The sequence below is a fragment of the Agromyces sp. CCNWLW213 genome (assembly GCF_037199545.1).
Classification (GTDB): domain Bacteria; phylum Actinomycetota; class Actinomycetes; order Actinomycetales; family Microbacteriaceae; genus Agromyces.
The window spans coordinates 684,959-741,053 of sequence record NZ_JBBBDX010000001.1 but is presented as its reverse complement, the minus strand read 5'-3'; the positions used below and the strand labels follow the sequence as shown (position 1 = coordinate 741,053).

Sequence of the window (56,095 nt, the reverse complement as noted above, 5' to 3'; positions counted from 1 at the left end):
GCACGTAGCTCGTGAGGAACGCGTGCCGCGCCAGCCCGAACACCGCCGTCGCGAGGCCCAGCAGGAAGACGCCGATGCCGAGCGCCCAGGTCGTCGGCACGAGCAGTGCCAGCACCGTGCCGGCCGACGCGAGCGCCGACGCGCCGATCATGGCCGCGCGCTCGCCGATGCGCGCGACGAGCCATCCGGCCGGCAGGTCGCCGACGAGCTCGCCCACCATGAGCATGGCCGCGATGAGGCCCGCGAGGGCGAGCGAGGCCCCGCGCTCGGTCGCGACGACCGGGATGACGGGGATGAGCGCGCCCTCGCCGACGGAGAACAGCAGCGTCGGCAGGTATGCGGGGAGGACGATCGACCGCCACGAGAAGGGGTGCGCGGAGTCGGAGGTCACCCGATCGATCGTATGCCCGCGCCGCCCCCGGCCCAGCGGAGCACCCGCAGCGCGCGGAGCGTGTTCCATCGGCTCGGCGTGCCGTCGGCGCGCTCGATCGCGAAGCGGCGGCGGTGCACCCCGGGGCAAGGGCCCCTCCGGCCCGGGACGGATGCCGCCGGCGGTCGCCCGACCGACCCCGCTCGTCCACCGACCCGTCGAGTGATGCCGTTCGCGCCGAGTGCTGCAGGTGCAGCGGGATCACTCGGCGCGAAGAGCATCACTCGGCGATGGCGTGGGACGCGGATGGCAGCAGCGCGGAAGCAGGAGGGGAGCGAAGCGGGTTCGGAGGGCGACGGAGCGCATGGGGCGCCGGACGGTCGCAGGAATCGCGCGCAGGCCTCTCCCGGCCCGGCCCACTAGGCTGGGGACGCCATGTTGGATCTTGACCTCTCGCAGGAGATCGCCGCGCTGCGCTCCACGTTCCGTGACATCCGTGCCGTCGTCGACGTCGACGCGCTGAAGGCCGACATCGCGCGGCTCAGCGAGCAGGCCGGCGCCCCCGACCTGTGGGACGACACCGAGAAGGCGCAGAAGGTCACGAGCGCGCTGAGCCACCGCCAGTCCGAGCTCGCGCGCATCGAGGGCATCGAGTCGCGCCTCGACGACCTCGAGGTGCTCGTCGAGCTCGCGCAGGAGGCCGACGACGAGGAGTCCGCCGCCGAGGCGCGCGCCGAGCTCGTCGCGCTGCAGAAGACCGTCGGCGACCTCGAGGTGCAGACCCTGCTCGACGGCGAGTGGGACGATCGCCCGGCCGTCATCACCATCCGCGCCGGGGCGGGTGGGGTGGATGCCGCGGACTTCGCCGAGATGCTCATGCGCATGTACCTGCGCTGGGCCGAGAAGCACGGCTACGGCGCCACCGTCATGGACACCAGCTACGCGGAGGAGGCGGGCATCAAGTCCGCGACCTTCGAGGTCGACGCGCCCTACGCGTTCGGCACCCTGAGCGTCGAGGCCGGCACGCACCGCCTCGTGCGCATGAGCCCGTTCGGCTCGGCCGGCAAGCGGCAGACCAGCTTCGCCGCCGTCGAGGTCATCCCGCTCATGGAGGAGGCCGTCGAGGTCGACATCCCCGAGAACGACATCCGCGTCGACGTCTTCCGCTCGTCCGGCCCCGGCGGGCAGTCCGTCAACACGACCGACTCCGCCGTGCGCCTCACCCACCTCCCGACCGGCATCGTCGTGTCGATGCAGAACGAGAAGTCGCAGATCCAGAACCGCGCCGCCGCCATGCGCGTGCTGCAGTCGCGCCTGCTGCTGCTGCAGAAGGAGCAGGAGGCCGCCCAGAAGAAGGAGCTCGCGGGCAACATCACCGCGAGCTGGGGCGACCAGATGCGCTCGTACGTGCTCGCGCCGTACCAGATGGTGAAGGACCTCCGCACCGAGTACGAGGTCGGCAACCCGAGCCAGGTGTTCGACGGCGACCTCGACGGGTTCATCGCCGCCGGCATCAAGTGGCGCAAGCGCAAGACCGACGACTGAGCCGAGCGGATGCCACGCGGCGTCCGCCGGTCGTCATCACGAGCGCGACCCGGCCGACGCCGGCGTCGACGGAACCGTCGCCCTCGCGTACCTCCACGACGCGCCGACGAACGCGCGGATGAGCGCGAGCCCCTCGGGCTCGAGCCGCTCCTCGGGGTGCCACTGCACGCCGACACAGAACGCTCCGTCGGTCGTCTCGATGGCCTCGACCACTCCGTCGGGCGCCGTGGCCGAGGCGATCAGGCCCTCGCCGAGCCGTTCCACGGCCTGGTGGTGGTGCGATGAGATGTCGAAGTCGCGGTCGCGCGTGATGCGGTCGAGGAGCGTGCCCGGCTCGACCGTCACCGAGTGCGCCGTGTGGACGCCGTAGACGTCGCGATGCGGCGACAGGTCGAGCCGGTCGCCGAGGTGCTGCTCGAGCGTGCCGCCGAAGGCGACGTTGAGCAGCTGCATGCCGCGACAGGCGCCGAAGATGGGCATGCCGCGATCGCGCGCGAGCTGCGCGAGGGCGATCTCGAGCTCGTCGCGGATCCGCAGGGGATCGTCGTTCGCGGGATGCGGGTCGCGCCCGTACAGGTGCGGGTCGATGTCGCGCCCGCCCGAGAGGAACAGGCCGTCGACCCGGTCGAGCAGACGGCCCGGATCGTCGAGGTGGACGTCGAGGCTCGGGAACAGCAGCGGAGCGCCGCCCGCCTGCTCGATCGCGGCGAGGTACGAGTGCGGGAGCCCGTCGGTCGGGATGTCGACCCACGCGCCCGAGCTCGCGGGCTTGCGATCGGCGACGACGCCGATGAGCGGAACGGTCATCGAGCCTCCGGGACGGTGGGGGCCACGCTACTCCCCGGCCGCTGCCTCGGGAACCGGTCGGCGCGCCGGGCCCGGGGCGGCGGATCGGGCCGGGACCTTCGGCACTCGGCGTCCGCGGGCCCCGCGGGTAGCGTCGCTCGCGCCCACGGGGGACCGGGCGCAGGAGGGAAGGCCGACATGCGCGTGCTCGTCGGGTACTCGAGCAAGTACGGGGCGACGGAGGGCATCGCCGAGCGCATCGGCGCGCGTCTGACGTCGGCCGGTCATGTCGTCGACGTGCTGCGCTGCCGCGACGTGCACCGCCCCGAGCAGTACGACGCCTTCGTCGTGGGCAGCGCCGCCTACATGGGCAAGTGGCGCAAGGAGGCCCGCAGCTTCGTCGAGCGGCAGAGCGGCCTGCTCGCCGCGAAGCCCACGTGGCTGTTCAGCAGCGGCCCGCTCGGGACCGAGCGGGTCGACAGGGACGGCAACGACGTGCTCGTCGCCGCCGAGCCGAAGCAGTTCGACGAGTACGAGGCCCGCCTCCACCCGCGCGGGCGCATGGTGTTCTTCGGGGCGCTCGACGTCGATCGGCTCCGCGGGCCCGATCGCATCGTCAGCTGGATGCCCGCGAACGACGCGCTCCCGCAGGGCGACTTCCGCGACTGGGACGCCATCGACGGTTGGGCCGACCACGTCGCCGCCGAGCTCGCGAGCGCCGCCGAGCCGCGCCGCTGAGGCCCGCCGGGCCGATCCCGAGCGGACCGTTTTCGGTGTCGCTGCCCGAACTCCGATGGATTCCGCCTACGCTCGAACGCGATGATCCGCTTCGACTCCGTCACCAAGACCTACCCCGGACAGAACCGACCCGCCCTCGACGACCTCACCGTCGAGATCCTGCGGGGCGAGTTCGTGTTCCTCGTCGGCGCGTCGGGCTCGGGCAAGTCCAGCTTCCTGCGCCTGATCCTCAAGGAGGAGAAGCCGACGGCGGGCAGCATCCACGTGCTCGGGCAGGACCTCAAGCGGATCTCGAGCCGGAAGGTCCCGTTCTTCCGGCGCAATCTCGGCGTCGTCTTCCAGGACTTCCGGCTGCTGCCGAACAAGAACGTGTTCGACAACGTGGCGTTCGCGCTGCGGGTCATCGGCAAGTCGCGCGGCTACATCCAGACCGCCGTCCCCGAGACGCTGAAGCTCGTGGGCCTCGACGGCAAGGCGAAGCGGATGCCGCACGAGCTCTCCGGCGGCGAGCAGCAGCGCGTCGCGATCGCCCGGGCGATCGTGAACAAGCCGCAGATCCTGCTCGCCGACGAGCCGACCGGCAACCTCGACCCGGTGACGAGCGCGGGCATCATGACGCTCCTCGAGCGCATCAACGCCAGCGGCACCACCGTGATCATGGCCACGCACGAGGCGGGCATCGTCGACCAGATGCAGCGCCGCGTGATCGAGCTGTCGTCGGGCGAGGTCGTGCGCGATGCGCGCAGCGCGGGCTACGCCCTGAGCGACGACGTCATGGACCTGCCGATCCACGCGGACGGCGTTCCCGGCGCGGTGGCCGCGGCGGTCGCGGCCGAGTCGGCGACGGATGCCGCGACCGACGAGGCCGCGGAGGCCGTGACGGCGCCCGCAGCCGACGCCGAGGCGGTGCCCGCCGCTGCCGCGGCCGCTGCCGCGGTGACGCCGAAGCCCAAGTCGAAGGCCACGGCGAAGCCGAAGGGCGTCGGCCGGCGGCGCCCGAGCGCGCCCGACGAGGAGGCGACCGTCCCGAGCCCGGCCGACGGCGACGCGAGCCCCGAGGGCGTCGCGCCCGCGACCGCGGAGGACGCGGCGCCGCTCGAGCCGCCCACGGTCACGGCCGCCGCCCCCAAGGTCACGCCCCAGCTGATGCGCGAGGCGCCTCCGCTGTACGTCGAGCCCGAGGCGACCGACGAGGTGACGGAGGAGGCCGCCGCCATCACGGCGGCGGCCACCGCCCCCGTCGAGCCGATCGGATCCGGCGACGGCGCTGCGGCCGACGCCGCGGCCTCCGTCGACGACGATGCGGGCGGCCCGCCGGGACGCCCCGCACCGCCCGTCAGCCCGAGGCGGTCGGCCAACCTCACGCTCGCCGAAAGACTCGGGCTCCGCAGTCCTGCCGGACCCCGCCCGGGCGACGACGACCAGGAAGTGGGGCCGGTCAAGTGAGGTTCGGTCTCGTGCTCGGGGAGGCGGCGAACGGCCTGCGCCGCAACGCCACCATGGTCATCTCGGTCGTGCTCGTCACGTTCGTGTCGCTCACCTTCGTCGGCGTCGCCGCGCTGCTCCAGCTGCAGATCCAGCAGATGCGCGGGTACTGGTACGACCGCGCACAGGTCGCCGTGTACCTGTGCACCTCGGTGTCGACCGCTGCGGGCTGCATCGACGGCGAGGCGACGGCGGAGCAGAAGGAGGCGGTCGAGGCGCAGCTGTCGGGCGACACGCTGTCGCCGTTCATCGACGAGTACTACTTCGAGGACCGCGACCAGGCGTACGAGAACTTCCAGGAGCAGTTCGAGGGCACGCCCGCGGCGGACTACGTGACGCCCGACGTGCTGAACGAGACCTTCTGGGTGAACCTCGTCGACCCGTCGCAGTCCGACGTGCTCGTCGAGAGCCTCGCCGGGCTGGCCGGCGTCGAGCAGGTCGTCGACCAACGCCGGTACCTCGACCAGATCTTCAACGTGTTGAACGCCGCGAGCTACACGGCCGTCGCGATCGCGGGCGTCATGCTCATCGCCGCGGCACTGCTCATCGCGACGACCATCCGGCTCTCGGCGTACTCGCGACGCAAGGAGCTCGGCATCATGCGGCTCGTCGGCGCGTCGAACCGGTTCATCCAGACGCCGTTCGTCCTCGAGGGCATCTTCGCCGGGCTCATCGGCTCGCTCCTCGCGGGCGGGGCCGTCGTCGCGATCGTGTACTTCTTCGTGCAGGGCTACCTCGCGGAGACGCTGTCGTTCACGTTCGTCGGCCTCGGCGACGCGCTGCTCGTCGTGCCGTTGCTCATCGGCGTGGGGGTGCTGCTCGCCGCGGTCTCCGCCGCGATCGCGATCGGTCGCTACCTGCGCGTGTGACCCGACGCGGCCGGGCTGCGGAGGTCGCGGGTCCGACTAGACTGAAGGGCTTGCCGGCCGTCGCCGGTGGCATCCGCTGATCGCACGCTACGAGGAGAGGAGCGCGCCATGCCGAGGGAGCAGGGCGAGAAGGTCGTCGCGACCAACCGCAAGGCGCGCCACGACTACACCATCGAGGACACCTACGAGGCCGGCATCGTGCTGTCGGGCACCGAGGTGAAGTCGCTGCGGCAGGGGCGCGCGTCGCTCGTCGACGGATACGCGTTCATCGACGGCGGCGAGATGTGGCTCGATGCCGTGCACATCCCCGAGTACACCGAGGGCACGTGGAACAACCACGCGCCGCGCCGCAAGCGCAAGCTGCTGCTGCACAGGCACGAGATCGTGAAGATCAGCCACAAGACCAAGGAGGGCGGCTACACGATCGTTCCGCTCCGCCTGTACTTCAGCGACGGTCGCGCGAAGGTCGAGATCGCGGTCGCCAAGGGCAAGCGCGAGTACGACAAGCGCCAGGCGCTGCGCGAGAAGCAGGACAAGCGCGAGGCGCAGCGCGCGATCTCGACGCGGCGTCACCTGGGGGAGTAGGCCCCCCGCGTCGCCGATCGTGCGGGCGCTGCGGGCCTCAGCCAGCGATGTCGCGGAGCGCGTCGAGGTGTGCGGCGAACGCCGCCCTGCCGCGGGCGGTCAACGACAGCCAGGTGCGCGGGTACTTTCCGACGAATCCCTTGCGCACGGCGACGTACCCGGCGGCCTCGAGCGCCGAGGCCTGCTTGCTGAGCGTGGAGTCGCTGATCTCGACGGTGTCGCGGACGAACGCGAACTCGGCTTCGTCGGCGGCGGCGAGCAGCGCGCAGATCGAGAAGGGGACCGGCCGTTGCAGCACCGGGTCGAGCCGGTGCCGGGGATGCGCGCCATCCGTCTCGGGTGCGCTCGACGCCTCAGCCACGGACGACCACCAGCTCGCGCAGCGACCCCCAGAGCGGAGGGACGGCGGTCGCGACCGCCGCGAGGGCGAAGTAGACGGGCGAAGCCGGGAACGCGAGCAGACCGAGCGTGAGCGAGACGCCGAACACCGCGCCCCAACCGCCCACGGCGAGGCCGAAGCGGCGTGAGAACCCCAGGCTCGATGCGCGGAGCCGACGCAGGTGGACGACCGAGAGCGCGCCGAGCACGGTTCCGAACGCCAGCGAGAGCGCGAGGATGGGCGTCTCGTCGGCGCGCTCGAACCAACCCAGCGCGAACAGGTACATCGCGCTGGCCGCCGCGAGGCCCGTGAGCCAGGCGGATGCCGCGGCGGATCCCTGGACGGCCACGATCCGGCCGGCCGACGCGGCCTCCCGCAGGCGTGCGGCTGCGGTCGCGGCATCCGTGTCGTGCCGGGCATGCGAGGGGAGGGAGACGTCGGGGCGGCGGTCGTCGGAGGTCATGGCGGCACCCTAGCAACTACTTGCAGTTGTGGAAAGTGGATTCTCCCAGCCGCCCGTCGGTCGCTGGCGGGTAGGCTCCGATCCGTGGAGATCTCGACGCGCATCCCCGTGCCGGGCACGTACAACTTCCGCGACGTCGGCGGGTTGCCCGCCCGCGGCGGCAGCGTGCGTCACGGGGTGCTGTACCGCTCCGACGGCCTGCACCGGCTGGGCGAGGACGGCCGAGCAGCGCTCCGGCAGCTCGACGTCGGCGTGGTGGTCGACCTGCGCGACGACAACGAGGCCCGCGTCATGCCCGACGACCTCGAGGGGCTCGAGGTCGAGGTGCGCCGCCTGCCGGTCTTCGAGGGCTCCGGTGCGTCCCAGGGCGAGCACGGCATCTCGCTCGAGGCGCTCTACCGGCGCATCGTGACGACGCACGCCCCGGTCGTGGTGGACGCCGTCCGCGAGATCGCGATGTCGGGCGACCGCGCCGTCCTGGTGCACTGCACGGCGGGCAAGGATCGCACCGGCATCGTCGTCGCCCTCGCGCTGCTCGGCGCCGGGGTCGACCGCGAGGCCGTCATCGCCGACTACGTCCTCACCGAGTCCCACCTCGAGGGGGAGTGGCTCGAGGAGATGGTCGCCCTCGTCGGCCGCTACGGCGTTCCGGACACCCCCGAACTGCGCACGCTCATGGGCGGCAGCCCGCGGGAGGCGATCGAGGTCGCGCTCGACGAGGTCGAACGACGCCACGGCACGGCGCGCGAGTACCTGCTCGCCTCGGGCCTGACGCAGGGCGAGCTCGAGGCCCTCGAGGCGCTGCTCATCGAGCGCGGCTGACGCGAGGCTCGCGCGGGAGGCGGCCGACGGCGGTGACCGACGGCGGCGGCCCCGGCGCTACTCGGCGCTGAAGCGCGCGTCGACGGATGCCTCGACCACGAGCTTCGCGGGCGCCATCTCCGGTTCCGGCGCCCCGCCGCCGTCCATCGCCCGCATCAGGACGGCCTTCTGCGCCCGCGGGATCGGCTGCGGCGCCGTCAGCATGCCGCTGTCGGCGAGCTCGATCGCGATGGGCCGGCCGAGCCCCAGCGCGTCGGCGTAGACCGCCGCCTTGCGCATCGCATCGGCGACCGCGGCGCGCTGGGCGGATTCGAGCACGCGGTCGCGCGTGCCATCCGTCAACCGCCAGTCGATGCCGCCGAGCGCGACGTGCGAGGAGCCGGTGACGCGGCCGAGCCACCCGCCGAGGGCGGAGAGATCGCTGAACACGACCTCGACATCGGCATCGGCCTGGTGCACGAGCGGGAGCCGGCGGCCCTCCGCGTTCCACGGGCGATGCGACCAGACGCGAAGCTGCCCGGCCGACCAGGACTCGAGCACGCCCGTCGCCTCGAGCTCGCGCACGTCCTCCAGCAGCCGTGCATGCGCATCGGTGACGTCGCGAAGCAACGGCTCGCGGTCGGCCCCGGACGAGCCGACGGTGAGCGACACCGCCCCGAGCTCGGGTTCGATGCGCACCTCGGCGCGGCCGCTGACGGCGATGACCGTGGACATGCGGGGTCCCTTCGTGACATCCGCTCGGGAATGGCGGAGCGGCCGCGCCTGTTCTAGACTGTAAGGCCGGGTGACAGGCGCTTCAACGCTCCTCCGCCCGGGCATGGCAACTCCACAGCGTGCGATTGACGGCCCGTCAGTCCGACCCCGGTCGGGCGGCGAGACATGGGGATGATCGGTTTCGACATCGCCTGCGAACCCACGAGAAGCGGGCCGAGGATGCAGGGTTATCTCGTAAACGATCTCTGCAAAACAATAACTGCCAATAAGAAGCAGTCTGACTTCGCCCTCGCTGCCTAAGCGAGCCCGATAGTCCGTCAGCCCGGGTGCGTTCCCGACCCGGTCGCTGGCGTCATCTAGGGAACTTGCTGTGCGTCGTCGCCTGAGCGACGTACGGGACTTCACTCAGGCTGGGCCTGTCGACTTGGGTGCCTGTGGCAAAGGTCGGGGCCGAGCAGAACGCTTGCACAGGCTGCGCCCGGAGAAGGCGTGGAATCACAGCGATGGACGGGGGTTCAATTCCCCCCATCTCCACCATCGGCCGTCATCGCACGACGTGGAGTCAGCCGCACGAAGGCCGCCCCTCGGGGCGGCCTTCGTCGTGTCCGCACGACGGATGCCGCGGCATCCGCCGCCCGGACCGGTCAGTCGTCGCGCCGGCCGACCGTCTCGAACGCGCTGCCGGAGCCGCCCGCGAGTCGGCGCTCCATCGAGGCGGCGATGCGGGCAGCCTGGAGCTTGGCCCGTTGCGCGACGGGGCCGGCGAAATGGCGGTCGACCGTCGCCGTCCAGAGCTGCAGCCAGCGGGTGAAGTCGGCGTCCGTGAGCGGGTGCCGTTCGTGCAGCGCGACGTGCACCTGCAGGGCGTTTCTCCGGTACGCGCCGCTGCGGAAGAGCACCGTCTCCCAGAAGTCGCACATGACGGGCAGGTGGGCCGCCAGGTCCATGTGCGCGACGTCGGTGAAGATGGGGCCGATGATCGGGTCGCGGAACGCGGTCTCGTAGAACGCGACGACGAGTCGCTCGACGTCGTCGCGGTTCGCGAGGTCTGCGGGCATGCGTCCACGGTATCCCGGGTCGGGTCGGGGCGGGTCGGGTCGCGGCGCCTGGCGGCGGGCGACCCGCGGGCGGGGGAGGTCACCGGGCGCTTCCGATCTCGTGCCGCACCGGCGAGACTTGGTCCATGCAGAGGCGAGCCGTTCTCCGCCGAGGGTTCCGCGTCTCCGACGAGGCGCATCGCGTCACCACGTTCGAGCTGTTCTTCGACCTCGTGTTCGTGTTCGCCTTCACCCAGGTGTCCGGGTACATGGCCGCGACGCACAGCGCCCTCGGCATCCTGCAGGCCCTCACGATCCTCGGCCTGCTGTGGTGGTCCTGGGTCTCCTACGGGTGGCTCGCGAACCAGACCCACGTCGACGAGGGCGCGGTGCAGTTCGGGCTGTCGGTGGCGATGATGGCGATGTTCGTCGTCGCGCTGGTCATCCCGGAGGCCTACGTCGACCTGGAGGGCGGGCTGTACGGTCCGCTCGTGCTCGTCGTCGCCTACATCGTGGTGCGGGTGGCGCACCTGACGCTGTACTACCTCGCCGCCGCGCAGGACCCCCCGCTGCGTCGGCAGGTCCTGCGCACGTCCTCGGCCATGGTGGTCGGCTCCGCCTTCCTGCTCACCGGGGCGCTCGTCGGCGGGTCGGCGCAGACGTGGCTGTGGCTCGCCGGACTCGGGCTCGACGTGCTGCTGACCTACCTGACGTCGGCCGGGGGGAATTGGCGCGTGCACTCGGCGGGGCACTGGGCGGAGCGGTTCGGCCTCGTCGTGATCCTCGCCCTCGGCGAGTCGATCGTGGCCATCGGGGTCGGGGCGGCACGGCTGCCGGTCAGCACGGCCATCGTCGTCGGCTCGGCACTGGCGGTGTCGCTGTCCATCACGCTGTGGTGGCTGTACTTCGACACGACGGCGCTCGCCGCCGAGCACGAACTCGCTCGCCTGCGCGGCGGCGAGCGGGCCCGGCTCGCGATCGACGGCTACACCTACCTCCACTTCCTCCTCATCGCGGGCATCGTCCTCGCCGCCCTGGGCGTCGAGGAGGTCATCGCCCACGTCGAGGACGCCGAGCCGCTGGGGATGTTCGGCGCCTGGGCGCTCTCCGGCGGCGTCGCCGGGTACGTGGCCGGGGTGGCCTTCTTCTGGCTGCGGGCCTCGGGTCGCGTCAAGTGGCTTCGGTTCGGCGCCGCCGTGCTCCTCGTCGCCTTCGTCCCTGTCGGCGCCGTCCTCCCGCCCCTCGTCGCGCTCGCGGTGGTGCTCGTCGCGTGCGTCGCCCTCATCGTCGTCGAGTCGACGCGATACGCGCAGCACCGACGCGAGATCCGCGCGGCCCACGGGCACGAGGTGGCCGGCGCCGGGGCGTCCGACGAGCCTTCATCGGGCCGGACGGAGCTCAGTCCTGGCGGTTGACATGGCGGAGCGCGGACAGCCGGCCCATCAGGCCGCGCAGGCCGGCGCGGCCCGCGAGGACGGACTCCGCCTCGTTCGGCTCGGGATCGGGTTCACCGGCCTCCGCACGCGCGGCGGCCTCCTCGGCGTCCCGCTGCTCGCGCCACACGAGGTACGCGAGGTACGGGTCGTCCTCAGGACCCAGCGGCCGCTGGTCCTCGATCCGATGACGTCTCCGCCCCACCACCTGGTTCTTCCCCCATCGAGGCCCCCCGGCCCTCACCACAAGGGTACGCTGCCGCGACCGCGTGCGTCACCGCGTGTGACGCGCGGTGGCGGTCAGCGCGCGTGCGGCAGCACTTCGGTGCCGACGAGCTCGAGGTGGTCGAGGTCGCGCACGTCGACGAGCTGCAGGTACACGCGGTCGGCGCCGAGGTCGCGGAGCCGAGCGAGCTTCTCGACGGCGCGCTCCGGGGTGCCCGCGATGTTGACGTCGGCGAAGGTGGCGGGGTCGGCGTGGATCGCGGCGAGCCGCCGGCGGTAGGTCGCGTCATCCGTCGCGATCACGGTCGGCAGGGCGACGCTGAGCCGCAGGGTCGCCGGGTCGCGACCCGCGTCCTCGCAGGCGGCGCGCACGCGCGCGAACGCGGCGGCGATCTCGTCCTCCGAGACGAACCCGCGGTTGTACTCGGTCGCGAAGCGCGCCGCGATCGCGGGCGTGCGCGACGGCCCGCCGCCGCCCACGATGACGGGCACCGGCGACTGGACGGGCTTGGGGAGCGCGGGGGCGGCGTCGAGCTCGTAGTGCCGTCCCGAGAACGAGAAGGCCTCGCCGACGGGCGTCGACCAGAGGCCGGTGACCACCTCGAGCTGCTCCTCGAGCAGGCCGAACCGGCGGTCGGGGAAGGGGATGCCGTACGCGCGGTGCTCCTCGGCGAACCATCCGGTGCCCAGGCCGAACTCGACGCGTCCGCCGGACATGGCGTCGACCTGCGCGACCTGGATCGCCAGCACGCTCGGGTGCCGGAACGTCGCCGACGAGACGAGGGTGCCGAGCCGGATGCGGTCGGTCTCGCGCGCGAGGCCCGCGAGCGTGGTCCATGCGTCGGTGGGGCCGGGGAGCGGCGAGCCGCCGCCCATGCGCAGGTAGTGGTCGCTGCGGAACCACCCGTCGAACCCGAGCCGTTCGGTGGCCTGCGCCTGCGCGAGCTGCTCGTCGTAGCTCATGCCCTGCTGGGGCTCGGTGAAGATGCAGAGTTCCATCGCGGCCTCCGGGGTCGGTCGAGGGGGTCGTGGCGGGGCGACGCGTGCGGGTCAGTCGACGGATGCCGCGCCGCGGGCGAGCACGTCGAGCACCGCATCGTGCAGCCGCCCGTTCGAGGCGAGCACGCTGCCGTCGCCGAGGGCCGTGCCGGCCGTCGAGGTCACGCGCCCGCCCGCCGCCTCGACGATCGGCACCGCCGCGGCGATGTCCCACGGCTTCAGGTCGAATTCCGCGACGACGTCGACCAGGCCTTCGGCGAGCAGGCAGTACGACCAGAGGTCGCCGTACGCGCGGTCGCGCCAGACGCGTTCGCCGAGCGCCAGCAGGTGCTCCAGCCGGCCGGCGTCGCGCCACTGCGCGATGCTCTGGAAGCTCAACGACGCGTCGGCGAGATCGGCGACCTGCGACACCCGGATGGCGCGCGGCTCGGAGCCGGGAGCGTCGGTGGTGAAGGCACCGAGCCCCTGCGCACCCCACCAGCGACGGCCGAGCGCCGGCATCGACGCGACGCCGACCACGGGCACGCCGTCGACCGCCAGGGCGATGAGCGCTCCCCAGACCGGCACGCCGCGGAGGAAGTTCGCGGTGCCGTCGATGGGGTCGACGATCCACTGCCGTGAGCCGGATCCGGCGGTGCCGTACTCCTCGCCGAGCACGCCGTCGGCGGGGCGCCGCTCGGCGACGAGGTCGCGCACGGCGCGTTCGACGGCGAGGTCGGCCTCGGTCACGAACGTCCGGTCGGGCTTCGTGTCCACCCGGAGGTCGACCGCGCGGAAGTGCTCCATCGCGGCGCGATCGGCGAGGTCGGCCAGTTCCAGGGCGAGCGCGAGGTCGTTGTCGAGCGCGGGCGCCTCGAGGTCGGGGTCGAGCGCGTGGGCCGCGGTCTCGTCGGGTTCCGGCGGTGTCGTGGCATCCGTCACCCCGCCAGCCTAATCGCGGCGCCCCGTCGCGAGGCGGATGGTGCGACCCCGCCCGATCGGTCGCGCGCACCCGGCGCGCCGCTCGCCGCCTCGATTTCGCATTGGGGCGACGCACCTGATACCGTTGATCCTCGGTTCGGGGTTGATGCAGATCCCGCCGGAACGCACCTCTAGCTCAATCGGCAGAGCAACTGACTCTTAATCAGTGGGTTCAGGGTTCAAGTCCCTGGGGGTGCACGGATCAGCCCCGGAAACTCTCGCCAGTTTCCGGGGCTTTTTCGCGCGCGGGATCGACCGCCCGTCATGCGTCGTCGTGCTCGCGGTGCCGTCCCGGAGCGCGGGTGCAGGAGGTCGTCCGTCGGAAGGACTCTGGTCGTTCTCTCGGCGCTCGGGTACGAGGAGGTCGCGCGGATCACCGACCACTGGACCGCAGCCGACGACCTCGTGGTCCTCCGCCGCGCGCTCGGGTGACTCAGCCGACCGGAGCGAGCGGCTTGTGGAACACCAGCAGGTCGCATTCGGTCGCGAGCAGCGGGGCGAGGTCGGGGTAGAGCTCGGCGAGGTGCGCGGTGCGCACGACGCGGTAGCCGATGCGCTCGTACCAGGTGCGCAGGAACGCCTTCGACGGGTGGGTCCACGACGTCGGCACGAGCAGTTCGAGCTGCATCGTCCGAGCCCCGCGCTCGGCCGTGAGCGACTCGGCGAACGCCACGAGTTCGCGGCCGATGCCGAGACCTCGCCGTTCGGGGTCTGCGGCGAGCATGCCGAACTCGGCGGTGCCGGCATCGAGTCGGCGGATGCGCACCGACCCCACCACCCGGCCGCCGAGGCGGGCGGTGGCGATCTGGCCGTCGGCGATGAGCTGCGCGATCTCGGCCGGTCGCGTGCGCTCGGCACCCGCGCGCCACAGGCCGGCCTCCGCCTCGTCGTAGACGCGGTTGACGAGGCCCGCCACGGCGGCCACGAGCTCGGCGTCCGTCGCCGACTCGGGCGGCTCGAGGGCGACGCGGAACCCACGAGCCGGCGATGCGTTCATGGCGTCCCTCCGTCGACGACCGCGGGATCCGGGCCCATGAGCGCCATGAGGTCGACCCCGGCGAGCACGAGACCCTCGTGCGCGAATCCCGCGAAGCAGTACAGGGCGAGCCCCGTGCCGAAGAGCGCCTCGCGGTACGACCCGGTGTCGCCGAGCACCGGGAGGGCGACGAACCCGTTCGGCAGCCAGATGCGGTTGATCACGGGCACGGGCCGCAGCTGCTCCGGCGGGCGCAGCACCCACGGCCACAGCACCCCCGGCAGGCCGCCGGTCGTGAGGAGGTCGCCCGCGAGGTGGGCGACGAACCCGACCGTGACCGCGAGCGGGAACCAGCCCACCTGGTCGGGTGCGAACACGACGATGAACGCGCCGAGCAGCGCGCCGAGCACCCACGCGACCGACCATGAGCGCGCGTAGCGTCGAGCCTTGAGCCCGAACGCCGTGAGCGCCGCGGTGCCGATCCCGGCCCCGATCGCCACGGTGCCGAACCGCTCGGTCGACACGGTGAGGAGCGTCAGCGCCCAGGCCGCGACCGCGACGACGGCGATGGCCATGGCCGAATGCGCGCCCTGCCGGTGGCCGCCTGCGAAGACCCCCACGGTGCCGGCTGCGAGCCGCCCGACGAGCGGGACCGACCGCGCGATGGTGGCGCTGTGGTGGTCGGCGTCGGGCAGGAGCGCCGCGCCGGCGCACACGGCCGTGCCCGCGAGCACGCCAACGGGGTCGAGCGGGTACGCCCCGGACGTGATGACGGGCATCGTGCTGGTGATCGCGATCCACGCGGCGGCGCCGCTCGTGGCATGGGTGACACCCATCATGTCGGTGCGGGTCTCCTCGGGAGTCGGCAGGGCGAGCACCAGTCTGGCGGAGACCGGCGACACCCGGCGAACCCGACGTGCGGCGGGGGCGGCGCAGCCGACGGCATCCGTCTCAGTCGTCGATGCCGCGCGCCATGAGCGCGTCGCCGAGGTGATCGGCGGTGCGCAGGGCCCGCACGATCACGGGCACCGCGAACGCGGTCGGCGACCCCTCGGCGCCGCGCGCCCTGCGGGCCTCCATCACCTCGCGCACGAGCTCGGCGAGCAGCGGCACGCAGCGGATGGCGAGCGCGAGCGCGAGCCCGACGCGGTCGGGGTCGATCCACCGACGGAACGGCCGCAGCAGCACCTGCATCGCGTCGAGGGTCGCCGAGACCGGCGTCGTGAGCGTGTAGACGGCGGCCAGCGCGACCGCGAGCACGAGCCGCACGCCCATGGTCGCGGCGGCCTCCCACCCGGCGAAGATCCACTGCACCGGCACCGCGAACGCGAGGATCCAGAGGATCGGAGCGACCTGCCGCCACGCGATGCGGGCCGGCACGCGCGCCAGGCCGAACAGCGCGACCACGACGACGGATGCGGCGCCCAGGGCCGCGAGCGAGGGCAGCACCGCCACGACCGTGACGAGGACCGCGAGCACGCCGAGCTTCGCGAGCGCGGGAGTGCGGTGCACGGGCGAGGTGCCGGGGTGGTACACGCCGATCATCGGAGGCTCACCCGATGAGGGCCCGGTAGGCGTCGAGCGCGGGCCGCGGCTCGTCGTCGGCCACGACCCGTCCGGCCTCCATGACGACGACCCGGTCGAACGACTCGAGCAGCTCGAGCTGGTGGCTGACGACCACGAGCTGCTGGTCCAGCGTCTCGAAGTGCTCGGCGATGCGGCGGGCGTTGCGAGCGTCGAGCAGCGTCGTCGGCTCGTCGGCGACGACGATCGACGGCTCGCCGACGAGCACGGCCGCGAGCGCGAGCAGCTGCTTCTGCCCGCCCGACAGCCGATGCGCGGGCCGGTCGGCCAGGTCGGCGAGCCCGAACCGGTCGAGGGTCGCGTCGACGCGGGCGGCGGCATCCGCGGCATCGAGCCGGTGCCGCCGCAGGGTGAACGCGACGTCCTCGCGGACGGTGGGCATGACGATCTGCGTGTCGGCGTCGGTGAACACGAAGCCGACGCGGCGGCGCACCTCGCGGCCGTGCCGCGCGACGTCGAGGCCGTCGACCTCGACACGTCCCTCGGTGGGCGTCACCAGGCCGTTGATCATGCGCGCGAGGGTCGACTTGCCCGAGCCGTTGGCCCCGACGATCCCGACGCGACGTTCGGTCAGCTCGAGCGTGACGTCGTCGACGACGCGCTCGTCGCCGAAGCGGTGGCCGACGTCCTCGAAGCGGATGCCGCTCATGCCGCCCGCTCCACGACCATCGCGATGCCCTGCCCGCCGCCGATGGAGCACGCGGCGAGTCCAGCCCGGCCGTCGGCATCGTCGGCGAGCATCCGGGCGGCGAGCCGGACGAGCAGGATCGCGCCCGACGCGCCCCACGGGTGGCCGAGCGCGATCGCCCCGCCGTCGCCCGAGATCATCTGCTCGTCGAGGCCCAGCTCGTCGCTCACGGCGAGCAGCTGTGCGGCGAACGCCTCGGTGATCTCGACGAAGCCGAGGTCGGCGACCGTCATCCCGGCCCGGTCGAGCGCGGCGCGGGCGGCGGGCGCGGCGCCGATGCCGGGCAGGGCGGGGTCGCCGGCGGCGACCGCGGCGGCGCGGATCCGGAGCGCCGGGAGGCCCAGCTCGCGCGCCGCGGCGTCGGTCGTGACCGCCATGGCGGCGGCGCCGTCCGAGAAGCCGCACGAGTTCCCGGCGGTGACCGTGCCGCCGGGGCGGGCGCCGTCGCGAGGGTTCGAGGCCCCCGCGGGCGCGAAGGCGGGCGCGAACCGCGCGAGCCGGGCCAGGTCCATCGAGGCGCGCGGCCGGTCGTCCCGGGTGACGCCGTCGACCGGGACGATCTCGGTATCGAAGGAGCCGGCCGCCTGCGCGGCGGCCGCGCGGGCATGGGATCGGGCCGCCCACTCGTCCTGCCGGACGCGCGTGATCCCGCGCGCGCGAGCGAGGTGCTCCGCGGCCGGGCCCATGTCGGGGTCGGGGAACCCGGCGGGCGCGAAGGGCGCGCGCGCATATCGCTCGCCCGTGCCGGGCCAGTGGCGGTGCGGAGCGGTCGAGGCGGATTCGGCGCCGCCCGCGATCACCAGGCCGGCGTCGCCGGCGCGCACGCGGGATGCCGCCTGCATGACGGCGTCGAGACCCGATCCGCACTGCCGGTCGACGGTGACGCCCGGGACCGACGCGCCCAGGCCGGCCCGCAGCGCGGCGACGCGCGCGACATCCCCGCCGGGGCCCATGCAGTTGCCGAGCACGACGTCGTCGACCGGCTGGCCGGCCGCAGCGACGGCGGCGGCGGTCGCCGCGATCACCGGTGCGGCGAGTGCGTCGACGGTGTGCGCGGCGAACGCGCGCCCGGCGGTGCCGATGGCGGTGCGCCGGGCGGCGACGATGACGGGAGTGCGGGCGGCGGCGTTCACGCGACGCCCCCGCGGGCGGCGGTCGACGGATGCGCCGCGCCGAGCGCCCCGGCGGAGAGCGCGTCGCGCAGCAGCCCTCGCGCGACCTTGCCCGAGGCGGTGCGCGGCAGCTCGTGGGCGAACCAGCGTCGCGGCAGTTCGACGGGCGAGAGCTCCCTCCGAGCCGCCGCGACCACGTGCTCGAGTGCGACGCCGGGGTCGAGCTCGAGCACCCCCACGATGCGCTGCCCGAGGAGCTCGTGGGGCTCGCCGATCACGGCGGCGGCTCGAACGCCCGGCAGTGCGCAGAGGCGCGCCTCGAGCGGCTCGGCGGGCACGGTGGCTCCCGCGGTCGTGATGGCGGCGTCGCCGCGGCCGAGGACGCGGATGCCGCCGTCCGCCGTCCGCTCGGCGAGGTCGCCGACCGTGGCGAAGCCCCGAGCGTCGCGCACGAGATCGCCACCGCCCGTCGCGTCGACCGCTCCGAGCGCGAGGTACGGCGATCGCGCCCAGATCTCGTCGCCGGCGGCGCCGGATCGCAGTTCGACCTCCACGCCGGGGAAGGCGGCGAGCGATCCGCCCGATCCGGCGAGCACGAACGACAGCTCGGCTGCGCCGTAGTACTCGGTGAGGCGGATGCCGCGACTCGCCGCCCGCTCCCGGAGCCGATCACCCGTCGCGGCGCCGGCGACGATCGCCGCGGGGGGCGCGTCGCGCTCCTCGACGAGGCGGGCCAGGCGCGTCGGCGTCGCGTGGACGACGGACGCGCCGTCGATGCGGTCGGTCGCGGTCGCGCCGAGCCACAGTGCGTGCAGCACCGCATAGAGGTGCATCGAGACGTGCAGCGGGCCGGTGACCGCCACGCGCTCGCCGGCCCCCAGGTGCGCGAGCTCGGCGAGGGGCTGCGCCGACGCGATCCAGGACGCGCTCGTGCGGGCGACGACGCGGGGCGCGCCGTCCGCGCCCGCGGTCGAGCCCGACGTCGTCAGGGCGAGCTCGGTGCCCCCGGGCAGACGGCGCCCGAGTCGGGCCGCGGCATCGCGGTCGGCGCCGACCGCGACCGCGCGACCGCGCGCGAGGCACGCGAGCACGGTCACGACCAGGTCGACGGGATCGGTGCCGGCGCGGCATCCGACCACCCCGTCGCCCTGCGGGAGGACCGCTGCGTCGACGGCGTGCGCGAGGTCGCCGTAGCGCACGGCGCGATCGCCGAACGCGAGGGCGACGCCGTCGACGCGGCCGCGCAGCCAGTCGCTCATGCCGCCGCGGTCACCACCCCGCGGCGCCACGGCCACGGCGTCGGGTCGATGAGGCCCGGCCAGGCCCGGTGCACGCCCTTCGCGACGAGCACGGTCACGACCACCTTGACGAGGTCGCCCGGGAGGAACACGACCGACCCGGCGATCGCGACGCCCAGGGGCGTGCCCGTGATCGCGGCGAAGACGGGGACGCCCACCAGGTAGATCGCGACGATCCCGCCGAGCGCGGTCGCCCCCAGCGCGGGCAGCACCCGGTACGTCGGCAGGAGCCGGGCGGTGAGCCAACCGATCACCCACGCGCCGAGGACCCACCCGATGAGGTAGCCGACCGACGGGCCGACGAAGACCGCGAGCCCGCCGCGACCGCCCGAGAGCAGCGGCAGGCCGGCCGCGACGAGCGCGAGCAGGAGCACCACGGCGAGCGCGCCCTTGCGTGCCCCGAGGATCGCGCCCGCGAGCATGACGCCGAGCGTCTGGAACGTGATGGGGACCGCCGTGCCGCCGAGGTACAGCGCGCCGGGGAGGCCGAGCGCCGCGATGAGCGCGGCGAACACCGCGATCTGCGCGAGGTCGCGCGACGGGATGCGGGCGCCGCTGCGCTCGGGCGCGGCGGCCGCGGGGGTCTGGGTGTCGGTCATCATGCTCCCGTGCGTCGGCGGCGTGGCGGGCGGTGGGGCCCGGTTCTCACGCTAGGAACGGCGGGGGAGCGGTCGCTCGACGCGGCCGTACAAGAAACGGCGCCCGATTTTGGAGCGCCGTCGTCGATCGCGACGGCCGGCCGGGCCCGGTGCACCCCGTGGGGCCGTCAGGCCGCCTTGGCGGCGTTCTCCGCGCCGACCGGGGCGGATGCCTCGACGAGGGCCTCGTCGGACCCGATCGCGCCCGCGGTCTCCGTCGACGGGGCGTCGTCGAGCGCCGGAGCGCCGGCGATCGGGTCGGCCCACATGACGAGCGGGGCCGGCGACCAGCTGAGGGCGAGGGATGCCTCGTCGGCGGGCACGACCACGGCGACCTGCTCGCGCTCCTCGAGGATCGCGCGGGTCACCTCGGCGGCGACCTGGTGGGTGAGCATCGCCTGGAAGATGTGGTCGGAGTCGCCGGCGGAGCGGCGGACGAGGGCCCAGTCGCCCTCGGGGCCGATGAAGCGGGCGAGGCGCGCGTTGACGAGCTCGAAGATGTGCTCCCCGCGCAGGTCCGCGGCGGTCGCGGCGGGCGACGGGGCGGCGGGTGCGGTGTGGGCGGCGGCTTGTGCGGCGAGCCGCGCGCGGCGCCAGCGGCGGAACATCGGCGTCCTCTCGTCAGGTTCGGGTCGGCGGATCTCGGCGGCGGACTCGGTCGCTTCCAGTGTCCGTCGGCCCGGCGGCATCGTCGCCGGGACACGCCGCCGCACGCCGGAGCCGTTCCCGGCGGACGGCTCGGCGAGGGTGCGGTGCGGCGGGTTACTCCGCCAGCTCGCGGCGCTTCTGCTCGTCGGCGACGGTGCCGATCGCGATGGCGAGCGACGCGGCCCACGAGATCCACATGAGCAGCAGCCTCCAGTCGCGCGGTCCTGCCGTCGTCGCCTTGATGACGCCGACGGCGCCGAAGAGCGAGGTGAGGACGGCTCCGCTGAAGAGGTACTTGCGCATGCCGCAAAACTACCGTTCCGGGATGCGCCGGGCGACCGCTTGACACGGTCTCTGGGAGATCGCACGGAGTCTGACCGATCGTGCAGGATCTGACCGATCGGTCAAGTAGCCTCGTCTGCATGCCCACCGATGCCAAGGCGCCCTCGCGCGCCCGTGCCGCCGACGAGCTGAAGATCGCCGCCCTCGAGCAGTTCGCGAGCGTCGGATTCGCCGGCACGTCGCTGCAGCACATCGCCGATCACGCCGGGTACTCCAAGTCGAGCGTGCTGTACCACTACGCCTCGAAGGAGGCGCTGCTGGAGGCCGCGATCGAACCGGCCGTCACCCAGTTCGAGGAGGTCCTCGAGGACTACCTCGCAGCGCGCGACTCCGAGCGCCGACGGCGTCTGGTGGACCGCGTCATCGACCTCCTGCTCGTGCACCGCGAGGCCGTGCACGTGTTCCTCATCCAGGGCCCCAGCCTCGCCGAGCTGCCGATCATCGCTCGCGCCGACGCCGCGGTGCGCCGGCTCGCGGCCGCGATCTGCGACGAGCGCGAGAGCGTCGAGGACCAGGTGCGGTTCGGCATCGCCCTCGGCGGCGCGGCCTTCCTGCTCACCGCCGGCCGCACATTCGCCGACGACCGCGTCCAGCCGTCCGACGACGAGCTCCGCACGGCCCTCCACGCGGTGCTGCCGGAGCTGCTCGCACCCGAGGCATCCGACCACCCCGCCGCCGCCATCCGCCCGACCACCACCGACTGAAGGACCGCACGTGGCTCTCCTCCTCCACCGCATCGGGCGCGCCGCCTTCCGGCGCGCCTGGCTCGTCGTCATCGCGTGGGCGGTCGCCCTCGTCGCCCTCGTGGGCGGCGGCGTCGCCCTGGGCGGCCAGCTCCAGGAGTCCTACGCCATCCCGGGCACCGAGTCGCAGGACGCGATCGACCAGCTCGCCGCCGTCTTCCCGCAGACGGCGGGCGCGTCGGCCAAGGCCGTGGTCGAGGCGCCCGAGGGCGAATCGGTCGAGGATGCCGCGTACCGGGACGCGATCGCCGACATGGAGCGCGACCTCGAGAGCGTCGACGGCGTCGTCAGCGTGCTCGGCCCGTTCGACCAGTACGCCGGCGAGCAGGTCTCCGACGACGCGCGCACCGCCTACATCCAGGTGCAGTTCGACGGCCAGGTCACGGAGGTCACGCAGGAGTCGATCGACGCCGTCGTCGCGACGGGCGATGCGGGACGGGACGCCGGCCTCCGGGTCGCCTTCGGGGGCGAGGTCTTCCAGGAGACCACGTTCGGCCTGACCATCACCGAGGTCTTCGGCGTCCTCTTCGCCGGCGTCGTGCTGCTCATCACCTTCGGCTCGCTGCTCGCTGCGGGGATGCCACTGCTCACGGCCATCGTCGGGGTCGGGGCGACGTTCGGCGGCATCGCCGTGGTGTCGGCGTTCGCGACGGTCTCGAGCACGGCGCCCATGCTCGCGGTGATGATCGGCCTCGCGGTCGGGATCGACTACGCGCTGTTCATCCTGTCGCGCCATCGCACCCAGCTCGCGCGGGGCATGGACCCCGAGGAGAGCGCCGCCGAGGCCGTCGCGACGGCGGGCGGCGCGGTCGTGTTCGCCGGCCTCACCGTGATCATCGCGCTGCTGGGCCTGCTCGTCGTGGGCATCCCGTTCCTCAGCGTCATGGGCATCGGGGCCGCCTTCGCGGTGCTCATCGCCGTGATCGGCGCCACCACGCTGCTCCCCGCGCTCCTCGGCCTCGCGAAGGGCCGTCTCGCGCCGAAGCCCGGCAGCCGGGCGCACCGCCGTGCCGTCGCCGCCGACGAGGGCGGAAGGCCGACCCTCGGCCGTCGGTGGGTCGACACCGTGCTCAAGGCGCCCATCGTGTTCCTGCTCCTCGTGGTCGGCCTCCTCGGCACCGCGGCGATCCCCGCCGCGAGCCTCGACCTCAACCTCCCCGGCGGCGAGGGCGAGGCCGGATCCAGCCAGCGCGAGGCGTTCGAGATGATCGAGGCCGGGTTCGGTCCGGGCGCGAACGGACCCCTCATCGTGACGGTCGACATCACGCAGACCACCGAGATCCTCGAGGACCTCGACGCGATCGGGGAGCGCCTCGAGGGCGTCGAGGGCGTCGACTACGTGGGCGACGGCCTGCCGAACGAGACGGTCGACACCGCGATCATCCAGGTCATCCCCGAGAGCGGCCCCACCGACCCGGAGACCAAGCAGGTCGTCCAGGACATCCGCGCCCTCGCCGACGACATCGAGGCCGACTTCGGCACGCCCATCGCCGTCACCGGGTACACGGCCGTGTCGATCGACATCTCGCAGCGGCTCACCGACGCGCTCATGCCCTTCGCCCTCATCGTCGTCGGGCTGTCGATCATCCTGCTGCTCATCGTGTTCCGGTCGCTGTTCGTGCCGGTCAAGGCCGCGCTCGGCTTCCTGCTCTCGGCCTTCGGTGCGATCGGGGCGACCGTCGCCGTGTTCCAGTGGGGCTGGTTCGCCGAGTTCATGCACGTCGAACCGGGGCCGATCCTGAGCTTCCTCCCGATCCTGCTCATGGCGGTGCTGTTCGGACTCGCCATGGACTACGAGGTGTTCCTCGTCTCCGGCATGCGCGAGGAGTTCGTGAAGACGCGCGAGCCGCGCTCGTCGATCGTGCACGGCTTCCAGCACGCCGCGCGCGTGGTCACGGCGGCGGCGCTCATCATGTTCTTCGTCTTCTTCGCGTTCGTCCCCGAGGGCACGGGCGTCATCAAGGGCATCGCCTTCGCGCTCGCCATCGGCGTCGCGTTCGACGCCTTCCTGGTCCGGATGACGCTGGTGCCGGCCGCGATGGCCCTCGCCGGTCGCCACGCGTGGTGGCTTCCGCGATGGCTCGCGCGGATCCTGCCCGACGTCGACATCGAGGGCGAGGGCCTGCGCGCCCACCTCGTCGAGTCCGAGTGGGCGGCCGCGCGCGGCGCCGACGTCCTCGCGGACGACCTGCTCGTCGGCGACCCGGCAGCGCCCATCGGCCCGCTGTCGCTCGAGGTTCCGCGCGGCGGCGCGCTGCTCGTGCGCGGCGGCCCCGCCGAACGACGCCTCGTCTCGGCGACGCTCGCCGGGCGCGTGATCCCCGCCGGCGGACGCCTCGCCGTGCTCGGGCTGCCCCTCCCGACCGACGCCAACGCGGTCATGCGCCGCGTCGCGGTGGTCGACACGTCGTCGGATGCGGCACCGACCGCGACCGCGGGCGACCTGGTCTCCGCCCGAGTCGACGCGACCCGCCCCTGGTACCGCCTCGGCTCGACGCGCGACGCCGTCGAGGACGCGCTCGGCGACGCCGCCGTCGCGCGCGCGGTCGCCGAGACGACCGGACGGCGGAACGAGGCGCCGTTCACCGGATCCATCCCGTGGCGCACCACCGCGATCGACCCCGACACCCCGCTCGACGAGCTCGACCGACTCGACCGGGTGCTCATCGCCGCGGCCGCGGCGCTCGCCGAGGGCCCGCGCGCGCTCGTGGTCGACCTCGACGCGGCATCCGCGTCGGACCCCGACACCTGGCTCGCGCTCGCCCATCTCGTGCCGGAGGGGATCGCGCTCCTCGCGACCGTGCCCGCCGACATCGACCCGACCCCCGCCCGCGAGGCGTTCGACGCCCGCGGCATCCGCGAACTCGACCTCGCGACCTGCGCCGAGGAGGCACTCCGATGACCCGAACCGACGTCGCCGCGCTCCGCGGCCCGAGCCCCGCGACGCGGCGCGGCCGCAGCGCCGCCCTGCTCGCCGCGGTGATCGCCGTGCCGCTCGCCGTGGCCGGGCTCGTCGCCGCCGCCGTGGGCGGCGCCGACGACCGCCTCGCCGCCATCCCGGCGATCGTCGTCAACAACGACGAGATGGTCACGATGACCCTGCCCGACGGAGCGGAGCAGCCGGTCCTCGCCGGCCGCCAGCTCGTCACCGAGCTCACGGGCGACGGCGCGACCGGCTTCGACTGGACCATCTCGAACGACGAGGAGGCGGCCGACGCGCTCGCCTCGGGCGACGCCTACGCCGTCCTCACGATCCCGGCCGACTTCTCCGAGTCGGTCACCTCGCTCTCGGGCGAGGCTCCGACGACGGCGGCGCTCGACATCCGGACCGACGACGCGCACGGCTACCTCGCGGGCACGGTCGCGACGACCGTCGGCGACGCGATCGCGAACGCCTTCGGGCAGGAGCTCACGACGCAGTACCTCGAGGGGCTCTACGGCAACCTCGTCCAGGTCGGCGGCGCGTTCGGCGACGCGGCGGACGGCGCGGGGCGGCTCGCCGACGGCGCCGACTCGCTCGCGGGCGGCCTGGACCAGCTGGCCGACGGGGTCGGCTCGGCGGCGTCGGGGTCGTCGGAGGCCGCGGCGGGCGCCTCCGCGTTCGCCTCCGGAGTCGACCGGTACACCTCCGGCGTGGAACAGCTCGCCGGCGGGGTGTCGGCCCTCGAGGGCCGCGCCGGAGCGCTCGACGGACTCACCACCGGGGTGTCGCAGTACGTGGCGGGCGTCGGCCGGGCCGGCGGGGGGATCGACGCGGGCATCGCGGAGTACGCCGGAGGCGTCGACGCCGCCGGCGACGGCATCGACGGCGGGATCGGCGAGTACGTCGGCGGCATCGACGCCGCCGGCGACGGCGTCACGGCCGGCACGGCCGGGTACGTCGACGGCATCGCCCGACTCGCCGACGCCGGCGACCTCCTCGCGGGCTCCATCGCCGACCCCGCCACGAAGGCGGCGGTCGCGGCGTACGTCGCGCAGGTCCGGGCCGCCGCGGACGGCGGCGACGCCCTCGTCGCGGAGACCGGCGGCGCGTTCGACCAGCTCGTCGCCGGCGGCGGCGTGCTCCGCTCGGAGACCGCGAACGGCTTCACGCAGCTCGCCGACGGCGGAGCGGCGCTCCGCCGCGGAGCCGCGGGCGCGTTCGACCAGCTCGCCGCCGGGGGGTCCCAGCTCGTGGCGGGCACCGGCTCCGGGGTCGACGGCCTCCAGTCCGGCATCTCGCAGCTCGCCGACGGCGCGGGTCAGGCGGCCGCCGGTTCCCCTGCGCTGCGCGACGGCGCGTCCGGCCTGGCGTCCGGCGTCGACGGCATCGCGAGCGGCCTCACGCAGCTCTCGTCGGGGGCGACCGCATCGGCCGACGGCGCCTCCGAGCTCGCCGACGGGACGGGCGAGCTCGCCGACGGGCTCGCCGAGGGCGCCGAGGGCTCGTCGGCCCTCACCGACCTCGATCCCGAGGAGACCGCGTCGGTGGTCGCGGAGCCGGTCACCGTCGCGGCCGAGCGCGACAACGCGATCGACTCGCTCGGCGAGGTCATCGCGATGCTCCTCGCCCCCATCGGCCTGTGGCTCGGCGCCATGGCGCTGTTCCTCGTGTTCCGCCCGTTCGGTCGCGACGCCCTGGCGACCACGGCTCCGACGGGACGACTCGTCGCGCGGACGCTCTTCCGCGGATCGCTCGTGGGACTCGCGCAGGCCGTGGCCGTCGTGCTGCTCATGCACACCGCACTCGGCGTGGACTGGGCGCTCCTGCCGCAGACCCTCGCCTTCTCGGCGCTGCTCGCCGTCGCGTTCACCGCGATCCACGCGTTCCTCAGCGCGTGGCTCGGGCGGGCCGGCACGATCCTCTCGCTGGTGCTCGTCGTGCTCCAGCTCGCGGCATCCGGCGGCCTCTACCCGCTCGAGATCGTGAGCGGGCCCTTCCAGGCGGTCAGCCCGTTCCTGCCGCTCACCTGGGCGGTGCAGGGCATGCAGCTCATCGTGAGCGGCGCGGGCGGCGGGGCCGTCCTCGGCGCCGCCGCCGTGGTCGCCCTGTTCGGCCTGCTCGGCGTGATCGGCACGGCGGTCACGGTGGCGCGTCGCCGCGGCATCCGCGCGGTGCGATCGGCCCTGCCCGCCGCAGCCTGACGCGTGCGGCACGACCCGGCGGCACGTGCCCGCCGGGTCGGCGTGTCAGGGCCGGTTGGGCAGGATCGCGTCGATCGCGCGCCGCAGCGGCGACACCGCCGGCTGCCGGGGCTCGGACGCCGAGACCGCCGTGTGCTCGCGCGCGAACGCGAGCGTCTCGCGAAGCAGGTCGAGCCGCTCCTCCTCGGACTTGGCCTTGCGCGTGTTGATCTCGGCGACGACCGAGCCGGTCCACCCTCGGTCGGCGAGCCAGCGCAGCGTCTCGGCGACGGGCTGCGTCCCACGGCCCGGCAGCAGGTGCTCGTCGAAGATCTGGCCCTCGCCGATCGCCCCGGTCCCGTCGCACAGGTGGACGTGGCGGAGCCGGTCGCCGAGGTCCTTCGCGTACTCGAGGCTGTCGACCCCGGAGAGGGACGCGTGCGAGAAGTCGAGCGTGACCGCGTCGCAGTCCATCTCGCGAGGGTCCCATCCCGGCGCGTAGGCCTTCATGTTCCGTCCGGCGGCGCGCCACGGGAACATGTTCTCGACCGCGATCTCGACGCCGTGCGCACCGGAGAACTCGCGCACGGCGGGCAGGAACTCGCGCGCGTACGTCGCCTGCCAGCGGAACGGCGGGTGCACGACGACCGCCTCGGCGCCGACGGCCGCCGCGAGCTCGGCGGTGCGGTCGAGCTTGACCCGCGGATCGCGACCCCACACGAAGTGCGTGAGCAGCAGCACGGGCGCGTGGATCGAGAGGATGGGCAGCTCCCACCGCTCGGACATCTCGTTGAGGCCCTCGGCGACCTGGGTGGTGAGCTCCTGGGTCACCATGATCTCGATGCCGTCGAACCCGGCCTCCTTCGCGTATCGGAAGGCGTGGTCGGGTTCGAGTGGGTACACACAGGTGGTGCTCATACCGATGCGGATCATGAGGATCGCAGTCTAGCCCGGGCGGCTGGACGGAGGGTGAGGACTTCGCCCCCTGTTAGCCTGAGGACCGAGCAGTCCGAGGAGGACCCGACGCCGTGAAGCCCCAGCCGCAGACCGACGACCTGTTCCCCGACGGCGCCTACGACATGGTCGTGGTGTCGAACCGCCTCCCCGTCGACTACGTCGGCGGCGAAGGCGCCGACACGCAGTGGAAGGGGTCGCCCGGAGGGCTGGTGACCGCCCTCGAGCCGGTCATGCGCTCGAACGAGGGGGCCTGGGTCGGCTGGACCGGCGTCGCAGACCGGGAGTTCGACCCGTTCGAGCACGACGGGATCTCGATCATCCCCGTCCCGCTCTCGGCCGACGAGGTCGAGGAGTACTACGAGGGCTTCTCGAACGACACGCTCTGGCCGCTCTACCACGACGTGATCGCGCCGCCGCGGTTCCACCGCGAGTGGTGGGACGCGTACGTCCGGGTCAACCGCCGGTTCGCCGAGGCGGCCGCGCGCGCCGCCGCCGAGGGCGCGGTCGTCTGGGTGCAGGACTACCAGCTGCAGCTCGTGCCGCGCATGCTCCGCGAGGCCCGGCCCGACCTCGTGATCGGCTTCTTCAACCACATCCCGTTCCCGGCCTACGGCATCTACTCGCAGCTGCCGTGGCGTCGCCAGGTGGTCGACGGCCTCCTCGGCGCCGACGTCATCGGCTTCCAGCGCGCGGCGGACGCGGGCAACTTCTCCCGAGCGGTCCGCCGCCTGTACGGCTACCGCACCCGGGGCACGGTCATCGAGGTGCCCGCCCACGACGGCGAGAACCGTCACGTGGTCGCGCGGCACTTCCCGATCTCCATCGACGCGGCCGCGTTCGAGCGCCTGGCCCGCAAGCCCGAGGTCCAGGAGCGGGCGCGCGAGATCCGGCGGAGCCTCGGGGACCCCGACGTCGTCATGCTCGGCGTCGACCGGCTCGACTACACCAAGGGCATCCGCCACCGGATCAAGGCGTTCGGCGAGCTGCTGCGGGACGGCCGGCTCACGGTCGAGCAGGCGACGCTCGTGCAGGTCGCCAGCCCGTCGCGCGAGCGGGTCGACACCTACCGGCAGCTGCGCGACGAGATCGAGCTGCTCGTCGGCCGGCTGAACGGCGACCACTCGACGCTCGGCCACGCGGCGATCTCGTACCTCCACCACGGCTACCCGCGCGAGGAGATGGCGGCGCTCTACCTCGCCGCCGACGTGATGCTCGTGACCGCACTGCGGGACGGGATGAACCTCGTCGCCAAGGAGTACGTCGCGTGCCGGTTCGACGACGACGGGGTGCTGCTCCTCAGCGAGTTCACCGGCGCATCCGACGAGCTGCGCCAGGCGATCCTGGTGAACCCCCACGACATCGAGGGCCTCAAGGATGCGATGGTCGAGGCGACGCAGATGCCCAAGCGCGAGCGCGCGCGGCGCATGCGCGCCCTGCGCAAGCGCGTGAAGGACAACGACGTCGCGAACTGGTCGGCGACCTTCCTCGAGACCCTCACCGGTGCGGGCAAGATCGAGCCGGGCGTGCCCGATGCGCTCCGCAGCGCGGTCGCCCGGATCGCCGGGGTCGAGCGACTGCTCGTCGCGCTCGACTTCGACGGGACCCTCGCGCCGCTCGTCGACCGGCCGGAGGACGCCCGCGCCACCGACCGCGCGCGGGCCGCGATCGAGCGGATGTCGGAGCATGAGGACACGCGCGTCGCGCTCGTCTCCGGTCGCGCCCTCGAGAGCCTCAAGGACGTCGCGTCCCCGCCGGTCGCCGCCCTCCTCAGCGGCTCGCACGGCGTCGAGCTGCAGCTCGACGGCGGCGGCGTCACCATCGACCTGCGCGAGAACGAGCTCACGCGGCTCGAGCAGCTCATCGAGATCGTCGAGCAGGCGGCATCCTCGGCCGACGGCGCCTGGGTCGAGCGCAAGCCGGCCGGCATCGCGCTGCACACGCGCAGGCTCGGGGCGACGGCGGGTGCGGCGCTGCAGCGCGAGGCGCGCGAGGAGGTCGAGCGGGCGCTCCCCGGACTGTCCACGCGCGCGGGCAAGAACGTGCTCGAGTTCGCGGTCCGCGCGAGCGACAAGGGCGAGGCCGTCACGCGACTCCGCCAGCACGCCGGCGCCGACGCGGTGCTCTACGTCGGCGACGACATCACCGACGAGGACGCGTTCGCGACGCTCGAGATCGACGACGTCGGGGTCAAGGTCGGCCAGGGCAAGTCGCTCGCCGCCTACCGGCTCCGCGGCCCCGACGACGTCGCGGAGCTGCTCGAGCTGCTCGCCGAGGCGCGCGACGCCGCTCGCTGATCCGGGGCCGGCGGCATCCGACGGCGCCCTCGACACCGCGGCGAACGGATGCCGCGTCGCGGGCCGTCGACGCGGTGAAACCGGTTCCGGGCGGCATCTAGACTCGACGACATGTCGGAGATCGATCCCAAGCCCCGCAGTCGCGTCGTCACGGATGGCATCGAGGCCACCACGAGCCGGGGCATGCTCCGCGCCGTCGGGATGGGCGACGCCGACTGGGACAAGCCGCAGGTCGGGATCGCGAGCTCCTGGAACGAGATCACGCCGTGCAACCTCTCGCTCGCGCGGCTCGCGCAGGCCGCGAAGGAGGGGGTGCACGCCGGCGGCGGGTACCCGCTGCAGTTCGGCACGGTCTCGGTGTCCGACGGCATCTCGATGGGCCACGAGGGCATGCACTTCTCCCTCGTCTCGCGCGAGGTCATCGCCGACTCGGTCGAGGTCGTCATGCAGGCCGAGCGCCTCGACGGGTCCGTGCTGCTCGCCGGCTGCGACAAGTCGATCCCGGGCATGCTGATGGCCGCGGCCCGACTCGACCTGTCGTCGGTGTTCCTGTACGCGGGCTCGATCGCACCGGGATGGGTGCGCCTCGAGGACGGCACCGAGAAGGACATCACGATCATCGACTCGTTCGAGGCCGTCGGCGCGGTCAAGGCGGGCAGGATGAGCGAGGCCGATGCCAAGCGCATCGAGTGCGCGTTCGCCCCGGGCGAGGGCGCCTGCGGCGGCATGTACACGGCGAACACCATGGCGTCGGTGGCCGAGGCGCTCGGCCTGTCGCTCCCGGGGTCGGCGTCGCCCGCCTCGGCCGACCGTCGCCGCGACTACTACGCGCACCGCTCGGGCGAGGCCGTCGTGAACCTGCTGAAGCAGGGCATCACCGCCCGGCAGATCCTCACGAAGAAGGCGTTCGAGAACGCCATCGCCGTCGGCATGGCGCTCGGCGGCTCGACGAACATCGTGCTGCACCTCCTCGCCATCGCGCGCGAGGCCGAGGTCGAGCTCTCGCTCGACGACTTCAACCGCATCGGCTCGAAGGTGCCGCACATCGGCGACCTCAAGCCGTTCGGCAAGTACGTCATGAACGACGTCGACCGGCGCGGCGGGCTGCCCGTGCTCATGAAGGCGCTCGTCGACGCGGGCCTCATGCACGGCGACGCACTCACGGTCACGGGCAGGACCCTCGCCGAGAACCTCGCCGAGATGGACATCCCGCCGCTCGACGGCGAGGTGCTCCGCACGCTCGACGACCCCATCCACGAGACCGGCGGGCTCACGATCCTCCACGGCTCGCTCGCGCCCGAGGGCGCGGTCGTCAAGACGGCCGGCTTCGACGCCGCGACGTTCGAGGGCCCCGCGCGCGTCTTCGAGCGCGAGCGCGCCGCGATGGACGCGCTGACGGCCGGCGAGATCACGCACGGCGACGTCGTCGTCATCCGCTACGAGGGCCCCAAGGGCGGCCCGGGCATGCGCGAGATGCTCGCGATCACCGCGGCCATCAAGGGCGCTGGGCTCGGAAAAGATGTACTACTCTTGACGGACGGTCGATTCTCAGGCGGCACAACCGGCCTGTGCATCGGCCACATAGCACCCGAGGCGGTCGACGCAGGTCCGATCGCCTTCGTGCGCGATGGTGATCTGATTCGGGTCGATATCGCGGCTCGTTCCATCGACCTACTGGTCGACGGGGCCGAGCTGGCAGCCCGCCGTGAAGGCTGGGCGCCGCTTCCCCCGCGCTACACCCGAGGCGTCCTCGCGAAGTACTCCAAGCTCGTGCGCTCCGCTGCCGAAGGCGCGACGACGGGCTGAGGCTCTCGCCTGTCCCGAACACCACGCACCATGAACAGGAAACGAATGACCACGGAAGCCAGTCCCGTGCCATCGCCCGCCAGCCTGTCGCAGTCGCACAGCGGTCCCGAGATGCTCACCGGAGCCGAAGCCGTCGTGCGCTCGCTGGAGCTGCTCGGCATCACCGACGTCTTCGGGCTGCCCGGTGGCGCCATCCTGCCGGTCTACGACCCGCTGCTCGACAGCCGCAAGCTGCGCCACATCCTCGTCCGGCACGAGCAGGGCGCCGGCCACGCGGCCGAGGGCTACGCGTCGTCGTCGGGCAAGCTGGGCGTCGCGATCGCGACCTCCGGCCCCGGCGCGACGAACCTCGTCACCGCGATCGCCGACGCGCACATGGACTCGGTCCCGCTGCTCGCCATCACCGGCCAGGTCTTCTCCAACCTGATGGGCACCGACGCGTTCCAGGAGGCCGACATCGTCGGCATCACCATGCCCATCACCAAGCACTCCTTCCTCGTGAAGACCGCCCAGGAGATCCCGGCGACCATCGCGGCCGCGGTGCACATCGCGACGACCGGCCGCCCCGGCCCGGTCCTCGTCGACATCACGAAGGACGCCCAGCAGGCCACGTTCCCGTTCCAGTGGCCGCCGAAGCTCGACCTGCCCGGCTACCGCCCGATCACCAAGGCGCACGGCAAGCAGGTGCTCGCCGCCGCCCAGCTCATCGCCGAGGCGAAGCGTCCGGTGCTCTACGTCGGGGGCGGGATCGTCCGTGCCCGCGCATCCGACGAGCTGAAGGCGTTCGCCGAGGCGACGGGCGCTCCCGTGGTGACCACGCTCATGGCGCGGGGCGCGTTCCCCGACTCGCACCCGCAGCATCTCGGCATGCCCGGCATGCACGGCACCGTCCCAGCGGTGCTCGCGCTCCAGGAGTCCGACCTGCTCATCACGCTCGGCGCCCGCTTCGACGACCGGGTCACGGGCAAGGCGGCCCTGTTCGCACCCGAGGCGAAGGTCGTGCACGTCGACATCGACCCGGCCGAGATCGGCAAGATCCGCGCGGCCGACGTGCCGATCGTGGGCGACGCGAAGGACGTGCTCGTCGACCTCCTCGCCGCGTACCGCGAGGTGACCAAGCAGACCGAGCCCGACATCGCCGACTGGTGGTCGACGCTCGACGGCCTCCGCTCCGAGTTCCCGCTCGGCTACACGCAGCCCTCCGACGGCCTCCTCGCACCGCAGTACGTCATCGAGCGCATCGGCGAGCTGACCGGACCCGAGGGCGTCTACGCCGCGGGCGTCGGCCAGCACCAGATGTGGGCCGCCCAGTTCATCAAGTACGAGCGGCCGAACGCGTGGCTCAACTCGGGCGGCGCCGGGACGATGGGCTACGCGGTGCCCGCCGCCATGGGCGCGAAGGTGGCCGAGCCCGAGCGCACGGTGTGGGCCATCGACGGCGACGGCTGCTTCCAGATGACCAACCAGGAGCTCGCGACCTGCACGCTCAACGACATCCCCATCAAGGTCGCGGTCATCAACAACTCCTCGCTCGGCATGGTGCGCCAGTGGCAGACCCTGTTCTACGACGGCCGGTACTCGAACACCGACCTGAACACGGGCCACGACACCGTCCGGGTTCCCGACTTCGTGAAGATGGCCGAGGCGTACGGCGCGCTCGGCATCCGCGTGACGAAGGAGGAGGAGGTCGACGCGGCGATCGCGCTCGCGCTCGAGACGAACGACCGACCCGTGGTGATCGACTTCGTCGTCTCCGCCGACGCCATGGTGTGGCCGATGGTGCCGCAGGGCGTCTCCAACTCCTACATCCAGTACGCCCGCGATCACTCGCCGGCCTTCAGCCAGGAGGACTGAACATGTCGACCCACGTGCTCTCCCTCCTCGTCGAGGACAAGCCCGGCCTGCTGACCCGCGTCGCGGGACTGTTCGCTCGCCGCGGCTTCAACATCGAGTCGCTCGCGGTCGGCCACTCCGAGATCGAGGGACTCTCGCGCATCACGGTCGTCGTCGACGTCGAGGACCTGCCGCTCGAGCAGGTCACCAAGCAGCTCAACAAGCTCGTCAACGTGCTGAAGATCGTCGAGCTCGACCCGGCGCAGTCGGTGCAGCGCGAGCACCTGCTCATCAAGGTGCGCGTCGACAACGCGACGCGCTCGGCCGTGCTCGAGGCGGTCAACCTGTTCCGCGCACGCGTCGTCGACGTCTCGACCGACGCGCTCGTGATCGAGGTGACCGGCGACTCCGGCAAGACCACCGCATTGCTCAGGGTGCTCGAGCCGTACGGCATCAAGGAGATCGCCCAGTCGGGCCTCCTCGCGATCGGCCGCGGCGGCAAGTCCATCACCGAGCGCGTCTACAAGAACTGACCGAACGTGCGGGTCGAGGAGCGCGCGGCGCGTCTCGAGACCCGGCACACCGAACCACCACGAGGAGAAAGACCGCACATGGCTGAGATCTACTACGACAAGGACGCCGACCTCTCGCTCATCCAGGGCAAGAAGGTCGCCGTCATCGGCTACGGCTCGCAGGGCCACGCGCACGCGCAGAACCTCCGCGACTCCGGCGTCGAGGTCGTCATCGGCCTCAAGGAGGGCTCGAAGTCGACCGCGAAGGCCGAGGAGGCCGGCTTCGAGGTCAAGAGCGTCGCCGACGCCTCGGCCTGGGCCGACGTCATCGTGATCCTCGCGCCCGACCAGTTCCAGCGCCACATCTACGCCGAGTCCGTCAAGGACAACCTCGCCGAGGGCAAGACCCTCGTCTTCGGCCACGGATTCAACGTCCGCTTCGGCTACATCACGGCCCCCGACGGCGTCGACGTGATCCTCGTGGCCCCGAAGGCGCCCGGCCACACGGTGCGACGCGAATTCGTCGCCGGCCGCGGCATCCCGGACATCATCGCGGTCGAGCAGGACGCCTCGGGCACTGCGTGGGACCTCGCGAAGTCGTACGCGAAGGCGATCGGCGGCACCCGCGCCGGCGTCATCAGGACGACCTTCACCGAGGAGACCGAGACCGACCTGTTCGGCGAGCAGGCCGTGCTCTGCGGCGGCGTCTCGCAGCTCGTGCAGTACGGCTTCGAGACCCTCACCGAGGCCGGCTACCAGCCCGAGATCGCGTACTTCGAGGTGCTCCACGAACTCAAGCTCATCGTCGACCTGATGTGGGAGGGCGGCATCTCCAAGCAGCGCTGGTCGGTCTCCGACACCGCGGAGTACGGCGACTACGTGTCGGGCCCGCGCGTGATCGACGCGCACGTCAAGGAGAACATGAAGGCGGTCCTCGCCGACATCCAGGACGGCACGTTCGCCAAGCGGTTCATCGACGACCAGGACAACGGCGCCAAGGAGTTCCTCGAGCTCCGCGAGAAGGGCCAGGGCCACCCGATCGAGACCACGGGCCGCGAGCTCCGCAAGCTGTTCGCGTGGACCCAGGTGGACGAGGACGACTACGTGGACGGCGAGGTCGCTCGCTGACGCGAGCCCCGCGCACCTGCACGGCGGGGTCGGCTTGGGCCGGCCCCGCCGTCGGCGTTCAGTCGCCGAATCCGCAGGTGCTCCGCGGCTCGCCGAGCTGCGGCAGATGCCGGCGCCACTCGGCGTCGCTGAGGTCGCGTCCGGCGAGGCGGCAGACGGCGTCGAACTGGCGACCCGGGTCGAGGTCCCAGACCGCCACGCCCTCGCGCGTCGAGACGGCGAGCTCGGCGCCGTCCGGCCGGATCGCCGCCGGCACGACGGCACGTCCGCTGCTGCGGAACGGCTCGCCGATCGCCTCCCCGCTCGCCGTGTCGTACACGATGGACGCCCCGTCGGCGAGGGTGACCACGACGGTGTCGCCGCCCGCGTCGAAGGACGGCGGGTACGGCCCCGTCCCCGCTCCCGAGACGACCACCCCGCGGAGCGAGTCCGGCCGGTAGCGGCCGATGCCCGCGTCGCCGATGCCGACGAGCCCGTCGGCCGGCGTGACGACGTGGGCGCGCAGGGCCAGCGCCTCGTCGGAGCGGACCGCGTGATCCGCGCCCGACACCACCGCGGTGCGGATCGGTCCGCGAGGGAGCGGCTCGTCGGGACCGATCTCGCGGCTCCGCACGTCGGGCAGGTAGCTCACGGCGAGCGGATCCCCGTCCGGCGCCGAGGACACCCACATCGGGAAGCCGTCGACCTCCCACGCCGGGCCGTCCGCCGTCCCGGACTCCGGGTCGATCGCTCGCATCCGGCCGTTGGTGCGCACCGCGAGGAGCGTCTCCCCGCCGTCGATCGGCCAGAGGGACACCACGCCCCACATCTCCTCGCCGACCTGCGCACCCGTGCGCGAGTCGAAGATGCGGAACAGGTCGTCGGCGGCCGAGCGCGCGAAGATGCGACCTCCTCGCACCCAGCCGGTCTCGACCACGCCCTCCTCGAGGCGGTGCACGACCGAGCCGGACCGCGTGTCGAACGCGACCGCGTCGTACTCCGGGTTCCAGAGGTCGCGATCCAGTCGGGCCGGGGTGATGAGCAGCATCGAGTCCTCGAACGAGTACGGACCGAGCACCTCCCAGCCCGGGACGAGCAGCCGGTGACCGGGGCCGTCGCCGTCGATCCGCCACCGGGTGATCACCGGCCGACCGACGCTGATCGCGGTGAGGACGGCGCCGTCCTCGCTCACGGCGAGCGGACCGAAGTCGTCCAGCCCCCGGAACTCCTCGGACGGCAGCGGCAGGCCCGAGTCCAGGTCGAACACGGTGGTCACGCCGAAGCGGCTGCTGCAGAACGCGCGTCCGCGCGGCTCGGACACGGCGATCCAGTTGCACGGCCCGAGGTTCGCGGTCGACAGGTCGGTCGACCACCGCACCTGCCCGGTCGCCGGGTCGAACGCCGTGACGGCCCGTTCGCCCGATGCGACGACGAGCCCCGACGGCGCGATCGCGGCGTCGACGTGAGCCGAGGACGCGGGCACCGGGATGCGCGCGGCGATGGTCGCGCTGCGCGAGTCGATCACGTCGACCCGGTCGTCGAGGCGGCCGACGAACAGCCTGCCCGCGGGATCGAAGACCATCGCGGCGGCGTACGAGTCGCGGTCGAGCGCGGTCGTGCGCTCGTCCTCGATCGGGCGGATCGAGGCGTCCGCGGTCGAGACCAGCGCGACGGCGCCGTCGCGGGCGTCGGCGACCGCGATGACCGACCCGTCGGCGTTGACCGCCAGTGCACCGGTCCCGGCGCCGATGCGAAGCGGCTCGAGGACGCGCTCGCCGCGCTCCAGGTCGAACGCGACGAGCATCGAGGCCGGCGACGTGCCGTACCAGGTCACGCCGGACGATTGCGTCCGCGACGGCCACAGCACCGCGCCGATGCGCCCGTCGGCGCTGACCTCGACGAGCGGCCACGGCCGAGGCGGTCCGGGCTCGAAGCCGAGCTCGAGGGAACGGACCACCTCGCCGGTCACGATGTCGCGCACGGATGCCGCGCCGCCCGACGTCACCACGAGGGCGTGGCCGGTGCCCGGGACGAGCGACCCGAACGCGCTGCCCTCCGTCTCGAGCGTGGACGTGCCGACGAGGCCGCCGGCGGCCTGCAGCACGCTCATCAGGCCCGAACGGGTTCGCGCGTCGTCGGGCCAGCGACGGTACGCCTCGGCCGCGAGCAGCGCGGAGATGTCGCGCTCCGACGTCCGCAGCGCGAGCGCCGTCGCCACCAGGGCCTCGACGGTCGCCGCGTCACGCTGCGCGCCCGCCTCCGCCGAGGTGAGCACCGCGGTCGAGCCGGCTCCGACGAGCGCCAGGATGAGCAGCCCGGCGACGCCGAGGAGGCTGCGGAGCTTCCGGTTCTGGCGCCGGTCGTTGTCGGCGCGCGCACGCAGCTCGATGCGCTCGGCGTCGGCGCGCGCCGCCGAGGCGCCGAGGAAGTCGGACTCGACCCGCGTGAGGTCGCCGGGCGCGGCATCCCGTCGTTCGAGCGCCGACTGGAGCCGCGCGCCGCGGAACAGCTCGTCGTCAGGACGACCGGCCTCGTCCCACGCCTCGGCGGCGGTCGTGATGCCGGCGAGCACGCGCGCGGCATCCGCGTTCTGCTGCAGCCAGTCGTGCAGTCTCGGCCAGGCCACGGCGAGCGACTCGTGCGCGATCGCGACCGATTCGGCTTCCGCGGTGACGAGCCGCGCGTCCGTGAGCCTGGCGAGCACGTTCGCGCGCGTGGCATCCGCTCGCAGCGGCCCGGCGGCGGCGCGTCGCCGCAGCGGTGCGCCGTCGGGGCCGAGTTCGACGAGCCGGAGCATGAGCGATCTGCAGTGCTCGCGTTCGCGGGCGTCGAGCGACTCGTAGAGGTGCTCGGCCGACTGGGCGATCGCGCCGGAGATCCCTCCCGACGCCTCGTATCCGGCGACGGTGAGCGTCGCCCCCTCGCGGCGCGACCAGGTCTCGACGAGCGCGTGCGCGAGGAGGGGCAGGGCTCCGGGGGCGCCGGCGGCGTCGCGGAGCATGAGTTCCGCGAGCCCGGGTTCGAGCCGGAGGCCGGCGCGCCGCGCCGGCTGCTCGATCGCCTCGCGAAGCGCCTCCGGGCCCATGGGGCCGACGAGGTGCACGCCGTCGAGCATGAGCGGGGCCAGGTCGGCGAGTGCGGCGCACCGGTCGAGGAAGTCGGAGCGCACCACGAGGACGACGGTGACGCCGGCGGCCGCCGCGGTCGCGATCGCCGAGGCGGTGCCGTCCGGATCCGCCCCGCGTGCATGGAAGATCTCCTCGAACTGGTCGACCACCAGCACGGTGCCTCCCGTCGCGCCGTCGAGGGCGTCGCGGATGCGGCGTTCGAGGTCCGCGGTGGGCAGCAGGATCACGACGCGGTCGCCGCGCCGATGCAGGACGGGGACGACCCCGGCCAGGACGAGCGAGGACTTGCCGGACCCCGAGGCGCCGGACACCGCGAGGAACGGGCTCCGCGCCAGTCGGCCGAGCGCGGCCCGCACGTCGGCATCGCGCCCGAAGAAGTGCTCCTCGTCCTCCGCGGCGAAGGACCGGAGCCCGGGGTAGGGGCAGTCCGTGCTCGGTGCCGCCACCGTCGCCGCGGGCCTCAGCGACGGGTCATGGCGGAGGATCGCGAGCTCGAGCTCCCTGAGTTCCGCGCCGGGCTCGACCCCGAGCTCCTCGTCGAGGCGCTCCCGCGCGGCGCGCACCGCGGCGAGGGCATCCGCCTGCCGGTCGCTGCGGTAGAGCGCCGTCGCGAGCATGGTCCATCGGCGTTCGCGCAGGGGAGCCTCGAGCACCATGGGCTCCGCGATGGACGCGGCCTCGGCGTTCCGTCCGGTTCGCAGCCACGCGTCGAGGCGCACCTCCTCGACGTCCATGCGGGCCTCGTCGAGACGTGCCGCCTCGCCGGAGGCCGGCAGCCACGCGGCGAGCTCGGCGTACGGGGTGCCCCGCCACAACGCGAGCGCGCGGTCGGCCGCGTCGATGCCGCGGACCGGGTCGCCGGCGTCGAGGTGCGTGCGCGCGGCGTCCGCCAGCCGCTCGAACCGGGCGACGTCGAGCGCGTCCGCATCGACGCGCAGCCGGTAGCCGCCGTCGACCGTCTCGATGGAGGTCCGCCCGACGGCCTTCCGCACCAGCCCGATCGCGGCCTGCACCTGCTTCTGCCACGTGTGCGGCCGGATGTCGCCCCAGACCGCCGACGCGATCTCCTCCGCCGGGACGGGCCGTCCGTTCCGGAGGACGAGCACGGCCAGCACCATGCGTTCCCGCAGGTTGAGCGCCGCGTCGTCGACGCTGAGCGGACCGAGGACCCGGATGCCCATACCCGCAGTGTCCACCCGCGCCGCCGGCCGGTCAATCGGCGCACCGGATGCGGCATACCGCCGGCATACCGCCGCATGACGGGCCGGTACCCGCCGGTCGCACGGTGGTGGCATGGAACACGCACACACCATCGCCCTCCGCCTCGCCGCGTCGACCCTCCTGGTCGGCCTCGCGGCGACGCTCGCCGGCTGCGCGACCCCCGTCGCGTCCACGCTCGGCGAGCAGGCCCGCGCCGGCGGGCCCGCCCGCGTCTCGACCGAGGCGCACCTCGACATGGCTCGCGACTCGGCCGAGCTGTACGTCTCCGGGCTGGTCGCCAACGCCCGCGCGGACGCCGCATCGGATCCGCACCGGCAGCAGCTGCAGGCCCAGGTCGAGCGCTATCTCGCCGATCTCCTCGAGCGCGCGCAGGCCGCCCGAGAGGCGGCCGAGGACGGCGACGACCCGAGTCCGACCCCGCCGCGCTGACCGACGCGCCGCGGCGACGGGCGACGGGCGACGGGGCGATGGGCCCCGTCGCCCGTCGCCGCCGGGAGCGCTTCGTCCCGGCGGCGGCGCGCACCGCAGCGCGCGGCCCGACGATCGATATCGTGATCCCATGGCCCGAAACGACGCCGACGACGAAGACGAGGCCCTCCGCTGGGAGGGCGACGACGACGCGAGCCTCGCACCCGGATGGCGCGCGGTCGGCACGCCGGTGCCCCTGGCCGACGCCGTCTCCGGCGATCGCTCGACGGATGCCGCGGCATCCGTCGACGAGTCGGACGCCGCTGCCGAGGTTGCCGCCCAGCCCGGTTCGGCCGAGCTCGTGCTGCTCGGCGTGTTCGGCGGGGTGTACCTGCTCTACACGCTCGGATGGATCCTCAGCGTGCTCCGCGTGCAGAACCCCGCCGCCGACCCCGTCGGCCAGTCCATGTTCGCGCTCGGCCTGTGGCTCGCGGCGCTCGCGCCCGCACTGTGGTTCGGCGTCGCGTTCGCGCTGACGCGGGGACGACCGAGGGCGCGCCTGGCGTGGATGCTGGCGGGCGCCGTCCTGCTCCTGCCCGTCGCGTTCGTGGCGGGGGTGACCGCATGAGCAGGGCCGAGGTCGCGACGCCGCCGCGCCGCTCGCCGTTCTGGCTCGAGGTCGCACTCGCGATCGCGTTCGGCCTCTTCTTCGCCTACGACGCGTGGGAGGCGGTCGGCAACCTCGTCGGGGTCGCCGATCTCGCGGGGTCGCTCGACACCTCGATCTCCGGGCTCGGATGGATCGTGCTCATCGCCGCCGTCCTCCTGCCGATCCTTCTGTTCGCGTCCGCGTTCCTGCTCGGACGGCGCCGCTCGGCCGTGGTCCAGGCGGCCCTGTACCTGACCGGGCTCGCGGTGTCGGCCGCCCTCTACCTCGACATCCTGCTCATGTTCGGGGTCGGGGCGCTGCTCGCTTGAGCGCGAAGTCGAGCCCTCGGCGCTCGACCGAGCGCGTCATACGATTCGGGGAGGCCGGGGACGCTCAAGTAGCATGAGCGCGTCCCCGCGCCTCCGACGATGCCGGCGCACGCGTGCACGCGCACCCACCGAATCCCGTGAAGGACCCATCGTGTCGAAGCCGGTCGTGCTGATCGCCGAAGAACTCTCGCCCGCCACCGTCGATGCCCTCGGACCCGACTTCGAGATCCGCAACGTCGACGGCACCGACCGTCCCGCGCTGCTCGACGCGATCGCCGACGCGCACGCGATCCTGGTCCGATCGGCGACGAAGGTGGACGCGGAGGCGATCGCGGCGGGTCGCTCGCTCAAGGTCATCGCCCGGGCCGGCGTCGGACTCGACAACGTCGACATCAGGGCCGCGACGACCGCGGGCGTGATGGTCGTGAACGCGCCGACCTCGAACATCATCTCGGCCGCGGAGCTCACGGTCGGGCACATCCTGAGCCTCGCCCGCCACATTCCGGCCGCCCACGCCGCGCTGGCGCAGGGGGAGTGGAAGCGGTCGGCGTACACGGGCGTCGAGCTGTACGAGAAGACCGTCGGCATCATCGGCCTCGGCCGCATCGGCGCGCTCATCGCCGCACGCCTCCAGGCGTTCGGCGTCGAGGTCATCGCCTACGACCCGTACATCACCGCGGCGCGCGCGCAGCAGCTCGGCGTGCAGACCGTCACGCTCGACGAGCTCCTCGAACGCAGCGACTTCATCACCATCCACATGCCGAAGACCCCGGAGACGACGGGGATGATCTCCACCGAGCAGCTCGCGAAGATGAAGCCCACCGCGTTCATCGTGAACGTCGCGCGCGGCGGGCTCATCGACGAGGAGGCGCTGCACGACGCCCTCGTCTCGAAGACGATCGCCGGCGCCGGGCTCGACGTCTTCGTGGAGGAGCCGCCTCGGGAGTCGCCGCTGCTCGCCCTGCCGAACGTGGTCGTGACGCCGCACCTCGGCGCCTCGACCGACGAGGCGCAGGAGAAGGCGGGCGTATCCGTCGCCAGGTCGGTCCGGCTCGCGCTCGCCGGTGAGCTCGTGCCCGACGCGGTCAACGTGGCGGGCGGCGTCATCGACCCGTACGTGCGCCCCGGCATCCCGCTCGTCGAGAAGCTCGGCCAGCTCTTCGCCGGACTCGCGCACGGTCCGCTCACGAGCCTCGACGTCGAGGTGCACGGCGAGCTCGTCGACTACGACGTCAGCGTGCTGAAGCTCGCCGCGCTGAAGGGCGTCTTCACGAACGTCGTGAGCGAGACGGTCTCGTACGTCAACGCGCCGCTGCTCGCCGAGCAGCGCGGCGTGGCGGTGCGCCTGATCGCCGACGCCGACAGCCCCGAGTACCGCAACGTGGTCACCCTGCGGGGCGCGCTCGCCGACGGCACCCAGGTCTCGGTCTCGGGCACGCTCACCGGCACCAAGCAGACCGAGAAGCTCGTGGGCATCAACGGGTACGACATCGAGGTCCCGATCGCCGATCACCACATCGTGATGATCTACACCGACCGTCCCGGCATCGTCGCGGTGTACGGCAGCGAGTTCGGCGAGGCGGGCATCAACATCGCGGGCATGCAGATCGCCCGCCGCGAGGCGGGCGGCCAGGCGCTCTCGGTCCTCACGGTCGACTCGCCCGTCCCGACCGAGGTCATCGAGCGCGTGCGCACCGCGATCGACGCCGACGTGATGGTCGAGATCGACATCACGGAGTCGTAGGTCGCGTCACGGGCGCTCCGCGCCGTCGTCGACCTCGGGGTCCCGGTGCGGGCCGTCCCGGTCCTCGTCGTTCACGCGAGCGGCGCCCGCGAGCCGCTCGAGCAGGTCGACGAGCGCGTCCATGTCGGCGGCCGGCGGCGCGTCGACGCCGAGCTCCGGGTCCTGGCCGTGCAGGGCGGAATCGTAGTAGAGGCCGTCGCCGATGAGCGTGATCGCCAGGGCCACGGTCGGGTCGGCCACGTGCCGGCGCACGGCGTCGAGCCACCGCTCCCGCACCGAGCGGATCGTGCGGGCCGCCGCCTCGTGGCCAGCCTGGGCGAGCCGCGTCGCGGCGACGGCCGCGCGGTCCAGCGGGGATCCGACGGCGACGGACGAGCGCACGTAGTACGCGACGGCTCCCTCGGGCGCACGTTCGAGCACGGCGATGTCGTCGTCGACGAGGCGCGCGAACCGTTCGAGGACCCCGTCGACCAGGGCCTCGCGGTTGGCGAAGTGGTAGAGGAGGCCGCCCTTGGAGACCCCGGCGGCCCTGGCGGTGGCGTCGAGGGTGGCGGCGCGCTCCCCGGCGTCGATGAGGATGCGCTCGAAGGCGTCGAGGACGGCGTCGCGCGCGGCGGGTGGGCGGCTCATGGCTCCGATCGTACCGATCGCGGAGAACGAGCCGCATCTGATACTCTACCGTCCAGACGGTACAGTAATAAGGACGCCACGATGACCTGCGAGAGCACGACCACCCCCACGCGACCCGTGCGAGCGGATGCCGCGGCACCCGCCGTGGCGCCCGCGGACCCCGGTCGGCGCGCACGGGCGACGCGACGGCAGTGGATCGCGCTCGCCGTGCTCATGCTCCCGGTGCTCCTCGTCTCGGTCGACAACACCGTGCTGAGCTTCGCGCTGCCGTCCATCGCGCGCGACCTCGCGCCGACGGGCGCGCAGCAGCTGTGGATCATCGACGCCTACCCGCTCGTGCTCGCGGCGCTCCTCGTGGCGATGGGCAGCGCGGGCGACCGCTTCGGCCGACGGAGGATGCTCCTCATCGGGTCGGTGGGCTTCGCCCTGGTGTCGGTCGGGGCCGCATTCGCGCCCACGGCCGAGGCGCTCATCCTGGCCCGCGCCGCGCTCGGATTCTTCGGGGCCATGCTCATGCCCTCCACCCTGTCGTTGCTCCGCTCGGTCTTCGTCGACCGGGAGCAGCGCCGGCTCGCGATCGCGATCTGGGCCTCCGGGTTCGCCGCGGGCAGCGCCCTCGGCCCCATCGTGGGCGGCGTGCTCCTCGAGCACTTCGCGTGGGGCTCGGTGTTCCTGCTCGCGGTGCCGGTGCTCGTGCCGCTCGTCGTGCTCGTGCCGCTGCTCATCCCCGAGAGCCGCGACCCCGCTCCCGGCCCGATCGACGTGGCGAGCATCCTGCTCTCGTTCGCCGCGATGGGCGCCGCCGTGTACGGCATCAAGCATCTCGCCACCGAGGGCGTCGACCCGGTCGGCGTCGTCGGCGTGCTCGCCGGGCTCGCGCTCGGCGCCGGGTTCGTCCGTCGCCAGCTCCGAGCCGAGACGCCCATGCTCGACGTGCGGCTCTTCCGGCAGGGCTCCTTCGGCGGGGGCGTGCTCGTGAACCTGCTCAGCGTGATCGCGCTCGTCGGGTTCCTCTTCTTCGTGTCGCAGCACCTGCAGCTCATCGTGGGCCTCTCGCCCGTGCAGGCGGGCCTCGCCCTCACGCCGGGCCTCCTCGCGATGATCGCGGCGGGCCTCTCGGTCGTGCCGATCGCCCGGCGCGTCCATCCGCGCGTGCTCGTGCCGTCCGCCGTCGCGCTCTCCGCGACGGGCTACCTCGTGATCGCCCTCACCGCCGGCGACGGCCTCATCGGGGTCGTCCTCGCGTTCGCGCTCCTCGGCATCGGCATCGGCGTCGCCGAGACCGTCTCGAACGAGCTCATCCTCTCGAGTGCGCCGCCCGCGAAGGCCGGCGCCGCGTCGGCGGTGTCCGAGACGGCGTACGAGCTCGGCGCGGTGCTCGGCACGGCCGTGCTCGGCAGCATCCTCGCGGCCTGGTACCGCACCGCGATCGAGGTGCCGTCCGAGCTGTCGGCGGGCCAGGCGGATGACGCGCGCGAGACCCTCGCGGGCGCGATGGCGCTCGCCGAGACGCTGCCCGCGCCGGTCGGCGCGGAACTCGCCGCGTCCGCGTCCGCGGCGTTCGGCGGCGGGGTGACGGTCACCGCGTTCATCGGGGTGCTGCTCATGGTCGCTGCGGGCGTCGTCGCCGCCACGACCCTGAACGAGCCGCGGGGCGCCGCCTCGAGGTGAGGCGGCGCCCCGCGGGCGGTCGATCGACCGTCAGAGCGTGGTGCTGTCGTCGGGACGCGACGACTCGGCGCGCGTGACGCGCTCGCCCGTGGCGGGGTCGACCATCGTGCGCGACGTGGAGACGGAGCTGCGACGACGCGCGAGGAGCACGATGCCGAGGATGATGACGATGGCGCCGGCGATCATGAGGATGTAGCCGACCATCTGCAGGTTGATCCAGTCCACCGCGACGTTCAGCGCGAACGCGAGCACCGCGCCGATGGCGAAGAGGACGATTCCGAGACCGAGACTCATCAGGTAGTGCCTTTCACTCGGGCGGCGGCGAGCGCCGCAAGACGGGCGCGGGATGTGCCGCTCCCTGAGGCCGAGTGTAGTGAGCGGTCCCGTTCGCGGACAGTACTCTGGGAGGGCTGGCGCACGAAGGAGAGTTCATGGTAACCACGGTCAGGCTCGCGGTCATCCCGGGCGACGGCATCGGCCCCGAGGTGGTGGGCGAGGCGCTGAAGGTGCTCGACGCCGTGACCGCCGGGTCGGATGTCGCGTTCGAACGGACGCCGTTCTCGCTGGGTGCGGGGCGGTACCTCGAGACCGGCGACGTGCTGACCGACGACGACCTCGAGTCGATCAAGGGGCATGACGCGATCCTGCTCGGTGCCGTGGGCGGCGCGCCCGGCGACCCGCGCCTCGCGGGGGCGAACATCGAGCGCGGCCTGCTCCTGAGGCTGCGGTTCGAGCTCGACCACTACGTGAACCTGCGGCCGTCCCTCCTCTACGTCGGGGTCGAGAGTCCGCTCGCGAACCCCGGCGACGTCGATTTCGTCGTCGTCCGCGAGGGCACCGAGGGCCCCTACGTCGGCAACGGCGGCGCCATCCGCGTGGGCACGCCCGCCGAGGTCGCCAACGAGGTGTCCGTGAACACCGCCTACGGCGTCGAGCGCGTCGTGCGGTACGCGTTCGCGTCGGCGTCCGCCCGCACGAGGAAGAAGCTCACGCTCGTGCACAAGACGAACGTGCTCGTGTTCGCCGGCTCGCTCTGGAAGCGCACCGTCGACGCGGTCGCGGCCGAGTACCCGGAGGTCTCCGTCGACTACCTGCACGTCGATGCCGCGACGATCTTCCTGGTCACCGACCCTGCTAGATTCGACGTCATCGTCACGGACAACCTCTTCGGCGACATCCTGACCGATCTGGCCGGCGCGATCAGCGGCGGCATCGGACTCGCGGCCTCGGGCAACATCAACCCCGACGGCCGGTTCCCCAGCATGTTCGAGCCCGTGCACGGTTCGGCTCCGGACATCGCAGGGAAGGGCATCGCCGATCCCACCGCCGCGATCCTCTCGGTCGCGCTGCTCCTCGACCACCTCGGTCACGGGGCGGCCGCCGGCCGGGTGCGAGAGGCGGTCGCCGCCGACGTCGCCGAGCGCGGCGAGGCGAGGCGGTCGACGACCGAGATCGGCGACGCCGTCGCCGCACGCATCGGCGCCACCGTGGGCGCCCACTGAACGCTTCGAAGGAGACCACCGTGACCACGACGAACCTCACCCTCCAGACGCCGTCGCCGGCCGGCCTGACCTGGCAGGTCACCCGCAACGAGAACGCGAAGTCCGACATCGAGCGCGAGGCGATCCTCGCCGACCCCGGCTTCGGCAATCACTTCACCGACCACATGGTCGACATCTGCTGGTCCGAGAAGGGCGGATGGCACCGTCCCCGCGTGTCGCCGTACGGGCCCATCCAGCTCGAGCCCTCCGCCGCCGTGCTGCACTACGCGCAGGAGATCTTCGAGGGCCTCAAGGCGTACCGCCACGCCGACGGCTCGGTGTGGTCCTTCCGTCCCTACGAGAACGCCTCGCGCCTGCAGCGCTCGGCGCACCGCCTCGCGCTGCCCGAGCTGCCGACCGAGTACTTCATCGATTCCCTCAAGCAGCTCATCGCGGTGGATGCCGCGTGGGTGCCGTCGGCCCCCGAGACGAGCCTGTACCTGCGACCCTTCATGTTCGCCAAGGAGGCGTTCCTCGGCGTGCGCCCCGCGAAGAAGGTCGCCTACTACCTCATCGCGAGCCCCGCCGGCGCCTACTTCCACGGCGGCGTGAAGCCCGTGTCGATCTGGCTGTCGACCAAGTACGCGCGCGCCGGTAAGGGCGGCACGGGTGCCGCGAAGACGGGCGGCAACTACGCGTCGAGCCTCCTGCCCCAGGCGGAGGCGGCCGAGCACGGCTGCCAGCAGGTGCTGTTCCTCGACGAGGGCACGTACCTCGAGGAGCTCGGCGGCATGAACGTGATCCTCGTGTACCGCGACGGGCGGCTCGTCACCCCCGAGTCCGACTCGATCCTCGAGGGCATCACGCGCGACTCCGTGCTCCAGCTGGCCCGCGACCGGGGTCACGCGGTCGAGAGCCGACGGGTGACGATCGACGAGTGGCGCGAGGGCGCGGCATCCGGCGACATCGTCGGCGCGTTCGCGTGCGGCACTGCGGCGGTCATCACCCCCATCGGCCGCCTGCTCGCCGAGGACTTCGAGATCGTGCACCACGGCCCCGAGGCGTCCGAGCTCGCGATGTCGCTCCGCGACGAGCTCACCGGCATCCAGTACGGGCGCGTCGAGGACCGCCACGGCTGGATGCTGCGGCTCGACGCGTGACGCGCGTCGAGACGGCCGCCCATCGCATCCGGGCGTTCGAGCGCGCCGACACCGAGGCGGTCGTGGCGCTCTGGCGCGCGGCCGGCCTCGTCGTGCCGTGGAACGACCCCTACCGCGACATCGAGCGCAAGCTGACGGTGCAGCCCGACCTGTTCCTCGTCGCCGTGGCGGTGCCGGCGGATGCCGCGGCGCCGGCCCCGGTCGTGGGCACGGCCATGGTCGGCTACGACGGGCACCGCGGATGGGTCAACTACCTCGCGGTCGACGCCGCGCATCGCGGCGGCGGGATCGGCGCCCGGTTCATGGCCGAGGCCGAGCGGCTCCTCGTCGAGCGCGGGTGCCCGAAGCTGAACCTGCAGGTCCGCTCGACGAACACCGCCGTCATCGACTGGTACCGCTCGCTCGGCTACGAGCCGGATCACGCGGTCGGCCTGGGGAAGCGGCTCATTCCCGACGCCGAATAGGCTGGGACGCATGAAGGTCGCGCGCTTCTCCCACGGTGAGTCCATCTCGTTCGGCATCGTCGACGAGGAGGAGCACGAGCTCGTCGTGCTCAAGGCCGACCCGATGTTCGCGGGCTACGACCCCACGGGCGAGCGCGTTCCGCTCGCCGACGCGAAGCTCCTCGCCCCGGTGATCCCGCGGTCGAAGGTCGTCGCGGTGGGCAAGAACTACCGCGACCACGCGGCCGAGATGGGCGGCGACGCACCCGCCGAGCCGCTGCTCTTCCTCAAGCCGAACACGGCGGTCATCGGCCCCGGCGACGCGATCGTCCTGCCGCCCGAGAGCTCGCAGGTCGAGCACGAGGGCGAGCTCGCGGTCGTCATCGGACGCATCGCCCGACGGGTGAGCGAGGCCGATGCGGCGTCCGTCGTCTTCGGCTACACGATCGCGAACGACGTCACGGCACGGGACCTGCAGCGCAGCGACGGCCAGTGGACCCGTGCGAAGGGCTTCGACACCTTCTGCCCGCTCGGCCCGGTGATCGACACCGACGTCGATCTCGAGCGCGGCACGATCGAGACGAGCGTCAACGGCGAACGCCGCCAGGAGGGGCGCCTGGCCGACATGGTGCACTCCGTCCCGGCGATCATCGCCTATGCCTCGAACGTGTTCACGCTGCTGCCGGGCGACGTGATCCTCACGGGAACGCCCGCCGGCGTCGGGCCGATCGTCGCGGGCGACACGGTCGAGGTCAGCGTCTCCGGGCTCGGCACGCTCGCCAACCCGGTGCGCTCCGCCTGACGCGTCAGCGACCGAGCGCGGTCGCCGCGCGGTCGACGTCCTCCTCGTCGTTCCAGAGGTGGAAGGCGACCCGTGCCCGCCCCGCCCGCCCGGATGCGATCAGCCCGGCGGCCGTCAGCGCGGCGAGGTCGCGTCCCTCCGCGTCGGGCCAGCTCACGATCGCGCTCGCGGACGCGGGGAGGCCGAGTCGTTCCCGGAACGCGTCGGCGAGGCCCACGTCGTACCGTCGGACGGCCTCGATGTCGAGGCCGGCGGCGAGCTCGAGGGCCGCCTCCGCACCGGTCCAGGCCTGCCACGCGGGTGACACGTCGAAGCGTCTCGCTCCGGCGGCGAGGTGGAGGTCGGGACCGTAGCACGAGGCCCACGGGTCCTCGCCCGAGTACCAGCCGGCCGTGATCGGCACGAGCTCGGCGAGCGCGCGCTCGCTCACCGCCATGAACGCGGCGCCGCGCGGAGCCGAGAGCCACTTGTAGGCGTGGCAGACGACGAGGTCCGCGTCGAGGCCGGCGGTCGGCATCCAGCCCGTCGCCTGCGTGGTGTCGACGAGCACGAGGGCCCCCGCCTCGCGGGCGGCGGCGATCACCGATGCCGCATCGGCGATCGCGCCGGTCGCGGACTGCACGAGCGAGAACGCGACGAGCCACGTCGACGGGGTGATGGCGTCGGCGAGGCGGTCGAGGGGCGCATGGCGCACGTCGAGGTCGCCCCGCGCCAGGAACGGCGCGACGACCGAGCTGAAGTCGCCGTCCACGCACGCGATGCGGGCGCCGACGGGGGCGGATGCCGCGGCCAGGGCCACGAACGCGGACACCTGCGATCCGACGGCCACGCGATCGGCCGACGTGCCGAGCAGCGTCGCGGCGTGGGCGCGGGCGCGCTCGACGACTCCGGTGTACTCCGCCGCCGAGGTGCGGCCGTCGCGCCAGCGGTCGAGGTCGCGGGAGAGGGCCGTCGACGTCGGCGCGGCCGGGATGCCGAGCGTGCAGGCGGCGAGGTAGCCGCGGCCGGCCGCGAAGCGAGGGTCGGGGAGGCCGAGCGTGCTCGAGCTCGGTGCGAGGTCGGTGGGGATCGCCATGACCCACAGCCTGCTCCGGCGTGACGGATGCGTCGAGAGCAGGTGTTGCATCCGACCCATAACGCATGCTTATGTTCACCCATGGACGAGGTCGCCGGTCCCGGTTCGCGCAGCGCGAGTGCCGACGACGCCGGCGCCTCGGGGCTGCCGAGCACGGTGGACCCCACGAGCCTCCTCGTCCTCAGGACCATCGCCGACCACGGCTCGATCACGGCCGCGGCATCCGCGCTCGGGTTCAGCCAGCCGGCGCTCAGCCAACAGGTGCGTCGCGCCGAGGCACGCGCCGGCACCCCGCTCGTCGAGCGGACCGGTCGCGGCATCCGCCTCACACCCGCCGGGCGCGTGCTCGCGCGCCACGGCGCGGCGGTCGCCACCGCGCTCGAGGCCGCGCGCGGTGAGCTCGCCGACCTCCGCGGGCTCCGCTCGGGTCGAGTGCGCCTGACCGCCTTCCCGTCGGCGTCGCCGACGCTGGTGCCGGCGTTCATGGCCGCGATGGCGGAGCGCCATCCCGGCGTGCGGGTCAGCTTCGTCGAGGCCGAGCCGCCCGAGGCGGTCGCCGCGGTCCGCGAGGACCGGGCCGACCTCGCGCTGACGTTCAGCTACCCCGGCGACCGCAGCGACCCGCATCGGGCGAGTGCGCGGGGCCTGGAGGTCGCGACGATCGGCGGCGACGCCATGCACGTCGTGCTCCCGGCGCGGCATCCGCTCGCCCGGCGCGAGGTCGTCGACCTCGCCGGCCTCTCGCGCGAGGCCTGGATCGCCGGATGCCCGAGGTGCCGAGGGCACCTGCTCGAGCTCTGCGACGCTGCGGGCTTCGCACCGCGCATCGCGGTCGAGACCGACAACTTCGTGGCGGTCGAGGAGATGGTGGCGTCGGGGCTCGGCGTGGCCGTGCTGCCGGGACTCGCCGTGCAGTCCGCGGGCGCGCGCGCCGGCGTCGCCGTGCGACGGACCGCCAACGGCGATCGCCGCACGCTGCACCTCGTCACCGCCAGGGGCGGACTCGGGGTCCCCGCGGTCGCCGTCGCCGCCGACCTCCTCGCGGGCCTCGTCGCCCGACGGGATGCGACGTCCGCGGACCGTAACATTGAGGGCGATGCCTGACACGACCCACCCCACCACGACCGCGACCGGCGCCGACGTCCGTGTCCGGTTCTGCCCGTCGCCCACCGGAACCCCGCACGTCGGCCTTGTGCGCACCGCCCTGTTCAACTGGGCGTACGCGCGGCACACCGGCGGCACCTTCGTCTTCCGCATCGAGGACACCGATGCGGCCCGCGACAGCGAGGAGAGCTATGCGCAGATCCTCGACGCGCTCACCTGGCTCGGCCTCGAGTGGGACGAGGGCATCGACGTCGGGGGTCCGCACGCCCCGTACCGCCAGTCGCAGCGCAGCGACCTCTACGCCGACGTGATCGAGCGCCTGAAGGCCGCCGGCCACGTCTACGAGAGCTACTCGACGGCCGACGAGATCGACGCCCGCAACGAGGCCGCGGGGCGGCCCAGGCAGCTCGGGTACGACAACTTCGACCGCGACCTCACCGAGGAGCAGCGCGCCGCCTTCCGCGCCGAGGGCCGCGAGCCCGCGCTGCGGCTGCGCGTGCCCGACGTGGACCTCGGCTTCGACGACCTCGTGCGCGGCCGCATCGACTTCCCGGCCGGGTCGACCACCGACTTCGTCGTCGTCCGGCCCAACGGGGCGCCGCTGTACACGCTCGTGAATCCCGTCGACGACGCCCTCATGGGCATCACGCACGTGCTCCGCGGCGAGGACCTGCTGAGCTCGACGCCGCGCCAGATCGCGCTGTACCACGCGCTCATCGACATCGGCGTCACGACGTTCGTGCCGCGGTTCGGTCACCTCCCGTACGTCATGGGCGAGGGCAACAAGAAGCTCTCCAAGCGCGACCCGGAGTCGAACCTCTTCCACCACCGCGACCGGGGCTTCATCCCCGAGGGACTCGTGAACTCCCTCGCCCTGCTCGGCTGGGGCTTCTCGGCCGACCGCGACGTGTTCAGCCGCGACGAGCTGGTCGCGCGGTTCGACGTGGCCGACGTGAACCCGAATCCCGCGCGCTTCGACCTCAAGAAGGCCGAGGCGATCAACGGCGACCACCTGCGGCAGCTCGACGTGGCCGACTTCGCCGCGCGCACGGTGCCGTACCTGCAGGCGTCCGGCGTCGTCGAGACGCCCATCACGCCGGCGCAGCAGGCGATCCTCGCCGAGGCCGCACCCCTCGTGCAGGAGCGCATCGGCCTGCTCGGCGAGGCGCCCGGCATGCTCGGCTTCCTGTTCACGGACGCTGCCGAGCTCGAGTACGACGAGTCGGCGGTCGGGTCGCTCCCGGCCGACGCCCCGGCGGCGCTCGCCGCCGCGCGCGAGGCGCTCGAGCGCATCCCGGGGGAGTCGTGGACCCACGCCGAGATCGAGGAGGCGCTGCGCGACGCGCTGGTCGACGGGCTCGGGTTGAAGCCCCGGGTCGCCTTCGGGCCGGTGCGCGTGGCCATGTCGGGCCGACGCGTCTCGCCGCCCCTGTTCGAGTCGATGCAGATCCTCGGCCGGGTCGAATCGATCGAGCGCCTCGACCGGCTGGCGGCCCTCCTGGGCTGAGGGTGCCTCGGTTTGGTGAGCGCCGGGCCGTAGGCTACAGTTACATGTCGGCCCGGGAACCTCGGTTCACCGGCCTTGGGGTATGGTGTAATTGGCAACACGGCTGATTCTGGTTCAGTTGTTCTTGGTTCGAGTCCAGGTACCCCAGCAGTGAGAACCCCCGGTCAACCGGGGGTTTTCGTCTTTCTCCGGCCGCTCGCGGACGAGCTGGCGGATCCCGGCGGACCGATGCCCTGAGCGGCCGCCGACGCCGCCCCCGGTCCCGTTCGGCACCCCTCGATCGGCCGCGACGTATCGTGGGATCGGATGCCCGTCGCCGCGAGGAGGTCGAGGATGAGCGAGGATCCGCAGCGCGCCGCGTCGCAGTACCGGCAGGACCGCCTCGCCCGCGAGGAGGCGCTCGCACGCGGCGAGGAGCCGGAGGCGACCGAAAGCGCCCAGGACGGCGCTCGCCGGTCCACCTCGGCGGAGCGCGCCGCGTACGTCGAGACGCTGATCCAGCAGGCGATTCGTCGCGGCGAGTTCGACGACCTCCCCGGTGCGGGCAGGCCGCTCGAGGGACTGACCGGGCGGTACGACGCCGACTGGTGGATCCGCCGCAAGATCGAGCGCGAGCAACTGACCGGACTCGGGCCGCCCGCCCTGACCCTCCGGGTCGAGGATGCCGAGCTCGAGGCGCGACTGGACCGCTTGCACCGCGAAGGCGAGGTCCGCGAGGCGGTCGAGGATTTCAACCGGCGCGTGATCGAAGCGCGCCGCCAGCTGCTCGGCGGCCCTCCCGTCGTGACCGCCACCCGGGACGCCGACGGCGAGGTCCGCGCCTGGCGCGAGCGGCGGGACGCTCGCCACCGAGCGGCGGCCGAGGAGCGCGAACGCGCCCAGGAGGCGCGACGTGCGCCCCGCCCTCGCTGGTGGCGGCGCGGTCGCGGCTGACGATCATCACGTAATGCCAACGCCGTGGCGGGGGGCCTTTACATCGCGTACCGGCTGAGGTTGCATGGGACGCAGGCCGCTCGGGCCGGTCACCGAACACCGGATCGCCGAGGCGGTCCGCCGGCAGATCGGGGGGTTCATCGGTGGAGCATCGCAACCTGCGCAGCCGCGACTTCGCCGAGACGCGGACGCCGCTCGGCGTCGTGGGCGGCCTCGTCGGGCTCGTGGCGGGCAGCGCTGCGGCCGCCATGCTCATCACGGTCGCGGTGACGCCGGGTCTCGCCGCCGCGGGCGTCGCGGCGTCGAGCACCATCTCGATGTTCGAGAACCTTCCGAGCTACCTCGAGATCGGCGAGCTGAGCGAGAAGAGCAACATCTACGCCAAGCGCTCCAACGGCGACCGGGTGCTGCTCGCGTCGTTCTACGACCAGAACCGCGTCGAGGTCGGCTGGGACCAGGTGAGCCAGTACGTCAAGGACGCCGCGATCGCCGGCGAGGACCCGCGGTTCTACGACCACAACGGCATCGACCTGCAGGGCACCATCCGCGCGGCGGCCACCACGGCGACCGGTCGCGAGACGCAGGGCGGATCCTCGATCGCCCAGCAGTACGTCAAGAACGTGCGCGTGCAGGAATGCGAGCGCCTCGCGGCCGACGAGGCGGAACGCGACGGGTGCTACGACGCGGTCACCGAGACCACGATCGACCGGAAGCTGAAGGAGATGCGCCTCGCGATCGGCGTCGAGAAGCGCTACACGAAGAGCGAGATCCTCCTCGGCTACCTCAACATCGCGGGGTTCGGCGGCACCGTCTACGGCATCGAGGCGGCGGCGAGCTACTACTACGACACGACCGCCGCGAACGTCACGCTCGCGCAGGCGGCCTCCCTCATCGCCATCGTCAACAACCCCGGCAAGTTCCGCCTCGACAAGCCGGAGGACCCGCTGAACGGCGCCGAGAACGGCTACGCGGCCAACACCGGGCGGCGCGACTACATCCTGCGGGCGATGCTCGCCGAGGAGAAGATCACCCAGGCGCAGTACGACGAGGCCGTCGCCACGCCCGTGCAACCGGTCATCACCGAGCCGAGCACCGGATGCCAGACGGCGGGGCCGAACGCCTACTTCTGCGACTACGTGAAGAACATCCTGCTGAACGACCCGACGTTCGGCGAAGACCAGGAGGAGCGCTTCCTCAACTTCCGGCGCGGCGGATACGAGGTCCACACGTCGCTCGACCTCGACCTGCAGGCCGCCGCGGTCAAGGCCGTGACCACGCATGTCCCGCCGACCTTCCCCGGATGGGACGTCGGCGGGGTGATCTCCTCGGTCGAGGTCGGGACGGGCCGCGTGCTCGCCATGGCCCAGAACCGCACCTACAGCCAGGATCCGGCGGTGCTCGCGAAGGGGCCGCAGTACACGAGCATCAACTACAACACGGACTTCGCCTACGGCGGATCCCGCGGCTTCCAGCCCGGGTCGTCGTACAAGGTCTTCACGCTCGCGGAATGGCTGAGCGCGGGGCGCGGCCTGGGGGAGCGGGTCGACTCGAGACGCAAGAGCAACTGGGGCACCTTCCAGGACAGCTGCCTCGGTCCCCACTTCGCCGGCGACTGGAATCCGCGCAACGACCAGAACGAGTCCGGGGCGAACTACAGCGCCATGGAGTCGACGGTCGGATCGATCAACACCGGCTTCATCGGCATGGCGAAGGAGCTCGACCTCTGCGGCATCCGGAAGCGCGCCGAGGCCTTCGGCCTGCACCGCGCCGACGGCGATCCGCTGCAGCAGGGTCCGTCATCGATCATCGGCACGAACGAGGTGGCGCCGCTCAGCATGGCCATCGCCTTCGCCGGCATCGCGAACGACGGCGTGACCTGCTCGCCGATCGCGATCGACCGCATCATCGGACGCGACGGAGAGGACATCCCGCCGCCCGAGTCGGACTGCACCCCGTCGGTCGTCCCCGAGGTGGCCGCGGCGATGCACACGGCGATGGGCGCGGTGATGACCGGCGGAACCGGGAGCATCTCGAATGCGAACACGCAGCCGCCGGTGCCGCTCATCGGCAAGACCGGCACGACGGATGCCGCGAAGGACACCTGGATGATCGGGGCCAGCTCGCGGGTCGCCACCGCGGTGGGCGTCGTCAGCGTGAACGGGCAGGCGAACCAGCGCAACATCTTCTTCGAGACCGGCCAGGCAGCCACGGCTCGTCACCGGATGTGGCCCGAGGTCATGTCGGTGGCATCCGCGAAGTACGGCGGCGAGCCGTTCACGCAGGCCGGAATGGGGCCGGTCGTCCCGCGCGTCGACGTCCCGGGGGTCGAACCGACGCCGTCGGCGCCGGTCGACGACTCCGGCGAGGACGCCAACGCGAATGTCTCGCCGCGACCGCAGCCGGAGCCGGCGCAGTCCGAGCCCGTGCCCGCTCCGGCCCCGGCCGCGCCGGAGCCGGCGCCCGCTCCGGAGCCGGCGCCCGCGCCGGAACCCGAGCCGCCGGCCCGGGGACCGACGGGACCGGACTGGCCGTTCGACCCCGACTCGGGGTGGCCGTTCGACACCGCTCCCGACGGCTGACACCGACCCCGGACGCCGGTCCGCGCCGCCGTGGAACGGCGGCGCGGACGAGCGATCCCGGTCGGCGCCTCAGGCGCTCGCGGGCCGGGGCAGCCGGCTGTGACGGATGCGGTGGCCGATCCAGGCGCCCACGGCGGCGAGCGTCAGGGCGCCGAACACCACCATCCAGGGCAGGAGCGC

52 protein-coding genes, 2 tRNA genes and 1 other RNA gene (2 of these 55 cut by a window edge) are annotated in these 56,095 nt (G+C 73.0%); 31 read left to right on the top strand and 24 right to left on the bottom strand.

Features of this window, described 5'->3' with window-relative positions; all coding sequences use genetic code 11:
* A protein-coding gene (locus WBQ80_RS03480; RefSeq protein ID WP_336571196.1) for an MFS transporter crosses the window boundary here: on the bottom strand, positions 1-391 show its beginning. It extends 920 nt beyond the left edge of the window; 391 of the gene's 1,311 nt are visible here — the first part of the coding sequence; it begins with the start codon at positions 389-391; the stop codon falls past the left edge of the window.
* 414 nt (positions 392-805) lie between these two features.
* Between WBQ80_RS03480 and prfB the strand changes: the two genes are divergently transcribed.
* On the top strand, positions 806-1,915 hold the full coding sequence (gene prfB, locus WBQ80_RS03475; RefSeq protein ID WP_336571195.1) for a peptide chain release factor 2: 1,110 nt from the start codon (positions 806-808) through the stop codon (positions 1,913-1,915).
* 36 nt (positions 1,916-1,951) lie between these two features.
* Here prfB and WBQ80_RS03470 read toward each other — a convergent pair whose 3' ends face one another.
* Entirely contained in the window at positions 1,952-2,722 is a 771-nt protein-coding gene (locus WBQ80_RS03470) for a gamma-glutamyl-gamma-aminobutyrate hydrolase family protein (protein ID WP_337282459.1), read from the bottom strand.
* Between the two features lie 177 nt (positions 2,723-2,899).
* Between WBQ80_RS03470 and WBQ80_RS03465 the strand changes: the two genes are divergently transcribed.
* From WBQ80_RS03465 to smpB, 4 genes are all read left to right on the top strand, one after another.
* Positions 2,900-3,439: a flavodoxin domain-containing protein gene (locus WBQ80_RS03465; protein ID WP_336571190.1), complete on the top strand. Its 540-nt coding sequence runs from the start codon at positions 2,900-2,902 to the stop codon at positions 3,437-3,439.
* An 81-nt stretch (positions 3,440-3,520) separates the two neighbouring features.
* Positions 3,521-4,885: a cell division ATP-binding protein FtsE gene (ftsE, locus tag WBQ80_RS03460; RefSeq protein ID WP_336571188.1), complete on the top strand. Its 1,365-nt coding sequence runs from the start codon at positions 3,521-3,523 to the stop codon at positions 4,883-4,885.
* Positions 4,882-5,793, top strand: a complete 912-nt coding sequence (gene ftsX, locus WBQ80_RS03455) for a permease-like cell division protein FtsX (RefSeq protein WP_336571187.1) — start codon at positions 4,882-4,884, stop codon at positions 5,791-5,793. Before ftsE ends, ftsX begins: the two co-directional genes overlap by 4 nt.
* Before the next feature lie 108 nt (positions 5,794-5,901).
* A complete protein-coding gene (gene smpB / locus WBQ80_RS03450) occupies positions 5,902-6,378 on the top strand; it encodes an SsrA-binding protein SmpB (protein WP_336571186.1) in 477 nt (158 codons plus the stop codon).
* A 37-nt stretch (positions 6,379-6,415) separates the two neighbouring features.
* On the opposite strand, the gene WBQ80_RS03445 is transcribed toward smpB, so the two are convergent.
* Together WBQ80_RS03445 and WBQ80_RS03440 are read right to left on the bottom strand one after the other, a co-directional pair.
* Positions 6,416-6,739: a transcriptional regulator gene (locus tag WBQ80_RS03445; RefSeq protein ID WP_337282458.1), complete on the bottom strand. Its 324-nt coding sequence runs from the start codon at positions 6,737-6,739 to the stop codon at positions 6,416-6,418.
* Complete coding sequence (locus WBQ80_RS03440) at positions 6,732-7,220, bottom strand: hypothetical protein (protein WP_336572577.1); 489 nt, start codon at positions 7,218-7,220, stop codon at positions 6,732-6,734. Before WBQ80_RS03440 ends, WBQ80_RS03445 begins: the two co-directional genes overlap by 8 nt.
* Before the next feature lie 84 nt (positions 7,221-7,304).
* Here WBQ80_RS03440 and WBQ80_RS03435 point away from each other — a divergent pair, with 84 nt between their 5' ends.
* Entirely contained in the window at positions 7,305-8,042 is a 738-nt protein-coding gene (locus WBQ80_RS03435; RefSeq protein ID WP_336572578.1) for a tyrosine-protein phosphatase, read from the top strand.
* 57 nt (positions 8,043-8,099) lie between these two features.
* On the opposite strand, the gene WBQ80_RS03430 is transcribed toward WBQ80_RS03435, so the two are convergent.
* Positions 8,100-8,756 (bottom strand): SIMPL domain-containing protein, encoded by a 657-nt coding sequence (locus WBQ80_RS03430; RefSeq protein WP_336572579.1) that lies wholly within the window; start codon positions 8,754-8,756, stop codon positions 8,100-8,102.
* Positions 8,757-8,923: 167 nt separating this feature from the next.
* On the opposite strand from WBQ80_RS03430, the gene ssrA reads away from it, so the two are divergent.
* Positions 8,924-9,293: a transfer-messenger RNA gene (ssrA, locus tag WBQ80_RS03425) on the top strand.
* 107 nt (positions 9,294-9,400) lie between these two features.
* Here the strand turns inward: ssrA and WBQ80_RS03420 are convergent.
* Entirely contained in the window at positions 9,401-9,814 is a 414-nt protein-coding gene (locus tag WBQ80_RS03420) for a group III truncated hemoglobin (protein WP_336572580.1), read from the bottom strand.
* Positions 9,815-9,939: 125 nt separating this feature from the next.
* On the opposite strand from WBQ80_RS03420, the gene WBQ80_RS03415 reads away from it, so the two are divergent.
* On the top strand, positions 9,940-11,208 hold the full coding sequence (locus tag WBQ80_RS03415) for a low temperature requirement protein A (RefSeq protein ID WP_336572581.1): 1,269 nt from the start codon (positions 9,940-9,942) through the stop codon (positions 11,206-11,208).
* On the opposite strand, the gene WBQ80_RS03410 is transcribed toward WBQ80_RS03415, so the two are convergent.
* The 3 genes from WBQ80_RS03410 to WBQ80_RS03400 all read right to left on the bottom strand — a co-directional run bounded on the left by WBQ80_RS03410 (position 11,192) and on the right by WBQ80_RS03400 (position 13,269).
* A complete protein-coding gene (locus tag WBQ80_RS03410; RefSeq protein ID WP_336572582.1) occupies positions 11,192-11,431 on the bottom strand; it encodes a hypothetical protein in 240 nt (79 codons plus the stop codon). The two genes, WBQ80_RS03415 and WBQ80_RS03410, sit on opposite strands and share 17 nt — an antisense overlap.
* A gap of 95 nt (positions 11,432-11,526) precedes the next feature.
* Positions 11,527-12,450: an LLM class F420-dependent oxidoreductase gene (locus WBQ80_RS03405; RefSeq protein ID WP_336572583.1), complete on the bottom strand. Its 924-nt coding sequence runs from the start codon at positions 12,448-12,450 to the stop codon at positions 11,527-11,529.
* A gap of 51 nt (positions 12,451-12,501) precedes the next feature.
* Positions 12,502-13,269: an inositol monophosphatase family protein gene (locus WBQ80_RS03400; protein WP_336572620.1), complete on the bottom strand. Its 768-nt coding sequence runs from the start codon at positions 13,267-13,269 to the stop codon at positions 12,502-12,504.
* A gap of 266 nt (positions 13,270-13,535) precedes the next feature.
* Between WBQ80_RS03400 and WBQ80_RS03395 the strand changes: the two genes are divergently transcribed.
* A tRNA-Lys gene (locus tag WBQ80_RS03395) sits at positions 13,536-13,608 on the top strand.
* Positions 13,609-13,843: 235 nt separating this feature from the next.
* Here WBQ80_RS03395 and WBQ80_RS03390 read toward each other — a convergent pair.
* The 9 genes from WBQ80_RS03390 to WBQ80_RS03350 form a co-directional block, all read right to left on the bottom strand.
* Positions 13,844-14,407: a GNAT family N-acetyltransferase gene (locus WBQ80_RS03390; protein WP_336572584.1), complete on the bottom strand. Its 564-nt coding sequence runs from the start codon at positions 14,405-14,407 to the stop codon at positions 13,844-13,846.
* Complete coding sequence (locus tag WBQ80_RS03385; RefSeq protein ID WP_336572585.1) at positions 14,404-15,288, bottom strand: metal-dependent hydrolase; 885 nt, start codon at positions 15,286-15,288, stop codon at positions 14,404-14,406. Before WBQ80_RS03385 ends, WBQ80_RS03390 begins: the two co-directional genes overlap by 4 nt.
* Positions 15,289-15,337: 49 nt before the next feature.
* Positions 15,338-15,931, bottom strand: coding sequence for an energy-coupling factor transporter transmembrane component T family protein (locus WBQ80_RS03380; protein WP_336572586.1), 594 nt, complete (start codon positions 15,929-15,931; stop codon positions 15,338-15,340).
* 7 nt (positions 15,932-15,938) lie between these two features.
* Complete coding sequence (locus WBQ80_RS03375) at positions 15,939-16,619, bottom strand: energy-coupling factor ABC transporter ATP-binding protein (protein ID WP_336572587.1); 681 nt, start codon at positions 16,617-16,619, stop codon at positions 15,939-15,941.
* Complete coding sequence (locus WBQ80_RS03370) at positions 16,616-17,791, bottom strand: thiolase family protein (RefSeq protein WP_336572588.1); 1,176 nt, start codon at positions 17,789-17,791, stop codon at positions 16,616-16,618. The genes WBQ80_RS03375 and WBQ80_RS03370 overlap by 4 nt, the downstream gene beginning before the upstream one ends.
* Entirely contained in the window at positions 17,788-19,029 is a 1,242-nt protein-coding gene (locus WBQ80_RS03365) for a class I adenylate-forming enzyme family protein (protein ID WP_337282457.1), read from the bottom strand. The genes WBQ80_RS03370 and WBQ80_RS03365 overlap by 4 nt, the downstream gene beginning before the upstream one ends.
* Positions 19,026-19,670, bottom strand: coding sequence for a biotin transporter BioY (locus WBQ80_RS03360; RefSeq protein ID WP_336572591.1), 645 nt, complete (start codon positions 19,668-19,670; stop codon positions 19,026-19,028). The genes WBQ80_RS03365 and WBQ80_RS03360 overlap by 4 nt, the downstream gene beginning before the upstream one ends.
* Before the next feature lie 164 nt (positions 19,671-19,834).
* Entirely contained in the window at positions 19,835-20,314 is a 480-nt protein-coding gene (locus WBQ80_RS03355; protein ID WP_336572592.1) for a hypothetical protein, read from the bottom strand.
* A gap of 154 nt (positions 20,315-20,468) precedes the next feature.
* A complete protein-coding gene (locus tag WBQ80_RS03350; RefSeq protein ID WP_336572593.1) occupies positions 20,469-20,657 on the bottom strand; it encodes a hypothetical protein in 189 nt (62 codons plus the stop codon).
* 119 nt (positions 20,658-20,776) lie between these two features.
* Here WBQ80_RS03350 and WBQ80_RS03345 point away from each other — a divergent pair, with 119 nt between their 5' ends.
* Genes WBQ80_RS03345 through WBQ80_RS03335 form a run of 3 tightly spaced genes read left to right on the top strand, consistent with a single transcriptional unit; the run spans position 20,777 to position 26,563 of the window.
* A complete protein-coding gene (locus WBQ80_RS03345; protein ID WP_336572594.1) occupies positions 20,777-21,400 on the top strand; it encodes a TetR/AcrR family transcriptional regulator in 624 nt (207 codons plus the stop codon).
* Between the two features lie 10 nt (positions 21,401-21,410).
* Entirely contained in the window at positions 21,411-24,341 is a 2,931-nt protein-coding gene (locus tag WBQ80_RS03340; RefSeq protein WP_336572595.1) for an MMPL family transporter, read from the top strand.
* On the top strand, positions 24,338-26,563 hold the full coding sequence (locus WBQ80_RS03335) for a YhgE/Pip family protein (protein ID WP_336572596.1): 2,226 nt from the start codon (positions 24,338-24,340) through the stop codon (positions 26,561-26,563). The genes WBQ80_RS03340 and WBQ80_RS03335 overlap by 4 nt, the downstream gene beginning before the upstream one ends.
* 45 nt (positions 26,564-26,608) lie before the next feature.
* Here WBQ80_RS03335 and WBQ80_RS03330 read toward each other — a convergent pair whose 3' ends face one another.
* Complete coding sequence (locus tag WBQ80_RS03330; RefSeq protein ID WP_336572597.1) at positions 26,609-27,475, bottom strand: sugar phosphate isomerase/epimerase family protein; 867 nt, start codon at positions 27,473-27,475, stop codon at positions 26,609-26,611.
* A 146-nt stretch (positions 27,476-27,621) separates the two neighbouring features.
* Here WBQ80_RS03330 and WBQ80_RS03325 point away from each other — a divergent pair, with 146 nt between their 5' ends.
* From WBQ80_RS03325 to ilvC, 5 genes are all read left to right on the top strand, one after another.
* Positions 27,622-29,793: a bifunctional alpha,alpha-trehalose-phosphate synthase (UDP-forming)/trehalose-phosphatase gene (locus WBQ80_RS03325; protein ID WP_442892715.1), complete on the top strand. Its 2,172-nt coding sequence runs from the start codon at positions 27,622-27,624 to the stop codon at positions 29,791-29,793.
* A gap of 111 nt (positions 29,794-29,904) precedes the next feature.
* A complete protein-coding gene (gene ilvD / locus WBQ80_RS03320; RefSeq protein ID WP_336572599.1) occupies positions 29,905-31,599 on the top strand; it encodes a dihydroxy-acid dehydratase in 1,695 nt (564 codons plus the stop codon).
* A 45-nt stretch (positions 31,600-31,644) separates the two neighbouring features.
* Positions 31,645-33,453: an acetolactate synthase large subunit gene (locus tag WBQ80_RS03315; protein WP_336572600.1), complete on the top strand. Its 1,809-nt coding sequence runs from the start codon at positions 31,645-31,647 to the stop codon at positions 33,451-33,453.
* A 2-nt stretch (positions 33,454-33,455) separates the two neighbouring features.
* A complete protein-coding gene (gene ilvN, locus WBQ80_RS03310) occupies positions 33,456-33,965 on the top strand; it encodes an acetolactate synthase small subunit (protein WP_336572601.1) in 510 nt (169 codons plus the stop codon).
* A 78-nt stretch (positions 33,966-34,043) separates the two neighbouring features.
* The gene (gene ilvC, locus WBQ80_RS03305) at positions 34,044-35,072 is read left to right on the top strand and encodes a ketol-acid reductoisomerase (RefSeq protein ID WP_336572602.1); all 1,029 of its coding nucleotides are present in this window, start codon (positions 34,044-34,046) and stop codon (positions 35,070-35,072) included.
* Positions 35,073-35,130: 58 nt separating this feature from the next.
* Here the strand turns inward: ilvC and WBQ80_RS03300 are convergent, their stop codons facing one another.
* Positions 35,131-39,360, bottom strand: a complete 4,230-nt coding sequence (locus WBQ80_RS03300; RefSeq protein ID WP_336572603.1) for an nSTAND1 domain-containing NTPase — start codon at positions 39,358-39,360, stop codon at positions 35,131-35,133.
* Between the two features lie 112 nt (positions 39,361-39,472).
* Between WBQ80_RS03300 and WBQ80_RS03295 the strand changes: the two genes are divergently transcribed.
* The 4 genes from WBQ80_RS03295 to serA all read left to right on the top strand — a co-directional run bounded on the left by WBQ80_RS03295 (position 39,473) and on the right by serA (position 42,530).
* A complete protein-coding gene (locus WBQ80_RS03295; protein WP_336572604.1) occupies positions 39,473-39,829 on the top strand; it encodes a hypothetical protein in 357 nt (118 codons plus the stop codon).
* 130 nt (positions 39,830-39,959) lie between these two features.
* Positions 39,960-40,436, top strand: coding sequence for a DNA polymerase III subunit gamma/tau (locus WBQ80_RS03290; protein ID WP_336572605.1), 477 nt, complete (start codon positions 39,960-39,962; stop codon positions 40,434-40,436).
* Positions 40,433-40,786, top strand: coding sequence for a hypothetical protein (locus WBQ80_RS03285; RefSeq protein ID WP_336572606.1), 354 nt, complete (start codon positions 40,433-40,435; stop codon positions 40,784-40,786). Before WBQ80_RS03290 ends, WBQ80_RS03285 begins: the two co-directional genes overlap by 4 nt.
* A gap of 151 nt (positions 40,787-40,937) precedes the next feature.
* Positions 40,938-42,530, top strand: coding sequence for a phosphoglycerate dehydrogenase (serA, locus tag WBQ80_RS03280; RefSeq protein WP_336572607.1), 1,593 nt, complete (start codon positions 40,938-40,940; stop codon positions 42,528-42,530).
* Positions 42,531-42,536: 6 nt separating this feature from the next.
* Here the strand turns inward: serA and WBQ80_RS03275 are convergent, their stop codons facing one another.
* The gene (locus tag WBQ80_RS03275) at positions 42,537-43,160 is read right to left on the bottom strand and encodes a TetR/AcrR family transcriptional regulator (RefSeq protein ID WP_336572608.1); all 624 of its coding nucleotides are present in this window, start codon (positions 43,158-43,160) and stop codon (positions 42,537-42,539) included.
* Positions 43,161-43,241: 81 nt separating this feature from the next.
* Between WBQ80_RS03275 and WBQ80_RS03270 the strand changes: the two genes are divergently transcribed.
* The gene (locus WBQ80_RS03270; RefSeq protein WP_336572609.1) at positions 43,242-44,831 is read left to right on the top strand and encodes an MFS transporter; all 1,590 of its coding nucleotides are present in this window, start codon (positions 43,242-43,244) and stop codon (positions 44,829-44,831) included.
* Positions 44,832-44,861: 30 nt separating this feature from the next.
* Here the strand turns inward: WBQ80_RS03270 and WBQ80_RS03265 are convergent, their stop codons facing one another.
* On the bottom strand, positions 44,862-45,125 hold the full coding sequence (locus WBQ80_RS03265; protein WP_336572610.1) for a DUF6458 family protein: 264 nt from the start codon (positions 45,123-45,125) through the stop codon (positions 44,862-44,864).
* Between the two features lie 137 nt (positions 45,126-45,262).
* Between WBQ80_RS03265 and WBQ80_RS03260 the strand changes: the two genes are divergently transcribed.
* The 4 genes from WBQ80_RS03260 to WBQ80_RS03245 are packed head-to-tail and all read left to right on the top strand — an operon-like array spanning position 45,263 to position 48,717.
* On the top strand, positions 45,263-46,333 hold the full coding sequence (locus WBQ80_RS03260) for a 3-isopropylmalate dehydrogenase (protein ID WP_336572611.1): 1,071 nt from the start codon (positions 45,263-45,265) through the stop codon (positions 46,331-46,333).
* Between the two features lie 20 nt (positions 46,334-46,353).
* Complete coding sequence (locus WBQ80_RS03255) at positions 46,354-47,472, top strand: branched-chain amino acid aminotransferase (RefSeq protein WP_336572612.1); 1,119 nt, start codon at positions 46,354-46,356, stop codon at positions 47,470-47,472.
* Positions 47,469-47,936: a GNAT family acetyltransferase gene (locus WBQ80_RS03250; RefSeq protein ID WP_337282456.1), complete on the top strand. Its 468-nt coding sequence runs from the start codon at positions 47,469-47,471 to the stop codon at positions 47,934-47,936. The genes WBQ80_RS03255 and WBQ80_RS03250 overlap by 4 nt, the downstream gene beginning before the upstream one ends.
* Before the next feature lie 10 nt (positions 47,937-47,946).
* The gene (locus WBQ80_RS03245) at positions 47,947-48,717 is read left to right on the top strand and encodes a fumarylacetoacetate hydrolase family protein (RefSeq protein WP_336572614.1); all 771 of its coding nucleotides are present in this window, start codon (positions 47,947-47,949) and stop codon (positions 48,715-48,717) included.
* Positions 48,718-48,721: 4 nt separating this feature from the next.
* Here the strand turns inward: WBQ80_RS03245 and WBQ80_RS03240 are convergent, their stop codons facing one another.
* Complete coding sequence (locus WBQ80_RS03240; RefSeq protein ID WP_336572615.1) at positions 48,722-49,792, bottom strand: aminotransferase class V-fold PLP-dependent enzyme; 1,071 nt, start codon at positions 49,790-49,792, stop codon at positions 48,722-48,724.
* 81 nt (positions 49,793-49,873) lie between these two features.
* Between WBQ80_RS03240 and WBQ80_RS03235 the strand changes: the two genes are divergently transcribed.
* The 5 genes from WBQ80_RS03235 to WBQ80_RS03215 all read left to right on the top strand — a co-directional run bounded on the left by WBQ80_RS03235 (position 49,874) and on the right by WBQ80_RS03215 (position 55,915).
* The gene (locus WBQ80_RS03235; RefSeq protein WP_336572616.1) at positions 49,874-50,896 is read left to right on the top strand and encodes a LysR family transcriptional regulator; all 1,023 of its coding nucleotides are present in this window, start codon (positions 49,874-49,876) and stop codon (positions 50,894-50,896) included.
* A complete protein-coding gene (gltX, locus tag WBQ80_RS03230; RefSeq protein WP_336572617.1) occupies positions 50,889-52,403 on the top strand; it encodes a glutamate--tRNA ligase in 1,515 nt (504 codons plus the stop codon). Before WBQ80_RS03235 ends, gltX begins: the two co-directional genes overlap by 8 nt.
* Positions 52,404-52,479: 76 nt before the next feature.
* A tRNA-Gln gene (locus WBQ80_RS03225) sits at positions 52,480-52,551 on the top strand.
* Positions 52,552-52,736: 185 nt separating this feature from the next.
* Entirely contained in the window at positions 52,737-53,336 is a 600-nt protein-coding gene (locus tag WBQ80_RS03220; protein WP_336572618.1) for a J-domain-containing protein, read from the top strand.
* 143 nt (positions 53,337-53,479) lie between these two features.
* Positions 53,480-55,915 (top strand): transglycosylase domain-containing protein, encoded by a 2,436-nt coding sequence (locus tag WBQ80_RS03215; RefSeq protein ID WP_336572619.1) that lies wholly within the window; start codon positions 53,480-53,482, stop codon positions 55,913-55,915.
* A 69-nt stretch (positions 55,916-55,984) separates the two neighbouring features.
* Here WBQ80_RS03215 and WBQ80_RS03210 read toward each other — a convergent pair whose 3' ends face one another.
* On the bottom strand, positions 55,985-56,095 hold the end of the coding sequence (locus tag WBQ80_RS03210) for a hypothetical protein (protein ID WP_337282455.1). The gene runs 1,617 nt beyond the window's last position; 111 of the gene's 1,728 nt are visible here — the last part of the coding sequence; its start codon lies beyond the right edge, outside the window; the stop codon is at positions 55,985-55,987.

Coding starts and splice junctions, on each gene's coding strand:
- WBQ80_RS03315 (WP_336572600.1), top strand. CDS start 31,645: ATGACCACGGAAGCCAGTCCCGTGCCATCGCCCGCCAGCCTGTCGCAG.
- WBQ80_RS03285 (WP_336572606.1), top strand. CDS start 40,433: ATGAGCAGGGCCGAGGTCGCGACGCCGCCGCGCCGCTCGCCGTTCTGG.
- WBQ80_RS03235 (WP_336572616.1), top strand. CDS start 49,874: ATGGACGAGGTCGCCGGTCCCGGTTCGCGCAGCGCGAGTGCCGACGAC.
- WBQ80_RS03360 (WP_336572591.1), bottom strand. CDS start 19,670: ATGATGACCGACACCCAGACCCCCGCGGCCGCCGCGCCCGAGCGCAGC.
- WBQ80_RS03245 (WP_336572614.1), top strand. CDS start 47,947: ATGAAGGTCGCGCGCTTCTCCCACGGTGAGTCCATCTCGTTCGGCATC.
- WBQ80_RS03270 (WP_336572609.1), top strand. CDS start 43,242: ATGACCTGCGAGAGCACGACCACCCCCACGCGACCCGTGCGAGCGGAT.
- ilvN (WP_336572601.1), top strand. CDS start 33,456: ATGTCGACCCACGTGCTCTCCCTCCTCGTCGAGGACAAGCCCGGCCTG.
- WBQ80_RS03365 (WP_337282457.1), bottom strand. CDS start 19,029: ATGAGCGACTGGCTGCGCGGCCGCGTCGACGGCGTCGCCCTCGCGTTC.
- WBQ80_RS03290 (WP_336572605.1), top strand. CDS start 39,960: ATGGCCCGAAACGACGCCGACGACGAAGACGAGGCCCTCCGCTGGGAG.
- WBQ80_RS03415 (WP_336572581.1), top strand. CDS start 9,940: ATGCAGAGGCGAGCCGTTCTCCGCCGAGGGTTCCGCGTCTCCGACGAG.
- smpB (WP_336571186.1), top strand. CDS start 5,902: ATGCCGAGGGAGCAGGGCGAGAAGGTCGTCGCGACCAACCGCAAGGCG.
- ftsE (WP_336571188.1), top strand. CDS start 3,521: ATGATCCGCTTCGACTCCGTCACCAAGACCTACCCCGGACAGAACCGA.
- WBQ80_RS03330 (WP_336572597.1), bottom strand. CDS start 27,475: ATGATCCGCATCGGTATGAGCACCACCTGTGTGTACCCACTCGAACCC.
- WBQ80_RS03440 (WP_336572577.1), bottom strand. CDS start 7,220: ATGACCTCCGACGACCGCCGCCCCGACGTCTCCCTCCCCTCGCATGCC.
- WBQ80_RS03260 (WP_336572611.1), top strand. CDS start 45,263: ATGGTAACCACGGTCAGGCTCGCGGTCATCCCGGGCGACGGCATCGGC.
- WBQ80_RS03470 (WP_337282459.1), bottom strand. CDS start 2,722: ATGACCGTTCCGCTCATCGGCGTCGTCGCCGATCGCAAGCCCGCGAGC.
- WBQ80_RS03275 (WP_336572608.1), bottom strand. CDS start 43,160: ATGAGCCGCCCACCCGCCGCGCGCGACGCCGTCCTCGACGCCTTCGAG.
- WBQ80_RS03295 (WP_336572604.1), top strand. CDS start 39,473: ATGGAACACGCACACACCATCGCCCTCCGCCTCGCCGCGTCGACCCTC.
- WBQ80_RS03375 (WP_336572587.1), bottom strand. CDS start 16,619: ATGAGCGGCATCCGCTTCGAGGACGTCGGCCACCGCTTCGGCGACGAG.
- WBQ80_RS03325 (WP_442892715.1), top strand. CDS start 27,622: ATGGTCGTGGTGTCGAACCGCCTCCCCGTCGACTACGTCGGCGGCGAA.
- WBQ80_RS03420 (WP_336572580.1), bottom strand. CDS start 9,814: ATGCCCGCAGACCTCGCGAACCGCGACGACGTCGAGCGACTCGTCGTC.
- prfB (WP_336571195.1), top strand. CDS start 806: ATGTTGGATCTTGACCTCTCGCAGGAGATCGCCGCGCTGCGCTCCACG.
- gltX (WP_336572617.1), top strand. CDS start 50,889: ATGCCTGACACGACCCACCCCACCACGACCGCGACCGGCGCCGACGTC.
- WBQ80_RS03380 (WP_336572586.1), bottom strand. CDS start 15,931: ATGATCGGCGTGTACCACCCCGGCACCTCGCCCGTGCACCGCACTCCC.
- WBQ80_RS03390 (WP_336572584.1), bottom strand. CDS start 14,407: ATGAACGCATCGCCGGCTCGTGGGTTCCGCGTCGCCCTCGAGCCGCCC.
- WBQ80_RS03465 (WP_336571190.1), top strand. CDS start 2,900: ATGCGCGTGCTCGTCGGGTACTCGAGCAAGTACGGGGCGACGGAGGGC.
- WBQ80_RS03355 (WP_336572592.1), bottom strand. CDS start 20,314: ATGTTCCGCCGCTGGCGCCGCGCGCGGCTCGCCGCACAAGCCGCCGCC.
- WBQ80_RS03220 (WP_336572618.1), top strand. CDS start 52,737: ATGAGCGAGGATCCGCAGCGCGCCGCGTCGCAGTACCGGCAGGACCGC.
- WBQ80_RS03405 (WP_336572583.1), bottom strand. CDS start 12,450: ATGGAACTCTGCATCTTCACCGAGCCCCAGCAGGGCATGAGCTACGAC.
- WBQ80_RS03350 (WP_336572593.1), bottom strand. CDS start 20,657: ATGCGCAAGTACCTCTTCAGCGGAGCCGTCCTCACCTCGCTCTTCGGC.
- WBQ80_RS03430 (WP_336572579.1), bottom strand. CDS start 8,756: ATGTCCACGGTCATCGCCGTCAGCGGCCGCGCCGAGGTGCGCATCGAA.
- ilvD (WP_336572599.1), top strand. CDS start 29,905: ATGTCGGAGATCGATCCCAAGCCCCGCAGTCGCGTCGTCACGGATGGC.
- WBQ80_RS03335 (WP_336572596.1), top strand. CDS start 24,338: ATGACCCGAACCGACGTCGCCGCGCTCCGCGGCCCGAGCCCCGCGACG.
- WBQ80_RS03345 (WP_336572594.1), top strand. CDS start 20,777: ATGCCCACCGATGCCAAGGCGCCCTCGCGCGCCCGTGCCGCCGACGAG.
- WBQ80_RS03265 (WP_336572610.1), bottom strand. CDS start 45,125: ATGAGTCTCGGTCTCGGAATCGTCCTCTTCGCCATCGGCGCGGTGCTC.
- ilvC (WP_336572602.1), top strand. CDS start 34,044: ATGGCTGAGATCTACTACGACAAGGACGCCGACCTCTCGCTCATCCAG.
- WBQ80_RS03240 (WP_336572615.1), bottom strand. CDS start 49,792: ATGGCGATCCCCACCGACCTCGCACCGAGCTCGAGCACGCTCGGCCTC.
- WBQ80_RS03300 (WP_336572603.1), bottom strand. CDS start 39,360: ATGGGCATCCGGGTCCTCGGTCCGCTCAGCGTCGACGACGCGGCGCTC.